The 57,671-nt window shown below is 44.0% G+C and carries 55 protein-coding genes and 1 tRNA gene (2 of these 56 running past the window's edge); 42 read left to right on the top strand and 14 right to left on the bottom strand.

What is annotated here, in order from left to right; translation table 11 throughout:
- The 12 genes from MHB62_RS18045 to MHB62_RS17990 form a co-directional block, all read left to right on the top strand.
- Positions 1 to 263, top strand: the 3' end of a protein-coding gene (locus MHB62_RS18045) for a DUF6792 domain-containing protein (RefSeq protein WP_032722595.1). It extends 1,645 nt beyond the left edge of the window; 263 of the gene's 1,908 nt are visible here — the last part of the coding sequence; its start codon lies beyond the left edge, outside the window; its stop codon occupies positions 261 to 263.
- Between the two features lie 14 nt (positions 264 to 277).
- The gene (locus MHB62_RS18040; RefSeq protein WP_032722593.1) at positions 278 to 631 is read left to right on the top strand and encodes a hypothetical protein; all 354 of its coding nucleotides are present in this window, start codon (positions 278 to 280) and stop codon (positions 629 to 631) included.
- Between the two features lie 164 nt (positions 632 to 795).
- A complete protein-coding gene (gene bmrA, locus MHB62_RS18035; protein WP_032722591.1) occupies positions 796 to 2,565 on the top strand; it encodes a multidrug resistance ABC transporter ATP-binding protein/permease BmrA in 1,770 nt (589 codons plus the stop codon).
- Positions 2,566 to 2,690: 125 nt separating this feature from the next.
- Positions 2,691 to 4,145, top strand: a complete 1,455-nt coding sequence (locus tag MHB62_RS18030) for a lipopolysaccharide assembly protein LapB (RefSeq protein WP_003242799.1) — start codon at positions 2,691 to 2,693, stop codon at positions 4,143 to 4,145.
- Positions 4,146 to 4,525: 380 nt separating this feature from the next.
- Positions 4,526 to 5,947: a peptidoglycan DL-endopeptidase CwlO gene (gene cwlO / locus MHB62_RS18025; protein ID WP_009968231.1), complete on the top strand. Its 1,422-nt coding sequence runs from the start codon at positions 4,526 to 4,528 to the stop codon at positions 5,945 to 5,947.
- Positions 5,948 to 6,152: 205 nt separating this feature from the next.
- A complete protein-coding gene (gene trxB, locus MHB62_RS18020; RefSeq protein ID WP_003243021.1) occupies positions 6,153 to 7,103 on the top strand; it encodes a thioredoxin-disulfide reductase in 951 nt (316 codons plus the stop codon).
- A 317-nt stretch (positions 7,104 to 7,420) separates the two neighbouring features.
- Positions 7,421 to 7,897 (top strand): 8-oxo-dGTP diphosphatase, encoded by a 477-nt coding sequence (locus MHB62_RS18015; RefSeq protein WP_010886622.1) that lies wholly within the window; start codon positions 7,421 to 7,423, stop codon positions 7,895 to 7,897.
- Between the two features lie 24 nt (positions 7,898 to 7,921).
- Positions 7,922 to 8,809, top strand: a complete 888-nt coding sequence (gene rapZ / locus MHB62_RS18010) for an RNase adapter RapZ (RefSeq protein ID WP_003243903.1) — start codon at positions 7,922 to 7,924, stop codon at positions 8,807 to 8,809.
- 1 nt (position 8,810) lies between these two features.
- Entirely contained in the window at positions 8,811 to 9,764 is a 954-nt protein-coding gene (gene mgfK, locus MHB62_RS18005) for a gluconeogenesis morphogenetic factor (protein ID WP_003244450.1), read from the top strand.
- Between the two features lie 22 nt (positions 9,765 to 9,786).
- Positions 9,787 to 10,737: a DNA-binding protein WhiA gene (gene whiA / locus MHB62_RS18000; RefSeq protein ID WP_003243775.1), complete on the top strand. Its 951-nt coding sequence runs from the start codon at positions 9,787 to 9,789 to the stop codon at positions 10,735 to 10,737.
- A gap of 23 nt (positions 10,738 to 10,760) precedes the next feature.
- Entirely contained in the window at positions 10,761 to 11,018 is a 258-nt protein-coding gene (locus tag MHB62_RS17995) for an HPr family phosphocarrier protein (RefSeq protein ID WP_003219835.1), read from the top strand.
- The gene (locus MHB62_RS17990; RefSeq protein WP_080287633.1) at positions 11,019 to 11,783 is read left to right on the top strand and encodes an arylamine N-acetyltransferase; all 765 of its coding nucleotides are present in this window, start codon (positions 11,019 to 11,021) and stop codon (positions 11,781 to 11,783) included.
- A gap of 35 nt (positions 11,784 to 11,818) precedes the next feature.
- Here the strand turns inward: MHB62_RS17990 and MHB62_RS17985 are convergent, their stop codons facing one another.
- Positions 11,819 to 12,028, bottom strand: a complete 210-nt coding sequence (locus MHB62_RS17985; RefSeq protein WP_029318346.1) for a hypothetical protein — start codon at positions 12,026 to 12,028, stop codon at positions 11,819 to 11,821.
- 146 nt (positions 12,029 to 12,174) lie between these two features.
- Between MHB62_RS17985 and psdR the strand changes: the two genes are divergently transcribed.
- The 4 genes from psdR (at position 12,175) to psdB (ending at position 16,729) form a co-directional block, all read left to right on the top strand.
- Positions 12,175 to 12,888 (top strand): two-component system response regulator PsdR, encoded by a 714-nt coding sequence (psdR, locus tag MHB62_RS17980; protein ID WP_032722590.1) that lies wholly within the window; start codon positions 12,175 to 12,177, stop codon positions 12,886 to 12,888.
- Positions 12,882 to 13,952, top strand: a complete 1,071-nt coding sequence (psdS, locus tag MHB62_RS17975; RefSeq protein WP_032722588.1) for a two-component sensor histidine kinase PsdS — start codon at positions 12,882 to 12,884, stop codon at positions 13,950 to 13,952. The genes psdR and psdS overlap by 7 nt, the downstream gene beginning before the upstream one ends.
- 82 nt (positions 13,953 to 14,034) lie before the next feature.
- On the top strand, positions 14,035 to 14,814 hold the full coding sequence (gene psdA / locus MHB62_RS17970) for a lantibiotic ABC transporter ATP-binding protein PsdA (RefSeq protein WP_032722587.1): 780 nt from the start codon (positions 14,035 to 14,037) through the stop codon (positions 14,812 to 14,814).
- Positions 14,789 to 16,729 (top strand): lantibiotic ABC transporter permease PsdB, encoded by a 1,941-nt coding sequence (psdB, locus tag MHB62_RS17965; protein WP_032722585.1) that lies wholly within the window; start codon positions 14,789 to 14,791, stop codon positions 16,727 to 16,729. Before psdA ends, psdB begins: the two co-directional genes overlap by 26 nt.
- A gap of 37 nt (positions 16,730 to 16,766) precedes the next feature.
- Here the strand turns inward: psdB and MHB62_RS17960 are convergent, their stop codons facing one another.
- Positions 16,767 to 17,744 carry a D-glycerate dehydrogenase gene (locus MHB62_RS17960; RefSeq protein ID WP_080287632.1) on the bottom strand — a complete coding sequence of 326 codons (978 nt, stop codon included), beginning with the start codon at positions 17,742 to 17,744 and terminating at the stop codon, positions 16,767 to 16,769.
- A gap of 382 nt (positions 17,745 to 18,126) precedes the next feature.
- Between MHB62_RS17960 and MHB62_RS17955 the strand changes: the two genes are divergently transcribed.
- Both MHB62_RS17955 and MHB62_RS17950 read left to right on the top strand, forming a co-directional pair.
- Complete coding sequence (locus tag MHB62_RS17955) at positions 18,127 to 18,720, top strand: carbonic anhydrase (RefSeq protein ID WP_010886620.1); 594 nt, start codon at positions 18,127 to 18,129, stop codon at positions 18,718 to 18,720.
- 18 nt (positions 18,721 to 18,738) lie between these two features.
- Entirely contained in the window at positions 18,739 to 20,331 is a 1,593-nt protein-coding gene (locus tag MHB62_RS17950; RefSeq protein ID WP_032722581.1) for a SulP family inorganic anion transporter, read from the top strand.
- 26 nt (positions 20,332 to 20,357) lie between these two features.
- On the opposite strand, the gene MHB62_RS17945 is transcribed toward MHB62_RS17950, so the two are convergent.
- Positions 20,358 to 20,678: a MazG nucleotide pyrophosphohydrolase domain-containing protein gene (locus MHB62_RS17945; protein ID WP_015714766.1), complete on the bottom strand. Its 321-nt coding sequence runs from the start codon at positions 20,676 to 20,678 to the stop codon at positions 20,358 to 20,360.
- A gap of 116 nt (positions 20,679 to 20,794) precedes the next feature.
- Between MHB62_RS17945 and MHB62_RS17940 the strand changes: the two genes are divergently transcribed.
- From MHB62_RS17940 to pgmB, 10 genes are all read left to right on the top strand, one after another.
- Positions 20,795 to 21,370 carry a TIGR00730 family Rossman fold protein gene (locus MHB62_RS17940; RefSeq protein WP_003228180.1) on the top strand — a complete coding sequence of 192 codons (576 nt, stop codon included), beginning with the start codon at positions 20,795 to 20,797 and terminating at the stop codon, positions 21,368 to 21,370.
- Positions 21,371 to 21,575: 205 nt separating this feature from the next.
- The gene (locus MHB62_RS17935) at positions 21,576 to 22,526 is read left to right on the top strand and encodes a LacI family DNA-binding transcriptional regulator (RefSeq protein ID WP_029318349.1); all 951 of its coding nucleotides are present in this window, start codon (positions 21,576 to 21,578) and stop codon (positions 22,524 to 22,526) included.
- Positions 22,527 to 22,638: 112 nt separating this feature from the next.
- Complete coding sequence (gene mdxD / locus MHB62_RS17930) at positions 22,639 to 24,408, top strand: maltogenic alpha-amylase (RefSeq protein ID WP_032722578.1); 1,770 nt, start codon at positions 22,639 to 22,641, stop codon at positions 24,406 to 24,408.
- Between the two features lie 95 nt (positions 24,409 to 24,503).
- Entirely contained in the window at positions 24,504 to 25,757 is a 1,254-nt protein-coding gene (mdxE, locus tag MHB62_RS17925) for a maltodextrin ABC transporter substrate-binding protein MdxE (protein WP_032722576.1), read from the top strand.
- A 40-nt stretch (positions 25,758 to 25,797) separates the two neighbouring features.
- The gene (gene mdxF, locus MHB62_RS17920; RefSeq protein WP_032722574.1) at positions 25,798 to 27,105 is read left to right on the top strand and encodes a maltodextrin ABC transporter permease MdxF; all 1,308 of its coding nucleotides are present in this window, start codon (positions 25,798 to 25,800) and stop codon (positions 27,103 to 27,105) included.
- Positions 27,106 to 27,942, top strand: coding sequence for a maltodextrin ABC transporter permease MdxG (gene mdxG, locus MHB62_RS17915; RefSeq protein WP_029725967.1), 837 nt, complete (start codon positions 27,106 to 27,108; stop codon positions 27,940 to 27,942). It begins immediately after the preceding gene.
- Between the two features lie 5 nt (positions 27,943 to 27,947).
- Positions 27,948 to 28,832, top strand: coding sequence for a DUF1189 domain-containing protein (locus MHB62_RS17910; protein ID WP_032722572.1), 885 nt, complete (start codon positions 27,948 to 27,950; stop codon positions 28,830 to 28,832).
- A complete protein-coding gene (gene mdxK, locus MHB62_RS17905; RefSeq protein WP_032722571.1) occupies positions 28,810 to 31,083 on the top strand; it encodes a maltose phosphorylase in 2,274 nt (757 codons plus the stop codon). Before MHB62_RS17910 ends, mdxK begins: the two co-directional genes overlap by 23 nt.
- Positions 31,076 to 32,761 carry an oligo-1,6-glucosidase gene (gene malL, locus MHB62_RS17900; RefSeq protein ID WP_032722569.1) on the top strand — a complete coding sequence of 562 codons (1,686 nt, stop codon included), beginning with the start codon at positions 31,076 to 31,078 and terminating at the stop codon, positions 32,759 to 32,761. Before mdxK ends, malL begins: the two co-directional genes overlap by 8 nt.
- The gene (gene pgmB, locus MHB62_RS17895) at positions 32,758 to 33,432 is read left to right on the top strand and encodes a beta-phosphoglucomutase (protein WP_032722567.1); all 675 of its coding nucleotides are present in this window, start codon (positions 32,758 to 32,760) and stop codon (positions 33,430 to 33,432) included. Before malL ends, pgmB begins: the two co-directional genes overlap by 4 nt.
- Before the next feature lie 43 nt (positions 33,433 to 33,475).
- On the opposite strand, the gene clpP is transcribed toward pgmB, so the two are convergent.
- Positions 33,476 to 34,069: an ATP-dependent Clp endopeptidase proteolytic subunit ClpP gene (gene clpP, locus MHB62_RS17890; protein ID WP_003228214.1), complete on the bottom strand. Its 594-nt coding sequence runs from the start codon at positions 34,067 to 34,069 to the stop codon at positions 33,476 to 33,478.
- A 269-nt stretch (positions 34,070 to 34,338) separates the two neighbouring features.
- Between clpP and MHB62_RS17885 the strand changes: the two genes are divergently transcribed.
- A tRNA-Arg gene (locus MHB62_RS17885) sits at positions 34,339 to 34,414 on the top strand.
- A gap of 282 nt (positions 34,415 to 34,696) precedes the next feature.
- On the opposite strand, the gene cotR is transcribed toward MHB62_RS17885, so the two are convergent.
- Positions 34,697 to 35,659, bottom strand: a complete 963-nt coding sequence (cotR, locus tag MHB62_RS17880) for a sporulation hydrolase CotR (RefSeq protein ID WP_029725962.1) — start codon at positions 35,657 to 35,659, stop codon at positions 34,697 to 34,699.
- Between the two features lie 355 nt (positions 35,660 to 36,014).
- Here cotR and MHB62_RS17875 point away from each other — a divergent pair, with 355 nt between their 5' ends.
- Complete coding sequence (locus MHB62_RS17875) at positions 36,015 to 37,358, top strand: FAD-binding oxidoreductase (RefSeq protein ID WP_003228217.1); 1,344 nt, start codon at positions 36,015 to 36,017, stop codon at positions 37,356 to 37,358.
- 251 nt (positions 37,359 to 37,609) lie between these two features.
- Complete coding sequence (locus MHB62_RS17870) at positions 37,610 to 38,122, top strand: DUF3231 family protein (protein ID WP_014478056.1); 513 nt, start codon at positions 37,610 to 37,612, stop codon at positions 38,120 to 38,122.
- 35 nt (positions 38,123 to 38,157) lie between these two features.
- On the opposite strand, the gene MHB62_RS17865 is transcribed toward MHB62_RS17870, so the two are convergent.
- The 6 genes from MHB62_RS17865 to sacB all read right to left on the bottom strand — a co-directional run bounded on the left by MHB62_RS17865 (position 38,158) and on the right by sacB (position 44,288).
- On the bottom strand, positions 38,158 to 38,478 hold the full coding sequence (locus MHB62_RS17865) for a QacE family quaternary ammonium compound efflux SMR transporter (protein ID WP_003228222.1): 321 nt from the start codon (positions 38,476 to 38,478) through the stop codon (positions 38,158 to 38,160).
- Complete coding sequence (locus MHB62_RS17860; RefSeq protein ID WP_003242480.1) at positions 38,478 to 38,813, bottom strand: SMR family transporter; 336 nt, start codon at positions 38,811 to 38,813, stop codon at positions 38,478 to 38,480. Before MHB62_RS17860 ends, MHB62_RS17865 begins: the two co-directional genes overlap by 1 nt.
- A gap of 81 nt (positions 38,814 to 38,894) precedes the next feature.
- Positions 38,895 to 39,479: a TetR family transcriptional regulator gene (locus MHB62_RS17855; RefSeq protein WP_003244443.1), complete on the bottom strand. Its 585-nt coding sequence runs from the start codon at positions 39,477 to 39,479 to the stop codon at positions 38,895 to 38,897.
- 94 nt (positions 39,480 to 39,573) lie between these two features.
- On the bottom strand, positions 39,574 to 41,136 hold the full coding sequence (aspP, locus tag MHB62_RS17850; protein ID WP_003228228.1) for an aspartate/proton symporter AspP: 1,563 nt from the start codon (positions 41,134 to 41,136) through the stop codon (positions 39,574 to 39,576).
- Between the two features lie 106 nt (positions 41,137 to 41,242).
- Positions 41,243 to 42,793 carry a 2,6-beta-fructan 6-levanbiohydrolase gene (levB, locus tag MHB62_RS17845; protein WP_003243729.1) on the bottom strand — a complete coding sequence of 517 codons (1,551 nt, stop codon included), beginning with the start codon at positions 42,791 to 42,793 and terminating at the stop codon, positions 41,243 to 41,245.
- A 73-nt stretch (positions 42,794 to 42,866) separates the two neighbouring features.
- On the bottom strand, positions 42,867 to 44,288 hold the full coding sequence (gene sacB / locus MHB62_RS17840) for a levansucrase (RefSeq protein WP_001022105.1): 1,422 nt from the start codon (positions 44,286 to 44,288) through the stop codon (positions 42,867 to 42,869).
- A gap of 538 nt (positions 44,289 to 44,826) precedes the next feature.
- On the opposite strand from sacB, the gene MHB62_RS17835 reads away from it, so the two are divergent.
- From MHB62_RS17835 to padC, 4 genes are all read left to right on the top strand, one after another.
- Entirely contained in the window at positions 44,827 to 46,182 is a 1,356-nt protein-coding gene (locus tag MHB62_RS17835; protein ID WP_029725960.1) for a serine hydrolase, read from the top strand.
- A 15-nt stretch (positions 46,183 to 46,197) separates the two neighbouring features.
- Complete coding sequence (gene racX, locus MHB62_RS17830) at positions 46,198 to 46,881, top strand: broad specificity amino-acid racemase RacX (protein ID WP_029725959.1); 684 nt, start codon at positions 46,198 to 46,200, stop codon at positions 46,879 to 46,881.
- A gap of 130 nt (positions 46,882 to 47,011) precedes the next feature.
- On the top strand, positions 47,012 to 47,467 hold the full coding sequence (locus MHB62_RS17825) for a DUF3237 domain-containing protein (RefSeq protein ID WP_029725958.1): 456 nt from the start codon (positions 47,012 to 47,014) through the stop codon (positions 47,465 to 47,467).
- 22 nt (positions 47,468 to 47,489) lie between these two features.
- Entirely contained in the window at positions 47,490 to 47,975 is a 486-nt protein-coding gene (gene padC, locus MHB62_RS17820; protein WP_003228238.1) for a phenolic acid decarboxylase, read from the top strand.
- A gap of 26 nt (positions 47,976 to 48,001) precedes the next feature.
- On the opposite strand, the gene MHB62_RS17815 is transcribed toward padC, so the two are convergent.
- The 3 genes from MHB62_RS17815 to slrR all read right to left on the bottom strand — a co-directional run bounded on the left by MHB62_RS17815 (position 48,002) and on the right by slrR (position 50,198).
- Positions 48,002 to 48,193 carry a hypothetical protein gene (locus MHB62_RS17815; protein ID WP_015714752.1) on the bottom strand — a complete coding sequence of 64 codons (192 nt, stop codon included), beginning with the start codon at positions 48,191 to 48,193 and terminating at the stop codon, positions 48,002 to 48,004.
- A gap of 2 nt (positions 48,194 to 48,195) precedes the next feature.
- Positions 48,196 to 49,665 (bottom strand): para-nitrobenzyl esterase, encoded by a 1,470-nt coding sequence (pnbA, locus tag MHB62_RS17810; protein ID WP_015714751.1) that lies wholly within the window; start codon positions 49,663 to 49,665, stop codon positions 48,196 to 48,198.
- A 74-nt stretch (positions 49,666 to 49,739) separates the two neighbouring features.
- Complete coding sequence (gene slrR, locus MHB62_RS17805; RefSeq protein WP_003228245.1) at positions 49,740 to 50,198, bottom strand: HTH-type transcriptional regulator SlrR; 459 nt, start codon at positions 50,196 to 50,198, stop codon at positions 49,740 to 49,742.
- Positions 50,199 to 50,443: 245 nt separating this feature from the next.
- Between slrR and MHB62_RS17800 the strand changes: the two genes are divergently transcribed.
- The 7 genes from MHB62_RS17800 to epsG form a co-directional block, all read left to right on the top strand.
- Positions 50,444 to 51,148 (top strand): YveK family protein, encoded by a 705-nt coding sequence (locus tag MHB62_RS17800; protein WP_003228247.1) that lies wholly within the window; start codon positions 50,444 to 50,446, stop codon positions 51,146 to 51,148.
- 5 nt (positions 51,149 to 51,153) lie between these two features.
- Entirely contained in the window at positions 51,154 to 51,837 is a 684-nt protein-coding gene (epsB, locus tag MHB62_RS17795; protein ID WP_003228249.1) for a protein tyrosine kinase EpsB, read from the top strand.
- A 234-nt stretch (positions 51,838 to 52,071) separates the two neighbouring features.
- Complete coding sequence (locus MHB62_RS17790; RefSeq protein WP_171518537.1) at positions 52,072 to 53,892, top strand: nucleoside-diphosphate sugar epimerase/dehydratase; 1,821 nt, start codon at positions 52,072 to 52,074, stop codon at positions 53,890 to 53,892.
- Positions 53,893 to 53,903: 11 nt separating this feature from the next.
- Positions 53,904 to 55,049, top strand: coding sequence for a glycosyltransferase family 4 protein (locus MHB62_RS17785; protein WP_032722563.1), 1,146 nt, complete (start codon positions 53,904 to 53,906; stop codon positions 55,047 to 55,049).
- The gene (gene epsE, locus MHB62_RS17780) at positions 55,046 to 55,882 is read left to right on the top strand and encodes a glycosyltransferase EpsE (protein WP_032722561.1); all 837 of its coding nucleotides are present in this window, start codon (positions 55,046 to 55,048) and stop codon (positions 55,880 to 55,882) included. Before MHB62_RS17785 ends, epsE begins: the two co-directional genes overlap by 4 nt.
- Positions 55,875 to 57,029 carry a glycosyltransferase family 1 protein gene (locus tag MHB62_RS17775; RefSeq protein ID WP_032722559.1) on the top strand — a complete coding sequence of 385 codons (1,155 nt, stop codon included), beginning with the start codon at positions 55,875 to 55,877 and terminating at the stop codon, positions 57,027 to 57,029. The genes epsE and MHB62_RS17775 overlap by 8 nt, the downstream gene beginning before the upstream one ends.
- Positions 57,026 to 57,671, top strand: the 5' portion of a protein-coding gene (gene epsG / locus MHB62_RS17770; protein WP_015714749.1) for a biofilm exopolysaccharide biosynthesis protein EpsG. It continues 458 nt past the right edge of the window; only the first 646 of its 1,104 coding nucleotides appear in the window; its start codon is at positions 57,026 to 57,028; its stop codon lies off the right edge, out of view. Before MHB62_RS17775 ends, epsG begins: the two co-directional genes overlap by 4 nt.

Genomic DNA, 57,671 nt, shown 5'->3' with positions numbered 1-57,671 from the left:
TGGAAGAAAACCCTTCGCATTATGCCTTCGATCTTCAATTCCGGCTTGCAGCTGGTTTCAGCCACACATTCGATAAATTGGAGAAAATCTCTGTTCATGAATCATTCCACACAGGTGCGCTTCCTGCAAATGATGGAATTGTTGCTGAATTAAAAAAACAGACAACAGAAAAAAGAGATTTTATCAAAAATATCCGCGAGAGTATTGAAAAGCTGTTTGAAAAAGAAGAAATGATTTCTCAGTTATTTGATTTTCAGCCTTAGGAGGAATATGAAGAGTGACTTCCTTATTTTCAGAAAGTGAAACAGAAATTGTATCAACGACCTATATGTTTCTTACCCAAGATGAAATGAAGGGGAAAGCGGGCACCCTCAATCAACCGATCAACGACTTTCTCAGCCTGACAAAGAAATTTGAGTCTTCATTAAAAGAGGAAATCAAAGGGCAAAAAGGGTTGATTGTAAAAAAAATAAAAAAAGAGCTTGAGTCGAAAAGCGAAAAACGAAAAGCTGCCCTTCAGATGATAAAAGAAGAACATACCGCAAAAGTTGATCGGTACAAAATGATCATTGAAGACTTGCGGCAGCAGGATGTAACATTGACTTACAGAAAAAAGAAGCCAGTGCTCTAACATAAAAATCTCCTATTCAAACAATGAGTGGGAGATTTTTATTTTGATCACGGCAAAAATATACTGAAAAAGTCTTTCTCCATTGATATGATTGAGAAAGAGTAAAAATCATCCTTTTGCTATGACTTTTCACCTTTCTGAACGCTGAAACAGGAGGAAAATATATGCCAACCAAGAAACAAAAATCTAAAAGTAAATTGAAACCCTTTTTTGCCTTAGTAAGACGGACCAATCCTTCTTATGGAAAGCTTGCCTTTGCGCTTGTCCTCAGTGTTGTAACCACGCTGGTCAGCCTGCTCATTCCATTATTAACGAAGCAGCTTGTCGATGGTTTTTCTATGTCAAATCTGTCAGGCACGCAAATCGGTTTGATCGCGCTGGTGTTTTTCGTTCAGGCGGGTTTAAGCGCTTATGCCACCTATGCCCTTAACTATAATGGTCAAAAAATCATCTCTGGGCTGCGGGATTTATTATGGAAGAAATTAATTAAGCTTCCTGTCTCTTATTTTGATACAAATGCTTCCGGAGAAACAGTCAGCCGTGTAACGAATGATACGATGGTGGTCAAAGAACTGATTACAACCCATATCAGCGGGTTTATTACAGGCATCATTTCTGTCATTGGATCATTGACAATCTTGTTTATTATGAACTGGAAGCTGACACTGCTTGTGTTAGTGGTCGTTCCGCTGGCCGCTCTTATTTTGGTGCCGATTGGACGGAAAATGTTCTCCATTTCACGGGAAACGCAAGATGAAACGGCTCGTTTTACAGGACTGCTGAATCAAATTCTCCCGGAAATCAGACTTGTTAAGGCTTCAAATGCGGAGGATGTCGAATATGGGCGCGGGAAGATGGGGATTTCCTCATTATTTAAGCTTGGCGTTCGTGAAGCCAAGGTTCAATCGCTTGTCGGCCCGCTTATTTCACTCGTGTTAATGGCAGCGCTTGTCGCAGTGATCGGATATGGCGGCATGCAGGTCTCATCAGGCGAGCTCACAGCCGGAGCGCTCGTGGCTTTTATTTTATATTTGTTTCAAATTATTATGCCGATGGGCCAGATTACAACGTTTTTCACACAGCTGCAAAAATCAATCGGTGCAACAGAACGAATGATTGAGATTTTGGCAGAGGAAGAGGAAGATACAGTGACAGGAAAACAAATTGAAAATGCACATCTGCCTATCCAGCTTGATCGCGTGTCTTTTGGATATAAGCCTGATCAGCTGATCTTAAAAGAGGTCAGCGCCGTCATTGAAGCAGGGAAAGTGACAGCGATCGTCGGTCCGAGCGGCGGGGGAAAAACGACGCTGTTTAAGCTGCTTGAACGCTTTTATTCTCCGACTGCAGGGACCATTCGGCTGGGGGACGAGCCGGTCGATACTTACTCGCTTGAATCGTGGAGGGAGCATATCGGGTATGTATCACAGGAAAGCCCGTTAATGTCCGGGACAATCAGAGAAAATATTTGCTACGGGTTAGAACGAGATGTGACGGATGCTGAGATCGAAAAAGCCGCGGAGATGGCATATGCGCTCAATTTTATAAAGGAGCTGCCGAATCAGTTTGATACAGAAGTGGGCGAACGCGGCATTATGCTGTCAGGCGGACAAAGGCAAAGAATCGCGATTGCGAGAGCGCTTCTCCGTAACCCAAGCATTCTTATGCTCGATGAAGCTACCTCAAGTCTCGACAGCCAATCTGAAAAATCAGTTCAGCAGGCGCTGGAGGTGCTGATGGAGGGCCGCACAACGATTGTTATCGCTCACCGCCTATCTACCGTTGTAGATGCGGACCAGCTTTTGTTTGTTGAAAAAGGGGAAATTACCGGTCGTGGAACACACCATGAGTTAATGGCTTCCCATGGCCTTTACCGGGATTTTGCTGAACAGCAGCTGAAAATGAATGCGGACTTAGAAAACAAAGCCGGGTAAATTTTGGTCGAATCAGCCAATAAAAAAGAGGAGGGATTTTCCCAATCCTTCCTTTTGAACTATTGAGGGGCTTACGATTTATGGTATACTACTGACGGTAATATTGTATAAAACGGAGGGTAGTTGTGGGAAAACACACTTCTGAACATAAAAATCACGCACAAATTGTCCAGCTGCTTCAAGATGGACAATATTTTTTTCATAAAGGCTTGAAAGCGTATAAAGAGCGCAATCTAAAACGGGCAAGCAAACTGATTCAGCGCGCGGTTCATTTGGAGCCGGAGGATTCAGAGATGCTTTCACAGCTTGCGGTCATTTATTCGGAAATGGGCCAGTATCAAGAGTCGAACGATCTTCTTGACTATATCATGGCAAATCTGGAGGCCGAAATGCCGGAGTGCCATTACTTTAAAGCGAATAACTTTGCCCATCTGGGGCTCTTCCAGGAAGCTTATAAAGAAGCGGCCGCTTATTCTGATGCGGACCCGGATGGTGAATTCGCCGAAGAAAACGATAGTCTGCTTGATTTGCTCGATTTAGGAGACGACGGCATTGAGGATTCGTTGTATGATCAGGATGAACTGCTGGTGAAACAGGATCGGGCAAAGTCATTGCTGGAAAGCGGCCAGCTTGCTGAAGCGGTTGCGGCGCTTGAGGAAATCACAACTGAATATCCGGAGCTTTGGTCAGCATACAACAATCTCGCGCTTGCCTATTTCTATTCAGGAAACGTTGTAAAAGCGAAGCAAACCGCTTATGAAGTGCTTTCTCATAATGAAGGAAATCTTCACGCCTTATGCAATCTTCTCGTTTTCTACTATTATGAAAGAGAAGACGAAAAAGTGGCGGAATTGAGTGATCAGCTCTCCAATGTCTATCCGATGCTATTGGAGCAGCGTTATAAATTGGGTGCTACTTTGGCGCTTGTCGGCCGCTACGAGATCGGATATAAATGGCTCAAATCATTATATAAAACCGGCTTTGAGGGTGACGACACCTTCTTTTACTGGCTTTCCTGCTCTGCTTATTTTACGGGACATACCGACTTTGCCGAGACGATCTGGAGAAAAGTCGAGTCGCAATATCCCGGCGAAGACCGCCCGGCGCCTTGGATTGAGCGGAGGGAAGCTCTTCCTTCATCTGTGGAGCAGCGACTCGCAGCCTATTATATCAGCAGCACAAAGGGAGAAACAGAGCATCTTGAAGCGGTGATACGCTCAAAGAGAATTACCGCTCCTTTTGAAACTCATTTTGTAAAGCTGCTTCTGAATGGAGATTCTGCGGCTGCTGACGTTTCAGAGGATGCACTTTTCGCTTATCAAACGGTCAAACTATTAGAGCAAGCTGAAAAAGAAGAGATGAAAACAGAAGTCATGAGCTGCTGGGTTTTTCATGTCATCCAGCAAATTCGTGCAGCTGCTCCGTTGAAGAATGAGAAAGGCTGGGCAGCAGCCATCTGTTATATTTGGAAAGAAGCCCATGGCAAGCAAGACACGAAAAAAGACACAGCGGCCCGATTCGGCATCTCTCCGGCAACTTTGACGAAATATATGAAATATATTGATGATATTCTAGAATAGTAAATTTTAAAGAGTTGATTTATTTAATCGACTCTTTTTTTGTTAGATAGATTATATTAAGAAAATAATATCGACAGTTTTTTTACACGCTTAAGAAAAATGACAAATGATGTGTGACTTGACATCTGTTTGAAACATAAATGTAATAAAATTTATCGCTAATTTGTCGAAACTTGATGGTATAATGATTCTCGTACATAAGGAATTAGTGTTTTTTACATATGATGTGAAATAAACGCTATACAACCAGAATAAGAGATGCACAGAATAATTAACCATAAACAACCATCATTCCTCGTAGAGTATGAGGAACGAAACTTGATGTTCAAAATACGATTCCAAATGAGGACAGGTTCACAGTAAAAGGGAGGATATAAAAAGTGAGAAAGAGTTTAATTACACTTGGTTTGGCTTCCGTCATCGGGACAAGCAGTTTTTTGATCCCATTTACAAGTAAAACTGCATCGGCGGAAACATTAGATGAAAAGAAACAAAAAATCGAAAGCAAGCAATCTGAGGTTGCTTCCAGCATTGAAGCGAAGGAAAAAGAATTAACCGAGCTTCAGGAAAATCAATCAAAGATTGAAAAAGAACTGAAAGACATTAACGATAAGGCGCTTGATACAAGCAACAAGATTGAAGATAAAAAAGAAGAAAACGATAAAACAAAAGAAGAAATCAAAAAACTGAAAAAAGAGATTAAAGAAACTGAAGCACGCATCGAAAAACGCAATGAAATCCTGAAAAAACGCGTTCGTTCTTTACAGGAAAGCGGCGGATCTCAAGGATACATAGATGTTCTTTTAGGATCAACAAGCTTTGGTGACTTTATCTCTCGTGCGACTGCGGTTTCATCTATTGTGGACGCAGACAAAGATTTAATCAAACAGCAAGAGCAGGATAAAGCGAAGCTCGAAGATTCTGAAGCGGATTTGAATGACAAGCTGAAAGAAGTTCAAGCTGCCTTGGCTAAATTAGAAACAATGCAAAAAGACCTTGATAAACAGCTTAATGAAAAAGACAAGCTTTTCGACGAAGCAAAAGCAAGCCAAAAGAAAACGGCTAAAGCGATTTCTGAATTAAAATCAGAGGCGTCTGAACTTGCAAATCAAAAAGCAAATACTGAAGCTGAACAAGCACGCATCAAAAAAGAACAAGAAGCAGCGGCTGCTTTGATCAAAAAGCAGGAAGAAGCACAAAAAGCATCTGATGAAACACAAACAGATGACAGTCAAACGGCGACAACTGAATCATCAAAAGCAAGCTCATCTGATGATTCTTCAGACAATTCTTCAGACAATTCTTCTAACGGTTCATCAAACAGTTCGTCAAACGGCTCATCTTCTAAGAAGAGCAGCGGCTCAAACAGCAATTCAGGCGGCACTGTTATCAGCAACTCTGGCGGAATTGAAGGCGCGATCAGCGTTGGTTCAAGCATTGTAGGACAATCTCCGTACAAGTTTGGCGGCGGACGCACTCAGTCTGATATCAACAACCGTATTTTTGACTGCTCATCATTCGTACGCTGGGCATACGCTTCTGCAGGTGTTAACCTTGGACCTGTAGGCGGAACAACAACTGATACGTTAGTTGGCAGAGGACAAGCTGTCAGCGCGTCTGAAATGAAACGCGGAGACCTTGTGTTCTTTGACACTTACAAAACAAATGGACACGTAGGAATCTACTTAGGAAACGGTACTTTCCTAAACGACAATACATCTCATGGCGTATCTGTTGACTCTATGAGCAATCCTTACTGGAAAGCAGCATTTAAAGGTGTTGTAAGACGTGTTGTTCAATAATAAATATGACAAGGGCCTTCTATAAACAGAAGGCTCTTTCTTTATTAACATATACCCTTTTCGAATACATTTAATCGTGTTGAGCAAAAAAATAGCGTATCACCATGAGATTTTATAGGATATGGGTAAGGAATACGTTTGATGGGGATTCTTATCTTATAAGAAAGAGCCCAAACTTGAAAAGATGGTTTAAGGAGTGAATAGTGTGTCAGAAGAAAAAATTTATGACGTGATTATAATCGGCGCGGGCCCTGCTGGGATGACGGCCGCTGTATACACATCAAGAGCGAATTTATCGACATTAATGATTGAAAGAGGAATTCCTGGCGGACAAATGGCCAATACGGAAGATGTAGAAAACTATCCTGGATTCGAAAGTATCCTTGGGCCTGAGCTTTCTAACAAAATGTTTGAACACGCGAAAAAATTCGGCGCTGAATACGCTTATGGCGATATTAAAGAGGTCATTGACGGCAAAGAGTACAAAGTAGTCAAAGCTGGTTCAAAGGAATATAAAGCCCGTGCTGTCATCATTGCTGCAGGTGCGGAATATAAAAAAATCGGCGTGCCTGGCGAAAAAGAATTGGGCGGACGCGGTGTATCTTATTGTGCAGTATGTGACGGCGCTTTCTTTAAAGGCAAAGAACTTGTCGTTGTTGGCGGCGGAGATTCCGCGGTTGAAGAAGGCGTATATCTGACTCGTTTCGCTTCAAAAGTAACGATTGTTCACAGACGTGATAAACTCCGTGCTCAAAGTATTCTTCAAGCGAGAGCATTTGATAATGAAAAAGTTGACTTCCTATGGAACAAAACTGTGAAGGAAATTCATGAGGAAAACGGCAAAGTCGGTAACGTAACGCTTGTCGATACGGTAACCGGTGAAGAAAGTGAATTCAAAACAGACGGCGTATTCATTTACATCGGCATGCTTCCTCTGTCTAAACCGTTTGAAAACCTGGGCATTACGAATGAAGAAGGCTATATCGAAACAAACGACCGCATGGAAACTAAGGTTGAAGGGATTTTCGCTGCCGGAGACATCCGCGAAAAATCACTGCGCCAAATCGTAACGGCTACAGGAGACGGAAGCATTGCGGCACAAAGCGTACAACATTATGTCGAAGAGCTCCAAGAAACGCTGAAAACCTTAAAATAAAAAGGGCTGTCATACGAGTTTCACATTACGTTACTGGGTTTTAATTCCGCTGTAACACATGTGTAATGCTTTTCGGTTATGATTAATAAAGTAATTGACCCCCTTTTTATAATGAATACACTTTTTTGGCACGGATTCTCCAGTTATCCGTGTCCTTTTTTTGTCCATAAATAAAAGAGAATTCCAGTTACAGCAAAATCATCTGAATTAAGGAATGAATATGCTGTAAAATAGAAGAAAAGATTGTCAATGTCTCTTCATTGTGGGAGGCATCTTGAAGCGGTATAATAAAGAGACGATGACAGGACGAAGGTTAGGTGACGTACTTGCAAAGAGTGACAAATTGTGTGCTTCAGACGGATGACAAAGTTCTTCTGCTTCAAAAGCCGAGACGCGGATGGTGGGTCGCGCCGGGAGGCAAGATGGAGAGCGGAGAATCAGTCAGAGACTCCGTCATCAGAGAGTACAGAGAAGAGACTGGTATCTATATCATAAATCCTCAATTAAAAGGCGTTTTTACCTTTATTATTAAAGACGGTGACCACATTGTCTCCGAGTGGATGATGTTTACGTTTGTCGCTGATTCATATACAGGACAAAATGTATCAGAATCAGAGGAAGGCAAACTGCAGTGGCACGATGTCAATGACATTCAGAACCTGCCTATGGCCCCTGGAGACGGCCATATCCTTGATTTTATGATGAAGGGACAAGGGCTGCTGCACGGCACATTTACGTATACACCGGAATTTGAGCTGCTCAGTTATCGTTTAGACCCGCAGCACATCAAATAGAAAGACAAGTCAGGGGGGAGAAAGATGAGTGTTAGTGAATCACATGATATTCAGCTTGTCATTATAACTGGAATGTCGGGAGCGGGGAAAACTGTCGCGATCCAAAGCTTTGAAGATCTCGGCTATTTCTGCGTCGATAATCTTCCGCCTTCATTGCTTCCGAAGTTTTTAGAGCTGATGAAGGAATCAAATTCTAAAATGAGCAAAGTTGCGCTTGTGATGGATTTGCGCGGCCGCGAATTTTTTGACCGGCTGATTGAAGCGCTGGATGAAATGGCCGAAAATCCGTGGATCACACCGCGAATTTTATTCCTGGACGCGAAGGATTCCATTCTCGTCACAAGATATAAAGAAACGAGACGCTCGCATCCTTTGGCAGCGACTGGCCTGCCGCTTGAAGGCATCGCGCTGGAACGAGAGCTGCTTGAGGAATTAAAAGGCCGCTCTCAAATCATTTACGATACGTCTGACATGAAGCCGCGTGATTTGCGTGAAAAAATCGTGAAGCACTTTGCGACAAACCAAGGAGAGACATTTACCGTGAATGTCATGTCATTTGGTTTTAAATACGGTATTCCAATTGATGCAGATCTCGTCTTTGATGTCAGATTTTTGCCGAATCCGTACTATATCGAAAGCATGCGGCCGCTGACTGGCAAGGATAAAGAGGTTTCCTCTTACGTCATGAAGTGGAATGAAACACAAAAGTTCAATGAGAAATTAATTGATCTGCTGAGCTTTATGCTTCCATCTTACAAAAGAGAAGGAAAAAGCCAGGTTGTCATTGCGATCGGCTGCACAGGGGGCCAGCACCGCTCTGTGACATTAGCCGAGAATTTAGCTGATTATTTCAAAAAGGATTACTATACTCATGTTACTCACCGGGACATTGAAAAGAGAAGCCGGAAATAAGATGGGACAAAAGCCGAAAATCGCAATCTTTGGCGGCGGTACAGGTCTTTCTGTATTGCTTAGGGGCTTAAAGCATAAACCTGTTGACATCACGGCCATTGTAACAGTTGCCGATGATGGGGGAAGCTCTGGCCGTCTGCGGAATGAACTGAAAATTCCGCCTCCCGGAGACATCAGAAATGTGCTTGCCGCTTTATCCGATGTGGAGCCGCTTGTTGAAGATCTTTTTCAGCACCGCTTCAATAAAGGGAATGACTTAACAGGCCATTCTCTCGGGAATTTGATTTTGGCAGCGATGACAAATATAACCGGTGATTTTTTTCACGCTGTCACTGAAATGAGCAAGGTGCTGAATGTAAGAGGAAAGGTTTTGCCGGCTGCCAATGCCAGTGTCGTTTTGCATGCTGAGATGGAAGACGGCCGCGTGGTCTCAGGCGAGTCAACGATCCCGGAATACGGACAGCGTATTAAGCGTGTTTTTCTCACGCCTGAACAGATTGATCCGCTGCCGGAAACAATAGACGTGATCAGGGAAGCGGATTTGATTATTATCGGCCCGGGAAGCCTCTATACAAGCATTCTTCCCAATTTGCTCGTCCCAAAAATCGGGGAAGAAGTGATAAAGGCGCCGGCGAAAAAAGTATACATTTGCAACGTGATGACTCAGCCCGGCGAAACGCTCCATTACACCGCTGCTGATCATGTGAAAGCGCTCAATCAGCATATGGGCTGTGGTTTTATTGATACGATATTAGTAAACAGTGAAGACATTCCCGACGAAATAAAGCGTAAGTACGAAATGGAATCGGCGCGTCCTGTTGATTTTGATATTGAAGAGCTGAAAGCGATGGGGCTTGAAGTCATCAGAGATCAAATTGTAACGTATAAAAATGACGTAATACGTCACGATACACATAAAGTGGCCTCTCTTCTTGTTGATTTACTGAAAGAATGAAGCCTTGAAATGAGGTGGCTATATGTCATTTGCATCAGAAACAAAAAAAGAATTAACGAATCTGGAAGTGAAGGACTGCTGCATTAATGCCGAGCTGTCTGCACTCATTCGGATGAATGGAGCTTTATCATTTACAAACCGCCATCTCGTACTCGATGTTCAAACCGAAAACGCGGCGATTGCCCGCCGCATCTATACATTGCTGAAAAAACAATATGATGTGTCGGTCGAGCTGCTGGTCAGAAAGAAAATGCGGCTGAAAAAGAATAACGTTTATATTGTGCGTTTTTCAGAAAATGCAAAAGCGATCTTAGAGGATTTAAAAATACTCGGGGAGAATTTTGTGTTTGAACGAAGTATTTCGAAAGAGCTGGTCAAAAAGAGATGCTGCAAGCGTTCTTATATGAGAGGAGCATTTTTGGCAGGAGGTTCGGTCAATAACCCGGAAACCTCCTCGTATCATTTAGAAATCTTCTCTCTTTATAAGGAGCATAACGATTCATTATGTGACCTGTTAAATGAGTTTCAGTTAAACAGCAAAACGCTTGAACGGAAAAAAGGCTATATTACCTATTTAAAAGAGGCTGAAAAGATTACAGAGTTTCTGAACGTAATTGGCGCTCACAATTCGCTTCTGCGATTTGAGGATGTCAGAATCGTTCGGGACATGAGAAATTCGGTCAACCGCCTCGTCAATTGTGAAACAGCCAACTTAAACAAAACGATCGGCGCATCGCTGAGACAGGTGGAAAATATTAAATACATCGATGAAAGAATCGGCCTGGAGGCGCTGCCTGAAAAACTTCGGGAAATTGCGCAGCTGCGGATTGATTATCAGGAAGTGACGCTGAAAGAGCTAGGGGAAATGGTAGCAAGCGGGAAAATCAGCAAATCAGGGATCAATCACAGGCTGAGAAAACTTGACGAAATCGCAGAACAGCTGCGGACAGGGCAAACCGTCACTTTAAAATAACCGTAAAGAAAAGGGGAGATCTTATGGTTCAACAGAAAGTGGAAGTTCGATTAAAGACAGGACTGCAAGCACGTCCTGCTGCTTTGTTTGTACAAGAAGCAAACCGGTTTACGTCAGATGTGTTTCTTGAGAAGGATGGGAAAAAAGTAAACGCCAAAAGCATCATGGGGCTGATGAGCCTTGCGGTAAGCACAGGCACTGAGGTTACCTTGATTGCCCAGGGAGAAGATGAACAAGAGGCGCTGGAGAAGCTGGCTGCTTACGTTCAAGAAGAAGTTTAGGTGATAAAAATGAGTGACTTTCTAAAAGACTGCTTTCAGAAAATCGGCTGGGAGAAAGACCATGTCAGCTTCGGCGATCTTCCCCTTTTTCTTAAAGCAATGGCATACCGTTTTCCATTCGAAAACCGTGCCGTACTTGCAAAAGAGAATTATAAGATCACAAAAGAAGAGCTATGGCGACGTCTGCTCAAAGATCAGCACGGCGGCCTATGCTACGATTTAAATGGTTTTCTTTATTTTGTCTTGCGTGAGGCTGGGTTTCATGTGAAGCTCATTCGAGGAACGGTTTATGCAGGTGATCAAGAGGGATGGGCACTAGAAGGGACGCATGCTGCTGTATGGCTGTCTGCGGAAAACGGCGATTACCTCGTTGATATCGGCTTCGGCATCAACCTGGCGCTCCAGCCGATACCGCTTTCCGGAGAAACGGTACAGTCACCAGTCGGGTCATTCCGAATCAAAAGAGAAGAGACAGAAAAGGGCAGCCATGTTCTGCTGATGGACAAGGGAGAAGGCTGGCAAATCGGGTACGCCTTTACTCTTGAAGAGAGTGATCTCGGTGATTTAGATAACATGAAGGACATCATTTACTCTCATGAAAAATCTCCTTTTAACAAATCCCCGCTTGCCTCAAAGCTGACGCCGAGCGGAAGGATGGTCATGTCAGAGCGCCATTTTACGATTCATGAAAACGGCAGTGACATTCAAAAAAGTGACATTGGCCCTTCAGAATTTGAAGAGAAATTAAATACTCATTTTTTGTAACGTGAAAAGCTTGCAGGTTATCTGCAAGCTTTTTCTTATGAACAAGTGTAGATTGCTGTATCAAATGCATCTTCTGGGATATACAGTTTTCCCTTTTCGTATTTATAAGGAATTTCATTCTCTTTAAAACACTCTTTTTCATATTCAGTTAGTGTATCCCCAATTTCTATGTATTTCCCGGTATAGTTGGGCTGACATGCTGAAAGAATTGACGTCATTGCCAGAAACAGCATGATTTTCTTCATCACGACACCTGCCTATTATGAAAATTTTACCTTTGTCATTCTATTATAACAAAAAGAAAAAGTCCGATTTACTATTCCGCACATGCTATAATAATTTTGGAATCTTCTAGAAAAATCATCGTGATGTACATATAAGGGGGATCAACGTGTATCGGATTTTGCTTGTGGAAGATGATGAGCGGATTGCTTCTTTGCTGGGCGGTCATCTTCAAAAATACGGATATGAAGTGAAAATTGCTGAACAGCTGAATGATATAAAATTGGAATTTGCAGAAATGAAGCCTGATCTTGTGCTGCTTGATATCAACCTGCCTTTTTTTGACGGGTTTTATTGGTGCAGGCAAATCCGTACCATTTCCAATGCGCCGATTATCTTTATATCGGCACGGACCGATGAGCTGAATCAGGTAATGGCGATTGAAAATGGCGGCGATGATTATATCACAAAGCCGTTCCATCTAGAGGTAGTGATAGCCAAAATCAAAAGCGTCCTGCGCCGCACATATGGTGAATATTCGCCCTCTTTGCCGCAGGAATCTAGAATAGTGGAGCTTGGCGGGCTGACGATTTATCCTGATCAGAATGAGGCCGAATGGAACAGCGTCCGGATTTTGTTTTCCCAAAAAGAATTCCAGCTTCTCTCGATTTTTGTGAGGGAGCATAAAAAAATTGTCTCTCGTGATGAACTATTGGAGGCGTTATGGGATGACGTTGATTTTGTCGATGACAATACGTTAACGGTCAATGTCAATCGGCTGCGGAGAAAACTGGAGAATGCAGGACTGACAGATTGCATTTCCACAATCAGAGGACAAGGTTATCAATTTCAAGTCAATCGGAAGGATGAAGCGGAATGTTAAAGACTTATCTCATCGACCGCTTAGCCATTATTCTATTTTCATTATTAGGGATAGGGTCCGCCATGCTGATTGCGTATTTAAGCATTGTAGAGAGCGGCGCAGAACCTTCCAAAGAAAATATGATGTACATATGGATTTTGCCCGGTACTCTTTTAGCCGCAGGTTTTGCTGCTGATTATGTTCGGCAATTTTCCTTTCTCACATATGTTAAAAAGCTTGCAGAACAAGACTCTTCTTCGAATGACATCGGACAGTCTTTGAAAGCCAGAAAGCCAAGAACAGGAGAGCAAGCGCTTTGGACGAAGATGATCAACGCACTCGGGCAACAATACGAAAGCAGGCTCTCACAATATATCAATCAGCAAAAACAGCATTACACCTTCACCAACCAATGGGTCCACCATATGAAAACACCGGTATCTGTCATATCCTTAATGATTCAGGAAGGAAAAAACGGAACCTCATCCTCTTTTCCGACGTTTTTAGAGGAGCTGGAGGATGAGAATGAGAGATTTCGCCACGGTCTTGATATGATGCTGCAAACGGCCCGGCTGGAGGAATTTGCATTTGATGTAAAGCCGCAAACCTTTGATTTGGCAGAAATGGTTCGTTCACTGATCAATCAGGAAAAACGTCAGTTTATTAAACGGCGCCTTTTTCCAACATTACATGTGCCGCCAAATGCCATTCAGATTTCCAGTGATCAAAAGTGGCTTTCCTTTGTTGTTGAGCAAATCCTTTTCAACGCCTTAAAATATTCCAAGCAAGGTGTGGGAGACCCTATTACAATCCGTATTGAAACGCAGGGACATGAGACGCGATTGTCGGTTGCCGACGAAGGAATCGGCATACCGCCGCAGGATCTGCCGCGGATTTTTGACGCGTTTTTTACCGGAGAAAACGGACGAACCATGAAAGAGGCAACTGGAATGGGCCTTTATTTAGCAAAACAGGTGTGCAGTCGTCTCGGCCATAAGCTATATGCGGAATCAAAAGAAGGGGCTGGCACTGTGATGACCATCGTGTTTTCAAGTGACACCCTCGTGAATGTGACAGCATTGTAAGGTTGGGGAGCGGAATTGCAAGAAAGTTCGATGGGAGGATGCTGACTTCCTTTTTATAATAAAGAAAAAGGAGGAGCAGAACATGAACGTGTTGCAAACAACGAACCTATCGAAAACGTACTATTCAAATAAAGGAACAATATCATACCAAGCGCTCAGCGCCTTTGATCTCAGTGTGTCAAAAGGGGAATTTGTCGGGATTATGGGGCCGTCGGGAAGCGGAAAAACCACGCTTTTGAATTTGCTGGCTACCATTGATAAGCCGACCCAGGGCGAGATGATGATCAACGGCATTCAGCCGAAAACGTTAAAGGACCAAGAGCTGGCTTTGTTTCGCAGAAGAGAACTCGGCTTCGTCTTTCAGGATTTTAATCTGCTTGATACGCTGACGATTCGTGAAAATATTCTCTTGCCGCTCGCATTGGATAAGGTAAAGCTGAGAGAAATGGAAGCCCGATTGGATGAACTGGCGGATACGCTGCAAATCAAGCATATTCTCGATCACCGCACATATGAGGTGTCGGGCGGACAGCAGCAGCGGGCAGCTTGTGCCAGAGCGATTATTCACAATCCGGCGCTCATTCTTGCCGATGAACCGACAGGAAACCTCGACTCAAAATCGGCAAAGCAAGTGATGAACACACTGGCTCAGCTGAATGAGGAAAAGGAAGCGACGATTTTGTTGGTTACGCATGATGCCACAGCAGCAAGTTTCTGTAAACGAATTATTTTTATTAAAGACGGACGTTTCTTTTCAGAGATTCACAGAGGAACAAACAGGCAGGTGTTTTATCAAAGTATATTGGATACCTTGAGTGTGTTGGGAGGCGATTTTCATGAATTTGAGAACTATCGCCCGTAAAAACATTCTTGGGAATCTGCAACGGTATGTGGCCTACTTTTTAAGCTGTGTGTTTGCCGTTTCGGTGTTTTTTGTCTTCACATCATTTATTTTTCATCCTGATGTCAATGAAGACAATATATATGGAGGAAGTCTTGTCAAAACATGCTTGAGCGCAGCTCTTGTCGTCATCATTGTGTTTTGTATATTTTTCATCACATATTCCAATTCAGCGTTTTTGCAGGCAAGAAAGAAAGAGTTTGGGCTGCTGACACTGTTTGGCACATCAAAGCAGCAGCTTCGCAAGATGATTTATTATGAGCAGTCACTTATTTCTCTTGCGGCGATTGCGGCCGGCATTGGAGCAGGCCTGTTATTTTCAAAACTGTTTTTTATGATTATGACATGGATGCTCAGCGTGAAGGTACCGATTTCGTTTGCCATTGTGCCGAAAGCGTTTGTGATGACAATTGCCGGCTTTCTCATCCTGTTTCAGACGCTGCTCATTTTATCACTGGGACGGATTCGGAAGCTGGAAATCATTGAACTGATTAAATCAGCCAAAAAGCCGAAAAGTTTGCCAGTTTATTCGAAATGGCTCACTGTATTGTCTTTGCTATGTCTTGGCAGCGGTTATTATCTATCTGCAACAGCCAATGCAATTGACATGATGTTTCGGGTTTTTCCAATTTTGATTTTAGTGTTAATTGGCACGTATTTCTTTTTTACCCAAAGCAGTGTGGCATTTTTCCGCATGCTGTACCGAAAGAAACACAGCTTCTACAAAGGCACAAATATCATTGTGCGTTCCAACATGATATTCAGGCTGAAGGATCATGCACGCATGCTGTTTTTAACCTCTGTCATTACAGCGGTCATACTAACAGCTACAGGTGTCATCTATATGTTTTATTCCGATTTACAAAGGCAGGAGGAGCAAAGCATTCCTCAGTCTGTTTCCTGGGTGGAAAAGGATGCTTCCCGCTTTCAGGTCATGAAGCCTGAGACGGCTGAGAATACATTGAAAAAAGCTCATGCTGTTATCACGTATAAGGTGGATGCCACAGGGATTCCTGTCACTTTTCAGTCAGACTTGCCGTATGGAAATAAGAAGATGGAAGCGGAAGCTCTGCTGATTTCAGAAAAAGTCTATAATCAAGTCGCAAAGGAAAAAGGGTTCCCAGTTATTCATTTACAAGAAAATGAAGCATTTATTAATGTTTCTTTTCAAATGATGGTGAAAGACACATTTGGAGAAGGGGAAACAGCAGCATTTCATATGAAGTCAGGAAAAACCCTTTCCTACGTCATGAAAAAGCAGCAAAACAAAGGGATATTGATGTCTGTCGATGGAGTCAGCCGTTTATTGGTTGTCAGCGAAAAGAGCTTTGACAGTCTGTCACAGGATGTGCCGCTGAAGGAACAGATGAGAATGGTAGGTTATGAGCTTGAGCATTGGCAGGAGACGGTGGATGTCTCTGAAAAGCTTGAAAACATGGTGCCGAAAGAACATACATCTGATTTTCAAACACGTGCTCCTAGTTATCAAATTGTAAAGCAGGGAGTTGCATTAATGCTGTTTATTGGTCTGTTTGTCAGCGTGCTGTTTTTTATCGTGCAAGGAAGCATGCTGTATTTGCGGATGTTTACGGAAATAGAAGATACGAGAGTGCAGGTGTTAGCCTTAAAAAGGATAGGGGTTACGGACAAAGAGATTCACTCGATCCTTGGAAAGCAAATAGGATTTTTATTCTTCATCCCATTTATCGCAGGTACGATTCACGCGGGCTTTGCGTATGCAGCGTTAAGTAATATGCTGAATTCCAATTTATTTCTTGAGGCCGTAATTGTCATCTTCATTTATTTTGTATTCCAGGCTCTTTATTATATCGTTACCCGTCATATTTATAAGCGTGCTGTTCTTCAGCGTATGTAATATGAAATCCGGTCTGTTATCAGACCGGATTTTTGATTTATTGAAATTCTCTTGTGAGATTTTTCAGTGTTTGCCCTTGGATCGCTGCGAGCATATTTTCGGCGGCCTGTTTGCACATGTTGAAGCGCACTTTAGCTGTTGCTGAACCGATATGAGGAAGCAGCGTGACATTATCCAGCTGCAGGAGCGGATTATCTTGGGTGACAGGCTCTTTTTCGTATACATCTAAGCCGGCTCCCCTGATCCAGCCTTCCTGAAGAGCGCGAATCAGTGCTTTTTCATCAACTGTCTTTCCCCGGGAAATATTGACGAAAATTGCTGAATCCTTCATCAACTTAAATTCGCGTTCTCCTATCATGTGATAGGTTTCATCAGTCAGCGGCGTAATGAGAAGAATAAAATCAGATTGCTCCAGCAATGTATCAAGCTCTGCATACTTAACGCCGATGCTGTCTTCTGTTTCTTGTTTGCGATGTCGGTTATGATAAAGCACTTCCATATCAAAACCAAATTTGGCGCGTCTCGCTGCTTGTTCTCCAATTCTGCCCATGCCGATAATGCCTAACGTTTGATGATGAACATCAATTCCGAAAAGCGCTTCCTCTTCCACGGTTCCCCATTTTCCTGCTCTGACAAAACGGTCCAGTTCGGCAACACGTCTGGCGGAAGACAGAATCAGTGAAAAAGCCAGATCTGCAACTGTGTCATCCAGTGTATAAGGTGTATGAGTCCCGACGACTCCTCTTTCTTTCATTGCTTCTATATCGAAGTTATCGTAGCCTACTGATTGGTTGCTGACCACTTTGAGCTTAGGCGCGTGTTCCAGCAACTCACGATTGATTGACGGTCCGGACGTCCCTGATGTTAAAAGCCCCTCCGCTTCTTTTAATTTTTCAAATAGCACGTCACTCGGAAGCGTATCCTCCTGCCATACTTCATAACGGCAATGTTCACCGATGAATGCTTCAATCTCTTCAGGAATCGGTTTTGTGATAAATACAAATGGTTTCAACAAGGCTCCCCCTTTATGGCTGTTGTCTAATTCATTATATCGGAAATAAATAGATGTTAAAAATATAGCTGCGTTTTTTTAATTTCTGGTTCTTTTGAACTTAAAATGAAGATCGAACAGCTAAATCTGCTTAAAAAAGTTTTTTAATTATCAGAATTCACCCATATTTTTTGTCAGACAAATCATCGATATACGAACTGCAGCCGGATTATAGGATGCATTAAATATAAATTTTATTATCTTTGAAAGATATAAATGTTTATGTTTTGATTCTACAGTCCAATTATAGTGTCTTTTTTTGAAAACCTTTTCTTGGCTTATTCCTATGCTATAATTCCTTACTGTAAGCTGGGTAAGAAGGCTTGCAAAATCATATGGATGGGAGATGAATCAAATGGTTTCTTTAACATCAATTTTGGAACACAATCAGCGGTTTGTCAGTGAGAAGAAGTATGAACCGTACAAAACGACAAAGTTTCCTTCGAAAAAGCTCGTCATTGTCACCTGTATGGATACAAGGCTTACAGAACTTCTTCCGCAAGCAATGGGGCTTAAAAACGGTGATGCTAAAATTGTAAAAAACGCGGGAGCCATCGTTTCTCACCCATTTGGAAGCGTGATGCGAAGCATACTGGTCGCGATTTATGAATTGCAGGCTGAAGAGGTATGCATTGTCGGCCATCATGAATGCGGAATGTCTGGGCTGAATGCGTCCTCGATTCTTGAGAAAGCAAAGGAACGCGGGGTGGAGGATAGCTGCCTGAATTTGCTGACGAGTGCCGGACTCGATTTGAAAACGTGGCTGACTGGTTTTCACAGCGTGGAAGAAAGCGTTTCCCACAGTGTGAACATGATTAAGAATCATCCGCTGCTTCCGAAAAAAGTGCCGGTTCACGGACTTGTCATTCATCCTGAAACAGGAAAACTTGATGTGGTCATTAACGGTTATGAAACTGAGCTTATAAACAATCACTCATAAGGGAGGTTATAATAAAATATGCGATTCTCAGGGAGATTCAAGGGATACAATTTGCAGAAATTTCAGAAAGACTTGATTGCAGGTATCGTAGTAGGTGTCGTGGCAATTCCTTTAGGAATGGCGTTTGCCATTGCCTCGGGAGTCGAGCCTGAATATGGGCTGTACACTGTTGTTATAGCAGGGATTTGTATTTCTTTGTTTGGAGGATCAAAATATCAGATTGGCGGTCCGACGGGCGCCTTTGTCCCGATTTTATTCGGCATTGTCATGCAGTACGGCTTGGAAAATCTGCTGATTGCGGGGTTTATGGCAGGAGTGATGCTGGTGCTGTTTGGGCTGTTTAAGTTCGGAAAAATAATGAAATTCGTGCCTAAACCCGTTATCGTCGGTTTTACAGCCGGAATTGCCGTGCTGATCTTTACGGAACAAATCGCTAATTTTCTCGGATTGAGAAATGTTGAAAAACATGAGAACTTTCATCACAACATGTTTGAAATTGTGCAGCAGCTCGGCACCTTTAACGTTTATGCCATTTTGACAGCTGTGATCGGGCTCGTCATTTTGCTTGTATCCGCCAAGGTGATGCCTAAAGTGCCGGGCGCTTTGTTGGCGCTTCTTATTTCCACAGTGGTCGCGGTTGTCTTTTTCCCTGACCGCATGGCAACGATTGGGTCAACTTATGGAGAAATCCCCCGCCATTTGCCGGAATTTCAGTTTCCTGAGCTTACTTTGGATAAAATGGTTATGCTGTTTCCGGCTGCGCTTGTCATCGCGCTTCTTGGAGGACTTGAGTCGATTTTGTCCGCAATGGTCGCTGATAACATGAAGGGCTCAAAGCATGACAGCAACAAGGAGCTTGTCGGCCAGGGGATTGCGAATATGGCAGCGCCCCTGTTTGGCGGAATCCCGGCTACAGGAGCGATTGCGAGAACGGCGACCAATATAAAAAACGGAGCGGTTTCCCCAGTTTCCGGCGTCGTTCACGGCGTAGTCGTTCTCCTTGTCCTGCTTGTATTTGCGCCTTATGCGTCCCATGTGCCGCTCGCCAGTATGGCACCGATTCTCATGGTGGTCGCATGGAATATGAGTGAGCGCAAGGAAGTCGCAAACATGCTGAGACTGAAAAATGCTGATTCCTTTATTTTGGCGGCGACCTTCGCCCTTACGGTTCTGTTTGACTTAATCATCGGTGTGGCAACCGGATTGCTGCTTGCATTCGTGTTCTTTATCAGAAGAATGAGCGAAGCGACCCGCATCCACAATCAGGAAACGCATCCTGTTCTGGCGAAGAGAGAAGATCCATCTGTCAGCATGTATGCCATAGAAGGGCCGCTGTTTTTCGGATCAATTGATTCCCTTGAATCGTCATTGCTGGAGCATGTACAGAAAAAACCGAAAACCCTTATTCTGCTCATGAATAAGGTGCACTATATGGATACGTCAGCTGAAGCGGTGCTTGGGAACATTATGAATCGAATTAAGCGCCACAATGGAAAGCTGATGATTGTAGGATTGCAATCGCAGCCAAAGGAGCTGCTGCATAAAACAGGCCTTTTTCACAAAATAGGAAAGCAGCATTTCTTTGATCATCATGATGAAATCACAGGTTAAAAAAAGCGGCCATCGCGGCCGCTTTTTTATGCATGTTCAAATCGTTTTGTCAGTTTTTCTTGGTGTGCCTTCATGATGTCTTCTAAAGAGACACCATACATATCAGCAAGAATGGCGATATTTCCGATGACATCTCCCATTTCTTCAATCAATTCTTGTTTTTGCTCAGCGCGTGACGATTCTTTCTCATCCGGCCGGTCTCTGCCGATTTCATACGCCCTGACAGCCCGGGCCAGTTCTCCGGCTTCCTCCATTAAAAAGCCGACGCGAATAAAAGGTCCGTATTCTGTCCAGCCTCTTTTTTCGTAAAACTCTTTCATCCATTTTTCTGCATCAGCCAGCTCCAACCTCATCACTCCTGCATTCTTTATGTATTTCATATTGATATTATCACATGAAGATGGGACAATATATAGTGTGTTTTTGAATGTTTAACACGATATATAGATGCGGAGATGACAAGATGAAAACCATTTGTGTATTTGCGGGATCAAACCCTGGGGGAAATGAAGCGTATAAAAGAAAAGCGGCAGAGCTTGGCGTGTATATGGCTGAGCAGGGAATCGGCCTTGTCTATGGGGGCTCCCGCGTAGGCTTGATGGGCACGATTGCCGACGCGATTATGGAAAACGGCGGAACTGCAATCGGGGTCATGCCGAGCGGTTTGTTCAGCGGGGAGGTTGTCCATCAGAATCTGACTGAGCTGATTGAAGTAAACGGGATGCATGAACGAAAGGCTAAAATGAGCGAGCTGGCGGACGGCTTTATCTCAATGCCGGGCGGCTTCGGTACATATGAAGAATTATTTGAAGTGCTGTGCTGGGCACAGATCGGCATCCACCAAAAGCCAATCGGACTGTACAATGTAAACGGATATTTTGAACCAATGATGAAAATGGTGAAATACAGCATTCAAGAAGGGTTTTCTAACGAATCGCACCTAAAACTGATTCACAGCTCGTCACGGCCGGATGAGTTAATTGAGCAAATGCAAAATTATTCTTATCCGATTTTAGAAAAAAAGTGGACAGAAATTTAAAAAAGAGACTTTCTCATGGAAGTGGAGAGAATGAGTCAGCAACCTAGCGTATGAATTCATGAGAAATCGAGTGTTTTTAACAAAGGGAGGTTTCCTTAAGGGAAATCTCTTTTTTATTTCTCTTTTGCCTGCATCGTATATTTAACAGTAATAGAGGACTTTATCACTAGTTTGGATAATAAGCACAGATAAGGAGGGGATGAAAATGGCAACATTGTCAGATGTGGCAAAAAAAGCAAATGTTTCGAAAATGACGGTATCACGAGTGATCAATCACCCTGAGACGGTGACAGATGAATTGAAAAAGCTTGTTCATTCTGCGATGAAAGAGCTGAATTACATCCCTAATTATGCGGCGAGAGCGCTCGTGCAAAACAGAACACAGGTTGTGAAACTATTGATACTTGAGGAAATGGATACGACAGAACCATATTACATGAACCTGCTGACAGGAATCAGCAGGGAGCTGGATCGCAATCACTATGCTCTCCAGCTTGTGACAAGAAATTCTCTTAATATTGGCCAATGTGACGGCATTATTGCCACCGGCTTGAGAAAGAACGATTTTGAAGGTGTAATAAAAGCGTTTGAGAAGCCGCTTGTCGTATTTGGACAAAATGAAATGGGCTATGACTTTATCGATGTGAATAACGAGAAAGGCACTTTTATGGCAACCCGCCATGTTATGGGGCTGGGGGAGCGGGAAGTTGTCTTTTTTGGCATTGATTTAGATGAGCCTTTCGAACGTGCAAGAGAACAGGGGTATATACGGGCGATGAATAAAAGCTTTAAAAAATCGAATATGTTTCGGATCGACAACAGTTCTAAGAAAAGTGAGGGCCTTGCAAGAGAACTGCTGAAATCCATGGACAATCAAGCCGCATTTGTCTGCGCATCTGATCGAATCGCGCTCGGCGTCATTCGTGCGGCGCAATCCCTTGGAAAGAGAATTCCGGAAGACGTTGCGGTTACCGGGAATGACGGTGTGTTTCTTGATCGCATCTCCTCGCCGCGCTTGACTACGGTCAGACAGCCTGTTGTTGAAATGGGGGAAGCCTGTGCGAAAATGTTGCTGAAAAAAATGAATGAAGACGGTGCTGCACAAGGAAGTCTATTTTTTGAACCAGAGTTAATTGTACGAGAATCAACGCTGTAAGCGCCTTATTCTGTTATCGGTAACAGGGTGAAAAGGATTGTTCCCACAATTTCATCATGATACTTTCAAACTATGAGCCGGCTTCAATAAAACGGAAATCAAAGGGGGAAACATGATGGAATATGCAGCGATTCACCACCAGCCATTCAGCACAGATGCTTATTCTTATGATGGGCGGACTGTGCATATCAAGATTCGGACAAAAAAAGGTGATGCAGATCACATTCGATTCATTTGGGGTGATCCCTATGAGTACAACGACGGCAAGTGGTCGGCAAACGAGCAGCCGATGAGGAAAATTGCTGCTACAGAAATGCATGACTATTGGTTTGCTGAAGTGGTGCCGCCATTTAGGCGTTTACAATATGCGTTTGTTGTAACAGACGATCATGAAGACATCTTTTTCGGAAGTTCGGGTGTATGCCCTTATAACGAAAAAACACTGGAAACGATTCATTATTACTTTAAATTTCCGTTTGTTCACGAGGCTGATACATTTCAAGCGCCTGAATGGGTCAAGTCAACGGTTTGGTATCAAATTTTTCCGGAGCGTTTTGCAAATGGAAGAGAAGACTTGTCACCGAAGAATGCATTGCCGTGGGGGAGCAAGGACCCGGGCGTCAATGATTTTTTTGGAGGAGATTTGCAAGGGATTGTTGACAAGCTTGATTATTTAGAGGATTTAGGGGTGAACGGCATTTATCTGACGCCGATCTTTTCCGCGCCTTCTAATCATAAATACGACACGCTGGATTACTTTTCTATTGATCCGCATTTCGGGGATCCAGAGATTTTTCGTACATTGGTCAGCCAGCTGCATCAGCGGGGGATGAGAATTATGCTTGATGCGGTTTTTAACCATATAGGAAGCGCGTCTCCGCAATGGCAGGATGTCGTCAAAAACGGAGATCAATCCCGCTATAAGGACTGGTTCCATATTCACTCTTTTCCCGTCACAGACGACAATTATGACAGATTTGCTTTTACAGCTGATATGCCGAAGCTAAACACGGCTAATCCCGAGGTGCAGAAATATTTGCTTGATATTGCTTTGTACTGGATTCGCGAATTTGACATTGACGGCTGGCGTTTGGATGTCGCAAATGAAGTGGATCACGCTTTTTGGAAGACATTCAGGCAGGCTGTAACTACTGAAAAGCCTGACGTTTATATTTTAGGTGAGATCTGGCATTCTGCCGAACCCTGGCTTAGAGGGGATGAATTTCATGCGGCGATGAATTACCCTTTTACAGAGCCTATGATTGAATACTTTGCTGACCAGACGATCTCAGCTTCACGTATGGCTCACCGTGTCAATGCACATTTGATGAATGGAATGAAGCAGGCCAATGAGGTGATGTTTAATTTACTGGATAGCCATGATACAAAGCGCCTTTTGACCAGATGCCGCAATGATGAGAAGAAAGCACGCGCGTTGCTGGCCTTTATGTTTGCCCAGACAGGCTCACCATGCATTTATTACGGAACGGAAATCGGGCTGAACGGCGAAAATGATCCATTATGCCGGAAATGTATGGTTTGGGAAAAAGAGAAGCAAAACCAAGACATGCTGCAATTTATGAAACGGTTAATTGCTTTACGCAAGCAGGAAAACACTTTATTGACTGAAGGACATCTTGAGTGGAATCTGCTGGACGACAAAAATGATTTTATTAGCTTTTCGCGGACTCTTGATGAAAAAATACTGATTTATTTCTTTAATCAAGGGAATGTGGTTCAACACGTCAGTTTACGAGAGTTGAATATTGATAGGAATAAGAAAATCTGTGATGCATGGACAGAGCAGCCACTTCATCATCACGATGTCATTGCCGTTCAGCCGGGAGAATTTTTGATTTTGAGTGCTGCTGCCCCTGTATAACATTCTGTTATCGGTAACAAATCGAAAGTTGTTGTAACCGCTTTCTATAGGACAATACAATTGTTATAGTTTCGTAAATAGAAGGGGGAAAAGAGATGGTTCTTTTAAAAAAGGGGTTCGCCATATTGGCGGCATCATTTCTGGCAATCGGCCTTGCCGCCTGCTCAAGTTCAAAAAATCCAGCAAGCACTGATGGCAAAAAGGTGCTGACTGTGTCTGTCGAAGAAACGTATAAAGAATACATTGAAAGCATAAAAACAAAGTTCGAAAAAGAGAATGATGTCACAGTAAAAATTGTTGAAAAGCAAATGTTCGAACAGTTGGAGGCGCTTCCTCTTGATGGCCCGGCGGGTAATGCGCCTGATGTTATGCTTGCTGCATATGATCGGATCGGCGGTTTGGGACAGCAAGGACATTTGCTTGACATTAAGCCATCTCATACAAAAAGCTTTGGTGATAAAGAAATGCAGCAGGTGACAGTTGACGGCAAAGTGTACGGAATGCCGCTAGTCATTGAGACACTTATTTTGTATTACAACAAAGATCTTTTAAAAACAGCGCCAAAAACATTTAAAGACCTTGAAAAGTTAACGGAAGATCCTCGATTCGCGTTTGCTTCGGAAAAAGGAAAATCAACCGGATTTTTAGCAAAATGGACTGACTTTTATATGTCGTACGGCTTATTGGCTGGATACGGCGGATATGTGTTTGGGAAAAACGGCACAGATTCCGGGGACATCGGCCTGAACAATAAAGGAGCTGTAGAAGCGGTGAAATATGCGGAGAAATGGTTTGAAACATATTGGCCGAAAGGAATGCAAGACAATTCAAGCGCAGACGACTTTATTCAGCAGATGTTTTTAGAAGGCAAAGCGGCTGCGATCATTGGCGGTCCTTGGTCAGCTGCCAATTATAAAGAGGCTAAATTGAACTACGGAGCGGCTCCCATTCCGACATTGCCCAATGGAGAAGAATATGCCCCTTTTGCGGGTGGGAAGGGCTGGGTAGCTTCAAAATATACAAAAGAGCCCGGGCTGGCTGAAAAATGGCTTGAGTATGCTGCAAATGATGCCAATGCTTACGCTTTTTATGAGGATACAAACGAAGTTCCGGCCAACACGGCTGCAAGGAAGAAAGCCGATGAGCAAAAGAATGAACTGACGTCAGCTGTGATTAAACAATATGAAACAGCAACGCCGACTCCAAATATTCCGGAAATGGCTGAAGTATGGACAGGAGCGGAAAGTTTAATTTTTGATGCAGCTTCAGGAAAAAAATCGACACAAACATCAGCGAATGATGCTGTAAACGTCATAAAGGAAAATATTAAAGAAAAGTATGTGAAATAAAACGGCGGGATAGCGTCCGGAAGAATAGAGGGCGGAAAAAATGAATAAACATCACACACTTGCAAAGCAAAAACGAAAGGCAGGGCTTTTATCGATCATTCCAGGACTTGGGCAGATTGCGAATCAGCAATTGTCAAAGGGGCTCTTATTTCTTGTCATCACAGGCTTGTTTGCTTTTGAATTATGCGTTTTCGGTATACAGGCGCTAACCGGATTGATGACATTGGGAAGTGTTCCCGGTGAAGATCACTCGCTGTTTATGCTGATTGAAGGCACGCTGCAATTGATCGTGACAATGATTTTCCTCATGTTCTATATCTTTAATATTCATGATTCACGTAAGACCGCCGCTATGAAAGCGGCGGGTTTGGAAGTCAATACAACAGCCAAGGATATGATCTGTCATGCGGGCGATAAAGGGTTTCCATATCTATTTACACTGCCGGCATATATCATGATGGTGTTTGTGATTATCTTTCCGGTTTTGGTGACTCTGTTTGTTGCATTAACAAACTATGATTTTTATCATATTCCGCCTAATCGTCTGATTGACTGGGTCGGGTTTAAAAATTTCTTGAATATTTTTTTCCTTGGCTCCTATCGTGAAACATTTGTGAATGTACTGGGCTGGACGGTTATCTGGACAATCTGTGCAACAACGCTGCAAATCATTTTAGGTATTGTGACGGCCCTTTTCGTCAATCAGGATTTTATAAAAGGCAAGCGGATATTTCGAATGATTTTCTTATTTCCATGGGCTGTTCCGGCGTTTATTACAATCATGAGTTTTTCCAACATGTTTAACGACAGCATAGGAGCGGTGAATGCACAGGTGATTCCACTATTCAATCACCTGCCGTTTGTTGAGCTGCCTGCGATCGCGTGGAAGACTGATCCTTTCTGGACAAAGACAGCCCTCATTATGATTCAGACGTGGCTCGGCTTTCCATATATTTATGTCATGGTAACGGGAGTGCTTCAGGCGATTCCAGGTGAATTGTATGAAGCGGCAAAGATTGACGGGGCCACTTTTATTCAGCGTTTTCGGCATATTACATTTCCGATGATTTTATTTGCCACAGCACCCGTGATGATTACTCAGTATACGTTTAATTTCAATAATTTCTCGATCATCTATTTATTTAATGAGGGAGGGCCAGGCAGTGTGGGAGCCGGGGCCGGATCGACCGATATCTTAATTTCGTGGATTTATAAACTGACAACAGGCACATCACCCCAATATTCCGTTGCGGCGGCTGTGACACTGTTAATTTCTTTCATTGTCATTGGAATTTCACTGATTGCTTTCAAAAAATCGAATGCTTTTGGCAATGAGGAGGTTATGTAGGTGAACGCGAGCACTGCCAGAATGCTTAATAAAATCTGTACGTATTTCTTTTTGACGCTTTTAAGTATTGTCATTATATATCCGTTGCTGATTACGGCATCATCAGCCTTCCGTGTGGGGAATTCGGCGGCTTTTCAGCTCGATTTTTCGGGTCCTTGGACGTTGGATCATTTTAAGCGGCTATTTGAAGAAACGCTTTATCTTCATTGGTACAGCAATACACTTGTCATCGCGCTATCGGTCATGGTTTCGCAGGTTACGATTGTGACACTTGCCGGGTACTCGTACAGCCGCTATCGGTTTGCAGGCAGAAAAAAGAGCCTGATATTCTTTTTAATCATTCAAATGGTGCCGACAATGGCGGCGCTGACTGCTTTTTATGTCTTGGCGATGCTAATAGGCGCACTCGATCAATACTGGTTTTTAACAGCGATCTATATCGGCGGCGGAATTCCGATGAACACGTGGCTGATGAAAGGTTATTTTGATACTGTGCCGAGAGAAATTGATGAAGCCGCGCGAATTGACGGAGCGGGACATCTGAGGATTTTCGCTTCAATTGTTCTGCCGCTTGTTAAGCCAATGCTCGCGGTACAAGCGCTTTGGGCGTTTATGGCACCATTTGGCGACTATTTGCTGGCGAAATTTCTGCTTCGCTCACCGGAAAGGCTGACCATCGCTGTAGGATTACAATCCTTTATTTCTAATCCGCAGCAGCAAAAAGTAGCTCTATTTGCAGCCGGTGCCATCCTTGCCGCACTGCCGATATGCGTTCTATTCTTTTTTCTCCAAAAGAACTTTGTGTCCGGTTTGACAGCCGGCGGAACAAAGGGGTAATTCCAATGAAGAATCTGGAGAATAAAAGCTTTATCATCCGCTGCCTGAAGGCGGCTGCATCCCCATCAGGTGTTTGCCGCTATGGGAATACCTTCAGCTGGCTGCAGCTCTCTTTTCTCTTTATGTTTTTAACGGCCTGCTTAATGGCGCCGTTAGCGGTTTCGTTTGTGAAAATGGATCGCTTCAGCGTTGCATCTTTTATGCCGTCAGCGATTCAAGGGGTTAATGATCAATTTGCTGATCAATTACAGGGTTTTCAAATCAGGAACGGAAAACTAACAGGCGGGAAGAGCTCTGAGAGGATTGAAGATGGGCAGAATGTGATGGCAGTCGATATGAAGCATGAATATGAGACAAGCGGTGAAAATGGGCGATTGAAAGTAACTGGATTTGAAAACGCCGTCATATTTCAACCTGATCAACTGGTGATCACCGATCAAAACGAAACGGGGTTTTCTGTTGGCTATGCGAAAATGGACGTTAAGCTCGAGAAACCAAACGCCCATGATGTAGAGGTTTTGATCGATACATTATGGTTGGCACAGTATAAGCCGATGATCATGATGCTGGCATATGCGGTAATCTTTATGATCCAGCTTTTGTTAACGTTTGTTCTTGCAGGTGGCCTCTGGATCACAAAAATATCAAACATGATCTCTATTGCGTCATTCAAGGAAGCAGTATCTACGGCGATTTGCGCCTCGGCACTGCCGGCATTTGCGGCAGCTGCTATCGGCATGGTTCATTTTGATTTGATTACTGTATTGATGATCCATTCGTGTGGCGTTACTTTGATGATTTCTTTTGCATTTAGATATTTGACCAAAACCCGCCGTGATAATGGAAACTTACATTCGGGAGGAAATGATGATAAATCAGCGGTTATTTGAGATTGATGAATGGAAAATCAAAACAAATACATTTAATAAGGAGCATACACGGCTGCTGGAAAGCCTGACGTCTCTTGCCAATGGCTATATGGGGGTCAGAGGAAATTTTGAAGAAGGCTATTCAGGCGACAGTCACCAAGGCACATATATTGCAGGCGTGTGGTTCCCCGACAAAACGCGAGTAGGCTGGTGGAAAAACGGGTATCCAGAATATTTCGGAAAAGTGATTAATGCGATGAACTTTATGGGCATAGGCCTATATGTTGACGGTGAAAAAATCGATCTCCATCAAAACCCAATCGAATCATTTGAGGTAGAACTCAATATGAAAGAGGGGATTCTGCGGCGAAGCGCTGTTGTCCGCATTCAGGATAAATCCGTCAGAATCAGGTCAGAGCGGTTTCTTAGCCTTGCTGTAAAAGAACTCTGTGCGATTCATTATGAAGCGGAATGCCTGACGGGAGATGCTGTCATTACGCTTGTTCCTTACCTGGATGGAAATGTGGCAAATGAAGATTCTAACTACCAAGAACAGTTTTGGCAGGAGGAAGCGAAAGGTGCTGATTCTTACAGCGGCCATTTAGCGGCAAAAACGATCGAAAATCCATTTGGAACACCGCGCTTCACGGTTTTAGCCGCGATGGCAAACGAGACGGAGGGTTTTGTCAATGAAAGCTTTAAAACGAATGAAATGTATGTCGAGAATCGCTACAGTTATCAAACGAAAGCATCATTGAAAAAGTTTGTGATTGTCACGACTTCACGTGATTTTCGTGAGGAAGAGCTTTTATCAAAAGCCAAGGAGCTTTTGGCGGATGTGGTTGAGTACGGCTATGAAAAAGCAAAACGGAGGCACACTGATCGATGGAAGGAAAGATGGGCAAAAGCGGACATTGAGATTAAAGGAGATGAGGAGCTTCAACAAGGAATACGCTACAACATCTTTCAGTTATTCTCGACATATTACGGGGGCGATGCCCGTTTGAATATCGGGCCGAAAGGATTTACTGGCGAGAAATATGGAGGTGCCGCATATTGGGATACTGAGGCGTACGCCGTTCCGATGTATTTGGCGACAACCGAGCCGGAGGTGACGAAAAACCTGCTTTTGTATCGCTTTCATCAGTTGGAGGCTGCCAAACGAAACGCTGCAAAATTGGGGATGAAGGGGGCACTTTATCCGATGGTGACGTTCACCGGTGATGAATGCCACAACGAATGGGAAATCACCTTTGAAGAAATTCACCGCAATGGCGCGATCTGTTATGCGATCTACAATTATATCAATTATACAGGCGACCGAGACTATATGGAAGAATACGGGATAGACGTACTTGTGGCAGTCAGCAGATTTTGGGCCGACCGTGTTCACTTCTCGAAACGAAAAAATAAGTATATGATCCATGGCGTCACAGGGCCGAATGAATACGAAAACAACGTTAACAACAATTGGTATACGAATGTCATTGCGGCTTGGACGTTGGAGTATACTCTACAAAGTCTCGAAAGTATCTCAGCGGAGAAACGCCGCCATCTGGATGTGCAGGAAGTAGAATTGAAAGTCTGGAGAGAAATCATCCAGCACATGTACTATCCATTTAGTGAAGAACTGCAAATTTTCGTTCAGCATGACACGTTCTTGGACAAAGACCTGCAAACAATTGACGAATTAGATCCAGCGGAACGGCCTCTTTACCAGAATTGGTCATGGGACAAGATTCTCCGCTCCAATTTTATTAAGCAGGCAGATGTTCTCCAAGGCATTTATCTTTTTAATGACCGTTTTACAATGGAAGAAAAACGGCGAAATTTTGAATTTTATGAGCCGATGACTGTTCATGAATCAAGCCTATCGCCCTCTGTCCATGCGATTCTCGCAGCCGAACTCAAGCTGGAAAAGAAAGCGCTCGAATTATATAAGCGCACAGCAAGGCTTGATCTTGATAATTACAATCATGATACGGAAGAAGGCTTGCATATTACTTCAATGACGGGTAGCTGGCTGGCAATCGTTCATGGCTTTGCAGGCATGCGCACCGCGAATGAGACGCTGTCATTTGCTCCGTTTTTGCCAAAAGAATGGGACGAATATTCATTCAACATCAATTATCGAAACCGATTAATCAATGTGACGGTTGACGAAAAGCGCGTTATTTTTGAGCTTGTAAAAGGCGAGCCGCTGCACATGAACGTTTATGAGGAACCGGTTGTCCTACAGGGACGATGTGAAAGGAGAACGCCTAATGAGTGAATGGTGGAAAGAAGCTGTCGTTTATCAAATTTACCCGCGCAGTTTTTATGATGCCAATGGAGATGGATTCGGGGATTTGCAAGGTGTGATTCAAAAGCTGGATTACATCAAAAATCTCGGGGCGGATGTCATCTGGCTCTCCCCGGTATTTGATTCCCCGCAGGATGACAACGGATATGATATCAGCGATTACAAAAACATGTACGAAAAGTTTGGGACAAATGAAGATATGTTTCAGCTGATTGATGAAGCCCATAAACGCGGAATGAAAATCGTCATGGATTTGGTCGTGAACCACACATCAGATGAGCATGCTTGGTTTGCTGAAAGCCGCAAGTCGAAGGACAATCCTTACCGGGATTATTATTTTTGGAAAGATCCTAAATCGGACGGCTCAGAGCCGAATAATTGGGGATCGATCTTTTCAGGCTCAGCGTGGACATACGATGAAGGAACAGGGCAGTATTATTTGCACTACTTTTCGAAAAAACAGCCTGATTTAAATTGGGAAAACGAAGCCGTTCGCCGGGAAGTTTATGATGTAATGAGATTCTGGATGGATAGAGGCGTTGACGGCTGGCGGATGGATGTGATCGGCTCTATTTCTAAATACACCGATTTTCCGGACTACGAAACGGATCACAGCCGCAGCTATATTGTTGGCCGTTATCACTCTAACGGCCCACGTCTTCATGAGTTTATTCAAGAGATGAACAGGGAAGTGCTTTCTCATTACGACTGCATGACAGTCGGAGAGGCAAACGGCTCTGATATTGAAGAGGCGAAAAAGTACACAGATGCAAGCAGGCAAGAGCTGAATATGATCTTTACATTTGAACATATGGATATTGATACAGAACAAAACTCGCCAAATGGGAAATGGCAGATCAAGCCGTTTGATTTGATTGCTTTAAAAAAGACGATGACAAGGTGGCAGACCGGGTTAATGAATGTCGGCTGGAATACCCTGTATTTTGAGAACCATGACCAGCCGAGGGTTATTTCCCGCTGGGGCAATGATGGGAAGCTGCGTAAAGAATGTGCGAAGGCATTTGCAACGGTTCTGCACGGCATGAAAGGAACGCCGTTTATTTACCAGGGAGAAGAAATCGGCATGGTCAACAGCGATATGCCGCTGGAGATGTATGATGATCTTGAAATAAAGAATGCATATCGTGAACTAGTCGTCGAAAACAAAACGATGTCAGAAAAAGAGTTTGTCAAAGCCGTGATGATAAAAGGAAGGGATCATGCGAGAACACCGATGCAGTGGGATGCCGGAAAACATGCGGGATTCACAGCCGGAGACCCGTGGATACCGGTAAATTCCCGCTATCAAGATATCAATGTGAAAGAGTCTTTGGAAGATCAAGATTCGATTTTCTTTTACTATCAGAAGCTCATTCAATTACGAAAGCAATATAAGATTATGATATATGGCGATTATCAGCTGTTGCAGGAGAATGATCCGCAGGTCTTTTCTTACCTTCGAGAATATCGAGGGGAAAAGCTTCTTGTCGTTGTGAATTTATCGGAAGAAAAGGCTCTGTTCGAAGCGCCTCCAGAACTGATTCATGAGCGTTGGAAAGTGCTGATTTCAAACTATCCGCAGGAGCGGGCTGACTTAAAGAGTATTAGCCTCAAACCTTATGAAGCTGTGATGGGCATTAGTATATGAAAGCGGTCATTTTTGATTTAGACGGAGTGATAACAGATACTGCTGAATATCATTTTCTCGCTTGGAAGCACATCGCAGAACAAATCAATATCCCTTTTGACAGAGACATGAATGAAAGGCTAAAAGGAATCAGCAGAGAAGAGTCACTTGAAAGCATATTGATCTTTGGCGGTGCGGAAACAAAGTATACAAATGCGGAGAAACAAGAGCTTATGCATCGGAAAAATCGCGATTATCAAATGCTGATCAGCAAATTGACGCCGGAAGATCTTTTACCGGGGATTGGCAGGCTCCTATGTCAATTGAAAAACGAAAATATAAAAATCGGGTTAGCATCTTCAAGTCGCAATGCTCCTAAGATTTTAAGACGTTTGGCAATTATCGATGATTTTGATGCCATTGTTGATCCGACGGCTCTTGCGAAGGGGAAGCCTGATCCTGACATCTTTTTAACAGCTGCAGCGATGCTCGATGTTTCCCCTGCTGATTGCGCGGCAATAGAAGACGCAGAAGCAGGCATTTCTGCAATCAAATCTGCGGGGATGTTTGCGGTTGGTGTCGGTCAAGGACAGCCGATGCTTGGTGCTGATCTGGTTGTGAGGCAGACGAGTGATTTGACGCTTGAGCTGTTACATGAGGAATGGGAGCAGTATAGAATCAAAAGTGTTTAAATGAAAAAACCTGCAAGAGACGCAGCTCTTGCAGGTTGTGTTATTACTTTTTGTCTTCTGTGTGAGTCAAAATTTTGTCAATCAGGCCGTATTCAAGCGCTTCTTCAGCAGACTTGAAGTTATCACGGTCTGTGTCGCGTTCGATCACTTCAAGCGGCTGGCCAGTACGTTCAGCTAGGACTTTGTTTAATTTGTCACGAAGCAAGAGAATGCGTTTCGCAGCAATTTCAATTTCTGTCGCTTGACCTTGCGCACCGCCAAGTGGCTGGTGAATCATGACTTCACTGTTTGGAAGCGCATAGCGTTTGCCTTTTTCGCCGGCTGCAAGCAGGAACGCGCCCATTGACGCAGCCATACCGATACAAATTGTAGATACCTTCGGCTTAATAAACTGCATGGTATCATAGATCGCCATACCGGCTGTAATAGAGCCGCCCGGGCTGTTGATGTAAAGAGAAATTTCTTTTTCAGGGTCTTCTGCTGCTAAGAATAAAAGCTGTGACACGATGGAGTTCGCAACGTTGTCATCAATCGCAGATCCAAGCATGATGATACGATCCTTTAATAGACGAGAATAAATGTCATACGCTCTTTCCCCGCGGTTCGTTTGTTCAATGACTGTAGGTATTAAATTCATAATGCTCCTCCTTCACCTTTTAGGTAAGTATGTAGTTACATGATACATTTTTGGTCAATAAAGGTCAAACAAAAAGCTGGCCTGATATGCAAAGTCGTCTCTTTTTCCCATTTTCCCCAAAAATACAGGGGTTCAAACCATCGTATGTCAGATTGCCAATTAAGATGCTTTGTCTATTTAAAAAACGGCCTCTCGAAATAGAGGGTTGTTATTTGAAAGGAATTATCGTATAATTAGTTGTGCTGACGTTCTCATAACGCAGTCTATATGCGCTCGTAGCTCAGTTGGATAGAGCGGTGGTTTCCGGTACCACGTCTGTCGGGGGTTCGAATCCCTCCGAGCGCGTCCAATAGAACAACAGGAAAGACAAGGGTTTGGCGATTTGCCGCTCTTGTCTTTTTTGTGTGAAAAAGGGAATTGCATACCTTAGAGTAACATTTCAATTACATTCTTTAGTTTGAACCCTCACTTTCAAAAGAAGAAGTATGAATTGATTTTTTCATTCATCTTATTAGCTTGTGATTAACAAACCTTTAAAAAATCCGGTTCTACCCATTGCCTGTATTTATTTTGAGAATCTTCTCTCGGACAAAATTGGATAAGTGAGAATAGTTTTAAAATAAAAATTTATTTACTCCCCCAGTTCTTCTCTATAAATTGAATCGCAGGCTGTAAGTTGGTTTTGTTCGCAATTTCAATGACAGCGGGAACGACGGCAGGGTCCGTTTTGGAGAAGTTCGGAATCCGTGGATCTAACCGGAAAAAACGATCTCCCAGAAGATTCGCACTGACCATGGATTCATAGTACCCATTACCGCCAGCAATCATCTGAAGAAATGGCAGTAAAGGTTCATTAGGCGACCTGTCCAAAAGAACTCCCCAATTTGGAGGAAGGTTCTTCAGATTTTCGGGGCGGATGTTATCTGCACTTACCATTCCCCATCCCTTCGTATCTCTTCTTAACCGGGTCGGGGCTTCACCTGTTCCGATGGACAATACCGCAATTTGATCCAATGGCACGTTGGCTTTACCAACTGCAAACGCGATACTGGCTGTACTAGGGTTCGTTGCTACTACATACCCATCCACATAGTTTTGATAGGCCCGTTGCGTCGCGGGAGCACCGCTGCTCCGCAGTATGACATCACTTACTTTCTCATTTAAATAGGGAGAGCCGGGAAAATTGTGAAATAAGACAGGAGTCCAACGATCCAGTTTTTGAGAGTATAATTTGAATGATGGGACAACAATTCGTTTTCTTAAATCTATAAGTTGAAGATCTGCTGGGAAAAAATTTCTTACCGCTTTAATAAAACCGGAATAGGGTAATTGTTGGTTGAAAACAGGTCCGCCTGGCCGGGAAATGCTGAATGCGGGTAGGATTTCATCCTCAAAATACTGAAGTGTTTCCCTCGGAGATCTTCCGCTTGCTAATGCAAGGGCAGTAAATGAACCGATTGAATTTCCCGAAAATACATGGGTTCGACTAATTAACTTCGGGTTTTGCCTAGCCAATCTGTTTAATAGTTGTAAACTTAAAGCACCTAAGGTACCGCCGCCGTCAAAGGTCATAATCCGATATTTTGCCAAAGCTGATGTCTCCTTTCTACATACATTCAGTATATGATGATCTAGAGTCTGTTGTATGGATGTATACCTCTGGTACTAAACACTTCTTCATCTCTCTTTTCTTTTGGCCTAAACGAATATTCACTCCGAAAAAAACTGGACACTGCTCCTAAAAACGATAAGAAAAAACGCTTGTTGGAGGTTTGGACAGGAAGTTTGCTCAAAATTGTTTGAAAAATGTTTCTCAGCAGACCTTACCGACGAAAAAGGCCTTAGCGTATTATATTTATAGTTCGTAGATCATTTGTCTATGCGATTATCCAGCTCCTGCATATTTTAGTATCTGAATCGAATTTCTTTGGGAGTGAAATAATATATGGGATCAACACAGTTGACAGGGCGTGTAATCTTCAAAGGAGACCCCGGCTATACAGAGGCTATTAAGAATTGGAACCCTTATGTGGATGTCTATCCTCTTGTCTTTGTTTTTGCACAAAATTCATACGATGTAAGTAATGCCATTAAATGGGCTCGTGAGAATAAAGTGCCCTTACGTGTCAGAAGCGGTCGCCATGCTTTAGATAAGAACCTTTCAGTAGTAAGTGGAGGAATTGTTATTGATGTGAGTGACATGAATAAAGTTTTCTTAGATGAAGAAAACGCGATTGCAACCGTTCAAACTGGTATTCCCGTTGGCCCGCTTGTAAAGGGATTAGCTCGAGACGGTTTTATGGCTCCATTTGGAGATAGCCCAACAGTTGGAATCGGGGGAATTACGATGGGCGGTGGATTTGGTGTACTCTCACGATCGATTGGCCTTATAAGTGATAACCTTCTCGCGCTGAAAACGGTAGATGCAAAAGGAAGGATTATTCACGCAGATCAATCTCACAATGAGGATTTGCTATGGGCTTCTAGAGGCGGAGGAGGAGGTAACTTTGGATATAATACCCAATATACATTCAAAGTTCATCGTGCCCCTAAAACTGCAACCGTCTTCAATATTATCTGGCCGTGGGAACAATTAGAAACGGTATTTAAAGCTTGGCAGAAATGGGCTCCGTTTGTAGATGAACGATTAGGATGCTACCTTGAAATTTACAGCAAAATAAATGGTTTGTGTCATGCAGAAGGAATTTTCCTCGGTTCGAAAACTGAATTGATTCGATTATTAAAACCTTTATTACATGCGGGAACTCCAACAGAAGCAGATATCAAAACATTATACTATCCAGATGCTATAGATTTCTTAGACCCTGACGAACCCATCCCTGGCAGAAATGATCAGAGTGTTAAATTCTCCTCGGCATGGGGTCATGATTTTTGGTCTGACGAACCCATTTCAATCATGAGAAAATTTTTGGAAGATGCTACTGGAACAGAAGCCAATTTCTTTTTTATCAATTGGGGTGGTGCTATAAGCAGAGTCCCTAAAGACGAAACTGCCTTTTTTTGGCGCCATCCATTATTTTATACGGAATGGACGGCTAGTTGGAAAAATAAATCACAAGAAGATTCAAATCTTGCATCAGTTGAAAGAGTGCGTCAGCTGATGCAACCATATGTAGCAGGTTCATATGTTAATGTTCCAGATCAAAACATTGAAAACTTCGGAAAAGAATATTATGGCGCAAACTTTGCGCGGCTTCGAGAAATAAAGGCGAAATATGACCCCGAAAATGTATTTCGTTTTCCGCAAAGCATCCCGCCATCTCGTTAAAGTTTATTAAAGACAGAATCAATGACTCATATTAAAAAGCACTTGAATGGTTTCCGGTATCTTGTCTGTCGGGGTGCGAATCCCTTCAGTGCGTCCAATCAAACAACAGGAAAGACAATGGTTTGGCAACTTGCCACTCTTGTCTTTTTTGTTTTGTTTCATTTCATAAATCTTTTCCGCTGAAACATAAATGTTCCTCCGCTTGGGCACGTTATGAAATGTGCAATATTGAATTTGCGAGGAGGATGAACATGGGTATTTTAAGCGGAAATCCGCAGGATGAACCGATGCATTATGGTGAGGTATTCGGCTTATGGAGTTATGTGATGGCGGGCAATAAAATGGTCGGCAATTACCAAATGCTATTGAATCATGTCGGTGATGACGACCTGAAGAAGCTGCTTCGTGAGTCTATTGAGAAATGCCAAGATGAAATCAAGCAGGTCAGCACGATCCTGAAAGAAAACGGGGTGGCGCTGCCGCCGGCTTCTCCTGAACCGCCGACAGCAGATCTTAACGATATTCCGCCTGGCGCACGGTTTCTCGATCCGGATGTGGCGGCCTCCGCGGCAGCACAAAATGCTGCAGGTCTTGTGACATGCAGCAAAATGATGGGGCAATCGATTCGTGAGGATATTGCCATGATGTTTGGGCAATTTCATATGTCGAAAGCGGCAACCGGCGCAAAATACTTAAGGCTGCTAAAAAACAAAGGCTGGCTTATCCCGCCGCCGCTTCATCTTCAAAAACATCACGAAGCTTAATGGCAAAGGCATATACAGCTGTATATGCCTTGATTTTATGAAGATGACGTAAGACGCAGGCCGATGACGCCGGCTAGGATAAGGCAAAGTGAAATCACCTGTGAAAGCTGAAACCGCTCCTTAAACCAGATGAGCCCGACCGCCGAAACACCAATGCTTCCAATGCCAGTCCAGACGGCATATGCGACTCCGGCAGGCAGGACGATCATCGCTTGGGACAGGCAGTAAAAGGATAAGCCGAATCCAACAGTCATCACAATGATCGGCCATTTTTTTCTTGTTCCGTCTATATATTTCATGGCAATGGCAGCTATAATTTCTTCTATGCCGGCAATCACTAATAAAAACCATGCCATTATTTTTCACCTCCCGGCTGAGATTTGCTTTCTTTCGTAAATAATTTCATTCCTAAAATGCCAGCCAGCAATAAAGCTAAAAAGAACATTTGGGCTGCTGAGAAGGATTCGCCCAGAACAATTCCAGTCAGATATGTTCCGACGGTTCCGATTCCCACAAACACAGTGTACGCCGCGGCCATCGGGATTTTTTGATAAGAGCGGATCAACAGGATAAAGCTGACCGCGATTAAGATAAAAATGATGATCCAATCCAAAAGCGAATCGGCATGTTTGAGGGAAGAGGCCCAAACAACCTCTAAAAGCCCTGCAATAAAAACAAGAACCCAATTCAAATGAAACACCTCTCTATTTTATGAATGAACGTCAGTCATTTTTAGGGCATTAAAAAATGAGCGGTGTTACCCAGTCATTTTTTAAGCAGTACCTAAGCTCCGTTTTAAGAAAGTGAAAATTTCCTTTTTATACACTTCAACATTTTCATCTTGTTCAAATCCGATATAGAATCGTTCCGCAGTATTCTCGACCAAGTTGATAATCGTTCTGGCCGTCCATTTTGAATTGATTCCTTCCGTTACCTCATGGTTTGCAATGGCCTTGTTGATGATTTTTTCAAGCCAGGAATAATAAGGCTGATAGATCGTCTCCCATTTTTCCATGGAGTGGTCGATCGCAAGCCCGGAATAACAGAGGACAATAATATCCTTATGGCGTTCTGTAATGAGAAATGTCTCATCAATTAATATATCTAAAACGGTCCAAAAATCCTCGTCCCCATGGAGCCTACCTTTGATTTGATCAAGTGTATGGGTGAGGAGATTTTCTGCAATGGCCGGTATGAGGGCATTTTTAGATGAAAAATACAAATAGAATGTTCCTTGGGCAGTGCCGGCCTTTTTGACAATATCAGAAATAGAAGCTTTGTCGAGGCCTTTTTCAGAAATGACTTCTATGGCCGCCTGCAATATTTTTTCGTATTTACCCGATGTTTGTTTTGGCATGAGGAACACCTCCAGTAATGACTGACTCTCATTCATTTTATCGCGTGTATGTTTGTTTGTAAAGAATAAAGAAGCAAGAAAACCTCTTGCTTCTTTATTTATCATAATCAATGGCGGCTTTTGGGAGCCCGGTATACTTTGCCCAGTAATAAATCGCAAGTGAGCCGATCGCGACTAAAATGAGGTCGACGGGATTGCTGATAATCCCTAAACCATGTCCGAAAGAACCGATGTAGGAAAAGATCAGCATCATAATATAAAACCCGATAAGCCACCAGGCTGATTTCAGCTGCTGAGCGAGGCTGACATCTTCTTTAGGCGTATATTTGCTGAAACAGAGATAGATCAAAAACATCACGAGCTGTGAACCAAGCAGCCAGGAGACTGTTTTCCATCCTGACCAGTACACGATAAACGCTGTAAATATAAAGGAAAGCGGCCCGATAATGCTCATTCCCTTTAAATAAAACGGCCTGTTTAAGTCCTTCGCGTTGACCCTCAGCGCAGCTGAAGAAATGGGTGCAATCGCATATGAAAGAATGAGCGCGACTGAACAGACATTGACGAGCGCGTTCCACGAAGGAAAGGGAAGTGTCCAGAAAATGGACAGGGCAAACGAAAGCCAAAGCGAAGCGCGGGGTGTCCCCGTATCTTTATTGACCTTTGAGAATATGCCAAATAATGTGCCGTTACGCGCCCAGGCGTAAACAAGGCGGGATGTCGTATTCATAAAGATATTCCCGTTTCCTCCGGGAGACAGAATGGCGTCTAAAATGACAAGCGTTGCAAGCCAGCCTAACCCGAGCATGACCGCAATATCCTTAAACGGCAATGAGAACTCCCGTCCAATTGCCGGCCAGCCATGTTTCAGTGTTTCTGTCGGGATTGCACCAATAAAGGTGACCTGCAAAACAGTATAAATGATGGTTGAAACGATGATGCAAATGATTAAAGCGATCGGGATATTGCGTTTTGGATTTTGGACTTCACCTGCTACAGATACAATCGGATGCAGGCCGAGATACGCAAACATCACGCCGCCTGTCGAGATGGCAGCCTGAATACCTGTAAATCCAAACGGTGCAAATCCTTGAACGGATAAATTCTCCGGCTGAAAATGAAAGATCAGCACAATAATGATGGTAATCGGCACAATATATTTAAAAATCGATATGATGAAATTCGCCTTAGCGAAGGTTTTGACGCTCCAATAATTCAGCAGGAAAAACAAGCATAATAGGGCAAACTGCAAGATCCAGCCGGAAATGGTCGGCGAATCAGACCCTTTAATGGTCAGGCCGGGAAACCAATAGGCCACATACTGGCGCACAGCTGTCACTTCAATTGAAATCAAGCTTGTATAAGCGACAATCGTGACAAACGAAATTAAGTAGCCGACAAGGTGGCCATGTGAATAAACGGGGTATCGAATGATGCCTCCGGTACGGGGCAGAGCGGCTCCGAGCTCCGCATATACGAGCCCGATTAACAAAATAATGGCTCCTCCGAGGATCCAGGAAAAAGCGCCGGAGGGCCCTGCTTTTGAAGCGACATTACTGACAGCGAACAGCCACGCTGATCCAAAGATGGCTCCCATCCCAATCAAAATCAGATCAAACAGCGACATTGATTTTTGAAAATTTCCTTGTTTAGACATTCGCTTCCTCCTTTGAAACCAGCCTTATATTTCTTACAATGCCCAATATGTAACAGAGAATACCGCTCCTAATAAAAAAACAGGGCAGCCTGCGCTGCCCCTGTTTTTATTCATGAATCGAATCAAAGTGTTTCACTGTTATATTTTTGAAGGAGGCTGTGCCGCCGTCAGAATAAAGGGTAATTCCTTTATCTTCAGGCTTTGGGAAGACTTCATTTGAAAAAACGGTTTTCCCGTCGCCAACAAATACTTCTATCGTTGTTTTATCGACAAGTATTTTCAAATGCACCTTACGTTTGTTTACATCATAAGGAGCTTTGCTTTCGACATAGGTATTGCTTTTGTCAGGCTGATTTGTGGCTGCTCTATTGACATAAGCATAGCCGCCTTCAGCGAAAATACCGACATCAATATGGCGTTTTTGGTCTTCTGATTCTCTGAGCCTGACGCCTGCATTCTTTAGCTCTGACCAAGAAAGATCCGTATCAAGCTGGTACGTATCACCTGTTATCGACAATGTTTTTGATCCGTTCACATCCTGATCCTCTATTTCGTCAGTTGAAACAGTCAGCTGCTCCAAAGCTTCAATCGGCTGTGAGACGAGGCTGTATGTTCCATCCTGCTCCTTCAGCCGGAGTTCGCGTATGACAGAATCTGTGCCGTTAAAGCCGTTCTTCATTGTCGGGGTGTTGTTGGCATAATCCCAATTGTTCATCCAGGCAAGCGCATACCGCTTTTCTAATGGATCTGTGCTTTTGCTGTCTTCGAACGTCACACCGCCATACCAGTCGAAGCCATAGTCAAGCCATTGGGCTTCAGTCTGATCCGCTTTGAATTCTTTTCCGTCGAAGCTTCCGGTCCAGTAGGCGTACGTATTTGGTTTGCCCCACGGTTTGCCATTCGCGCTGGCACCGAGAACCCACTTATTCGTTCCGTCGCTTGCCCGCATCATGTAGAGGTCGGGACATTCCACCATTCCCGCCTGTTCTGGGAAGAATCCGCTTGTGTAATGCCAGTCCTTAAGATTATCGGATTCATAAAAGCCGATTTTTGATCCTTCAGCCATGACCATGACCCATTTGTTATCCTGGTCATCCCATATGACTTTCGGATCTCTGAAATCGTCTGTACCCGGATTAGGCATAACGGGGTTGCCACTGTAGAATTTGAATGATTTTCCCTTATCTGTGCTGTACCACAAATATTGTTCCTGTTTTTTGTCTTTGGCTGAGGGCTGTGTCACAATCGCGACAAGCGCATTTTTCCCAAAGCCGGCTGTGTTCTCTTTATCAACCACGACGGAACCGGTCCAAATGTCACCGTCCGGGTTTGTATATTTCGGAATCGCCACGCCTTCATCGGTCCAGTGCACCAAATCCTCTGAGACGGCATGGCGCCATTCTGTGCCGTTGCCTTTTGGGTAATCCCGGTTATATAGATAGAAATAATGATACTTGCCATCAAAATAGATCGGTTTTTGAGGGTCATTTTTCCATTTATCCGGCGTCGTAAAATGATATGCCGCCCGGTAGTCCGGCTTCTGTTTTGATTTTGTTTTTTGGTCATGTTCTTCTTTTGGAAATAAGTCGATAAACAGCAATATTCCTAAAAAGGTTAGGAATACGGTTAGCCATTTGCCTGCTTTTATATAGTTCATATGGGATTCACCTTTATGTTGATAAGAAATAAAAGAAAATGCCAATAGGATATCGGCATTTTCTTTTGCGTTTTTATTTGTTAACTGTTAATTGTCCTTGTTCAAGGATGCTGTCTTTGACAACAGATGTTTTCTTGCCTTTGATGTTCAGCAGGAAGCTTGGCGCAAACGTTGATTGTTTGTCTGCGTAGAATCCTCTGTTTGTCATATAGCTTGTAATCACGACATTGTTTCCTTTCGCTTGAGGTACAGCGAAGTGTGAGTAAGTAAAGGTTACATCGTTAGGATCAAGATCCATTTTTAACACAAGGCCAGTTTTGTTCAGCGGCTTGTATGGGCCAGTTAAAGAATTAGAAACATAGCCAAGCATGTAAATATCGTTAGACGTAATGCCGTCAATCGTCATTTTTGACCCGCGGGAGTCAGTGAACAGATACCATTTGCCGTTCATTTTAAAGACGTTCGCGCGTTCAATTTCATCTGTTACTGTGTTAGATGCAATCAGCGGTTTCATCACTTTTTTCAGTGTGTAATCATCGTTTAGCTCAATCATACCGAGAGCGCCGTTAGCTAATTCAGCAGTGCGCTTTTTATCACTTTGCAGAAGCTTTTGACTTTCTTGACGGAAGAATGATGTGCTTTTGCCATAGTATGCTTTGTTAAATAAAGATTCTTCGCCTTGGTAGCCATCTTCAGTTCCAGTGTTTGCTTCAAATACTAAGTATTTGTGGCCTTTATCTTCTACGTAGTGAGGATCTCTCAGCGTATGGTTGTCGCCTGAGCTGTAGTTGCCTTCATCGATGAACTGCTGTACATTTTGATACGTTTTGCCGTCACCGTCAAAGATTGATTTATAATCCTCTACACCGTTGATGTTCAGAGAGCTGTCTGATGCTGATACGTTAACCTGTGCAGTTGTCAGTGTTTGTTTGCCGTAATGTTTACCGGAGAAATCAGTGTAGAATAAACGGATTTTTCCGTCAGATGTAAATGTGGCTGAACCTGACCATTCTTGCGTTTGGTCTTTTAGGATAGAATCATTTGCATCGAATTTGTCGCTGTCTTTAAAGACGCGGCCAGCGTTTTTCCAGCTGTCAATAGAAGTTTCGCCGACTTTTTGATAGAACATGTAAATCGATGTGTCATCCGCATTTTTAGGATCTCCGGCTAATGCAAAGACGATGTGGTAGCCATGATAGTTTGCGACAGTGCCGTCAGCGTTTTGTAATGGCCAGCTGTCCCAAACGTCCAGGCCTTTTGCAGAAGAGATATTTTTAATTGTGGACGAATCGAATTCAGGAACTTGATATTTTTCATTTTTTTGCTGTTCAGGGATTTGCAGCATATCATGGCGTGTAATATGGGAAATGCCGTATGTTTCCTTATATGGCTTTTGGTTCGTTTCTTTCGCAAACGCTTGAGTTGCGCCTCCTGCCAGCAGTGCGGTAGTAAAGGTTAATACTGTTGCTTGTTTTGCAAACTTTTTGATGTTCATCGTTCATGTCTCCTTTTTTATGTACTGTGTTAGCGGTCTGCTTCTTCCAGCCCTCCTGTTTGAAGATGGCAAGTTAGTTACGCACAATAAAAAAAGACCTAAAATATGTAAGGGGTGACGCCAAAGTATACACTTTGCCCTTTACACATTTTAGGTCTTGCCTGCTTTATCAGTAACAAACCCGCGCGATTTACTTTTCGACCTCATTCTATTAGACTCTCGTTTGGATTGCAACTGGTCTATTTTCCTCTTTTGTTTGATAGAAAATCATAAAAGGATTTGCGGTCTACGGGCCTAAAGAACTAAAAAATCTATCTGTTTCTTTTCATTCTCTGTATTTTTTATAGCTTCTGTTGCATGGGCATAAAGTTGCCTTTTTAATCATAATTCAGAAAATATCATAATATCTCATTTCACTAAATAGTAGTGAACCGCAGGTATATGTGATGGGTTAAAAAGGATCTCTAACTGAAGGGTTTTTCAAAATATTTGAAACGTTAGTAGGTTAGTAACGTACAGAGATATGGGAGGTGGAGGAATGAAACAGAATAAAAGAAAGCATCTTCAGACATTATTTGAGACATTAGGCGAAAAACATCAGTTTAACGGGACGGTTCTGGCTGCGGAGGGTGGCGATATTTTATATCACCACTCTTTTGGCTATGCGGAAATGACGGAAAAACGCCCGTTGAAAACCAACTCTTTGTTTGAGTTAGCGTCTTTGTCAAAGCCTTTTACAGCATTGGGAATCATCTTGCTGGAGGAGAAGGGGATTCTTGGCTATGAGGATAAAGTGGATCGCTGGCTGCCCGGTTTTCCGTATCAGGGCGTAACGATTCGGCATTTATTGAACCATACGTCAGGGCTTCCTGATTATATGGGATGGTTTTTTGCCAATTGGGATTCACACAAGATTGCGGTGAATCAGGATATTGTCGATATGCTGATGAATGAGGGGCTATCTGGTTATTTTGAACCGAATGAAGGCTGGATGTACAGCAATACGGGGTATGTGCTGCTGGCGGTTATCATTGAAAAAGCATCTGGCATGAGCTATGCGGATTTTATGAAAACAAGTATTTTTTCACCGATCGGCATGAATGAAACAAGAGTGTATAACAGGAGGCTTTCGCCTGAGCGAATTGATCATTATGCATATGGATATGTGTATGATGTACATTCCGAAACATACGTCCTCCCTGATGAGCTGGAGGAAACGAACTATGTTGTGTATCTCGATGGCATACAGGGAGATGGGACGGTGAACTCTGTCACAAGCGATTTGTTTCGATTTGATCAGGCTTTATATCAGGACGATTTCATCAGCAAGGCTTCTAAGGAATCTGCGTTTTCTCCAGTGCGCCTCAACAATGGAGAAACAATTGATTATGGCTTTGGCTGGGTACTGCAAAATAGTCCTGAAAAAGGGCGGATTGTCAGCCACAGCGGAGGATGGCCCGGCTATTCGACGTTGATGATCCGATATATCGATCATCGTAAAACACTGATCTATTTGAGTAATAAGGAAGAGGATACTGAATATGAACAAGCGATTCTGAAGGCGGCGGAACATATTCTATTTGGCCAGCCATATGAGGTCCCGGAACGTCCTGCTGATAAAAAGAAAAAAGCAATTGATACGGCGATATACAGCCGCTATGTTGGCAGCTACCTGTTGCAGGATGGAACGGCTGCACAGGTGACAGCCGAGAATGAACGGCTTTATTTGGAGATCACCGGACAGCTGAGACTGGAGTTATTTCCTTCCTCGGAAACCCGTTTCTTTCTGCGAGCATTGTCTGTTGAAGTCGAGTTTATGTTAGGCGGGGATGCTGCGAAAAGCTTTATCCTCTATGAGGATGGCTCAGAAGAAGAAGCGGTCCGTACAAATTAGAAAGGAATGAATTTGATGATCGGAATATTAGCCGGAATGGGGCCGAAATCGACCTCGCCGTTTATTGATAAGGTGATTGATTACTGTCAGAAGCTGTATGGGGCTTCAAACGATATTGACTACCCGCACATGATGATCTATTCATGCCCGACGCCCTTCTATGCAGATCGTCCAATTGACCATGACGAGATGAAAAAAGCGATTATCGACGGAGCGGTAAAGCTCGAGAAAACAGGAGTGGATTTCATTGCGCTGCCTTGTAATACGGCGCATGTCTACTATGAAGAGATTCAGCAGGCATTGTCGGTTCCTATGTTGCATATCGTTGAGGAAACGATAAAAGAGATTCCGCATCCTGCAAAAAAAGCGGTGGTTTTAGGAACAGAGCCAACCATCCAATCCGCCATCTACCAAAAAGTTCTGAAGGCAAATGGACAAGAAGTTGTTCACAAGGACCATTGGCAGCAGGTTGTGAACCAGCTTATCGCCGCAATCAAACAGCCTAATCATATGGAGCATACACAAGCATTGTGGCAGACGCTATATGAAGAAATCAGTCAGCATGCAGACATCATCATTTCAGCCTGCACGGATTTAAATGCGGTGTTAGATCATATTCAAAGTGAGATTCCAATTATAGATTCCTCTGCCTGTCTTGCAAAAAGCACTGTCAGCACATATCTTGCATATCAAAGCTAGCTTCAGACAAGGACTGTCTTCAAACAGTCCTTGTTTTTTTATGTTCCTATTGTTTGACAGTTAACTGCAATAGTGTTAAATTAAACATGTAAATAGTTACATGATTTTTTCTGGAGGTGAGGTGGTTCTCGTGAAGAAGCCGGTTTTAAAACCATTCGCCTCTTTAGAAATCAAGGTTGATCCGCCTATCACGATTGGTGAGACAGGCCTGGGACTGAGACGATTCATTCCGATTCGTTCGGGAACAATAACCGGGGAAGTAAAGGGACGTATTTTGCCGAGCGGTGCCGATTCGCAAATGATTCGCGCTGACGGCAGAAACGATTTATCTGCCAGGTATGTGATCGAAACAGCAGATCATGAACTGATTTACATTGAAAACAATGGAATACGGCAAGTCAGCGAGCCGTTTCGAAAACAAGCGGCAGCCGGGGAAATCATTGATCCGGAGCATGTTTATTTTCGTACGGTACCGACGTTTGAAACAGGCAGTAAAGTCTATCAATGGCTCCATGACCGCTTGTTTATCGGTTCCGCAGAAAGAACCCCTGATTACGTTCGACTAGACATTTATGAAGTGCAGTAAAAGACTAAGGAGAGTGTGAAAAATGGAAAACTTTATCGGAAGCCACATGATTTATACGTATGAAAACGGCTGGGAATACGAGATTTATATTAAAAATGACCATACAATTGATTATAGAATTCATAGCGGAATGGTTGCCGGACGCTGGGTTCGGGATCAGGAAGTGAATATTGTCAAACTGACAGAAGGCGTATATAAAGTGTCTTGGACAGAGCCGACTGGCACGGATGTTTCATTAAACTTTATGCCAAATGAAAAACGCATGCACGGCATTATTTTCTTCCCGAAATGGGTGCATGAACATCCTGAAATTACGGTTTGCTACCAAAATGACCACATTGATTTGATGGAAGAATCCCGCGAAAAATATGAAACGTATCCAAAATACGTTGTACCTGAATTTGCGGAAATTACATTTCTGAAAAATGAAGGAGTCGACAACGAAGAAGTGATTTCGAAGGCTCCTTATGAGGGAATGACAGACGATATTCGCGCGGGAAGATTATAATAAACATAAAAACCCGGAAAAGAGAATTACTTCTCTTTTCCGGGTTTTCTTTTTGCTGAGTATGCGGGAACCATCACAATTCCCACGAAAAACAGTATGATGCCAGTCCAGCGCATAGGCTGGTAATAGACTGTGTCCCGTAAACATACCACGGCCGACAAAATAATGATACAAGCTGCCACAACAATGGCAGCACCAATGTATCCTGTTTTCCCCATATTTATTCTCCTTTTGAAGGGAATAGCTTCTGCCTTTTTTCAGATTCGGGATCGTTTTCGATCGTAATCTCTGAGTCTAAAATCAGCGTCTCTCTCGTTTCTTCATGATACGCCGGCCAATTCACAGCTTCGGTGCTTGGGTTTCCTGTTTTGGCGAATGTGATCCATGCTGATTGTATCGAGTGAGAAAGCTGTTTCACCTCATCCGTAACCTCCGCTTTTGCCATTCGTTCTAATCCGTCCAGATTTCCAAAGACAAAAGGAAGCTCTAATGCGTGAAACGCTTTATTGTACGGCGGCTTCTCCGGGTGCCAATCGAACCGGTACATCCAGACAGGGGCATAATGGGAATGTGCGGATGCATAGGCGACAGCGGGGCGCCAAAATAACAAATCAGTCATCATATGAATTTGGCTTTCCAGAGAACGCGGATACAAATCGGCAGCTTTCTCTGCCAGCGGCTTCCCTAGTAAATACTCGAGCGCTGCATCAAGCGTTTCCTGAGAATGAACGTCTGAATCCGGGGTGAAAAATAAATATCCTTCATCACGGGTTGTTCCGATTAATAGCGGAATGCCGGAAGCGGCCCCTTCTGCGATCGCTTTTTCTGGTTCAGCAGGCAGCGTTTTTGGATCAAGGGCGGGCTGGAAGAACAGCTGAAAGATATTTTCTTTTTCTGCGATCCGAAGCTGATCGGCCGCTTTTAGCAAATCTTCCGCAGAAACCGTATGCAATTTATCCAATTGGCCCTCGTTAATCCCAAGGACCTGTAAAAAGGCTGCCGAGGTGCTCGCCGCTTGTTCTTTCGTCATCGTTCGAGAAGCGCCGCTTTCCATGATTGCTTTCTGGAACAGGCCTTTTGCCGCAGGCATAGCGAGAAGCGCGGCAATGCTCATCCCGCCGGCGGATTCTCCAAATACTGTTACGTTATCGGGATCACCGCCAAACGCTGAAATATTCTCCCGCACCCATTTCAGTGCGGCGACTTGGTCTAAAAGCCCAAGGTTATCGGAATACGCCTCATCAAACGAAGACAAGTGCAAAAAGCCAAACGGCCCCAGCCGATAGTTCAGTGTAACGACAATGACCTCTCCCTGCGCCGCAAGTTTTGATCCGTCATACAATGGCTCACTGCCCGCGCCGAGATAAAAAGCGCCTCCGTGAATCCAAACCATGACAGGCAGGTTTTGGCTTGGAGTGTCAGGCGCAAATACATTGACAAACAAGCAATCCTCGGACTGGCGGGGCAGCTCAGTATACGAAAGTGACAGCAAATCAGACGGCTGCGGGCAAACAGGGCCGTACGCTGTGGCATCAAGGACATCTTCCCACACTTCAGGCGGCTCAGGTGCTTTAAAACGCCATTGTCCGACAGGCGGCTTGGCATAGGGGATGCCTTTCCACTTATGTACGCCGTTTTCCGTTGTGCCTTTTACTTTGCCGTATTGAGTCGTTACTATTTGATGAGTCATTGTGTTCTCTCCCTTTTTCCCCCATTATAAACAGATTTACCCTATAGATGCGAACGTTAGCCCTTAACCGATCATCATCTTCCCATTGTTTTTAAAAAGGATTTGACTTCATGGACAGTCAGACCGATTTCTCTTGCTTCCGCCATCAGCGCTTTCCATTCTTCTATATTGGATTCCGTCAGTTTGCGGTTGCGGTAAGAGGCAGTTTCAGGCTGTTCTTTCTTTAGCCTGTTCGTAAAAGTGAACAATTCTTCCTTTTCCATCCCGGCTTGTACGGCTTGCACTAAATGTACGCGCCATTCTTCTTCACCGCCGCTGATTTTTTCATACATCATTGTTTCTGCGTCAAATAATTCTGTTAATTCAACTTCCAGTGTGGCAGAAACTTTTTTTAAAAATTGAACGGACGGATTCGTGTGAACGCCTCTTTCAATCTTGCTTAAATAGGATTTGGATACGCCTGACTCAACAGCCAGCTGATTAATAGAATAGCCTTTTCTTTTACGGTACAAACGGATAATTCTTCCAATCATAATATGAAATTCTCCTCTATTCCTGTCGTTATTTTGTTCATTATAAAGAATTTTTCGTTCTTTATAAAATTTAAAATAATAAGGGAAGTGCAGTAAATTAGAGGAAAATCATGATTTTGTTCTCTAAAGAGAACTTATTGGCTTATTTTGCAATTTTTAAATAATAACGTTTTCTTTTATAATCCAATCATTAACAGAAAGGGGCGCGGGAAGCCAGCCGCGGGAAGGCTGAAGGCTATGAATACATGAATGAGAATATGAGTTTCAAAGAATTATATGCGATTGTCAGACACAGATTCGTGCTGATTCTGCTCATCACAATCGGCGTCACCCTTATTATGGGTTTTGTGCAATTTAAGGTCATTTCACCGACCTACCAGGCGTCGACACAGGTGCTGGTTCATGAATCAGACGGTGAAGAAAACTCGAATCTCAGTGACATCCAGCGAAATCTTCAGTATAGCAGCACGTTCCAATCGATTATGAAAAGCACTGCCTTGATGGAAGAAGTTAAGGCGGAATTGCACCTATCTGAATCGGCTTCCTCGCTGAAAGGAAAAGTGGTTACCAGCAGTGAAAATGAATCAGAAATTATCAACGTTGCCGTCCAGGATCACGACCCGGCGAAAGCGGCTGAGATTGCGAACACGTTAGTGAACAAGTTTGAAAAAGAAGTAGATGAAAGAATGAATGTACAAGGCGTACATATATTATCAGAGGCGAAGGCTTCTGAAAGCCCGATGATCAAGCCGGCCAGGCTGCGAAATATGGTCATGGCTTTTGGCGCTGCTGTCATGGGCGGCATTACACTGGCATTTTTTCTGCATTTTCTCGATGATACTTGCAAAAGCGCACGGCAGCTCAGCGAGAGAACCGGATTGCCATGCTTAGGCTCCGTTCCTGATGTCCACAAAGGGCGGAATCGTGGGATAAAACATTTCGGGGAGTGAAGCGAGTGATCTTTAGAAAAAAGAAAGCAAGGCGAGGTTTGGCTCAAATATCTGTTTTACACAATAAATCAGTTGTTGCGGAACAATATCGCACCATTCGGACAAACATTGAGTTCTCATCTGTCCAGACCAACTTGCGATCTATCCTCGTCACCTCCTCTGTGCCTGGTGAAGGTAAATCGTTCAGTGCAGCGAATCTTGCGGCTGTCTTTGCGCAGCAGCAGGAAAAGAAAGTACTGCTGGTGGATGCCGATTTAAGAAAGCCGACCATCAATCAGACGTTTCAGGTTGATAATGTAACCGGGCTGACAAATGTGCTGGTCGGCAATGCTTCACTCAGTGAGACGGTGCAAAAGACGCCGATCGATAACTTATATGTACTGACAAGCGGGCCGACCCCGCCAAACCCGGCAGAACTGTTGTCTTCAAAAGCAATGGGAGATTTAATATCTGAGATCTATGAACAATTCAGCCTCGTCATCTTTGATTCCCCTCCTCTTTTGGCTGTTGCAGATGCTCAGATTCTAGCAAATCAGACAGACGGCAGCGTGCTCGTCGTTTTAAGCGGAAAAACAAAAACCGATACCGTTCTGAAAGCAAAAGATGCACTGGAACAATCCAATGCGAAGCTGTTAGGCGCTCTTTTAAACAAAAAGAAAATGAAAAAATCGGAACACTATTCCTACTAGTTTTTGTAAAGGTGATGTCTCCTGACCTGTATCAATGGAGGCACTCGGCTCTGCTGTGGGCAGCTGAAGTTGCTGCCTTAGATGCTGGTCGTCGCTGGCGGGGCGTGAGGATGGGTTAAATGCCCACTTATCTGATATATACATAGGACGTGTTGTCGGTTTAGCTGCTGCCGATTTTTTGGAGAGACGAAAACCGCCGCAGCTAAACCGATAAAAGAATTAGGGGGGAAAAGGTTGAGTTACCGGAGAAGACTGTCAATGATTATTGCGCTGGATACTTACCTCGTTTTAAATTCAGTTATTGCAGGATATCAATTTTTAAAAGATTCCTATCAATTTTATGACTCCGGAGCATTACTGCTTACCGCTGTCAGCTTGCTCCTCAGCTATCATGTGTGTGCTTTCCTGTTCAATCAGTATAAACAGGTGTGGACATACACCGGGCTTGGTGAGCTGATTGTCCTGCTTAAGGGCATTACGCTTTCCGCCGCTGTGACCGGTATCATTCAGTATGCTGTGTATCACACGATGTTCTTCCGTCTGTTAACCGCGTGCTGGGTGCTTCAGCTTTTGTCTATTGGAGGGACCCGTATTTTATCCAGAGTATTAAACGAAAGCATCAGGAAAAAACGCTGCGCCTCGTCCCGCGCGCTGATTATCGGGGCGGGCTCAGGTGGGACTCTGATGGTCAGGCAGCTGCTTTCGAAAGATGAACCTGATATCATACCTGTCGCTTTTATTGATGACGACCAAACGAAGCATAAATTAGAAATTATGGGACTGCCCGTAATCGGCGGTAAAGAAAGTATCATGCCTGCGGTGCAAAAGCTCAAAATTAATTATATTATTATTGCCATTCCTTCACTCCGCACCCATGAGCTTCAGGTGTTATATAAAGAATGTGTGCGAACCGGAGTAAGCATTAAAATTATGCCTCATTTTGATGAAATGCTGCTTGGCACACGAACTGCAGGACAAATCAGAGATGTAAAAGCTGAGGACTTGCTCGGCAGAAAGCCGGTAACCCTCGACACTAGCGAAATTTCGAACCGCATCAAAGGAAAAACAGTTCTCGTCACGGGAGCGGGCGGATCAATCGGCTCGGAAATCTGCCGTCAGATCAGCGCGTTTCAGCCTAAGGAAATCATTCTGCTCGGCCATGGGGAAAACAGCATTCATTCGATTTATACAGAGCTGAACGGACGATTCGGCAAACACATTGTGTTCCATACGGAAATCGCTGATGTGCAGGACCGCGATAAAATGTTTACCTTGATGAAAAAATACGAGCCGCATGTTGTCTATCATGCAGCTGCCCATAAGCATGTGCCTTTAATGGAACACAATCCAGAAGAGGCGGTCAAAAACAATATTATCGGAACAAAAAATGTCGCGGAAGCAGCCGATATGTCGGGAACTGAGACATTCGTGCTGATTTCATCGGACAAAGCGGTGAACCCAGCCAACGTAATGGGGGCGACAAAACGATTCGCAGAGATGATTATTATGAATCTTGGGAAAGTCAGCAGAACCAAATTTGTTGCTGTTCGCTTCGGCAATGTACTCGGGAGCCGCGGCAGCGTCATTCCAATTTTCAAAAAACAGATTGAAAAAGGCGGCCCGGTGACAGTAACACATCCGGCAATGACCCGCTATTTCATGACGATTCCCGAGGCATCAAGGCTTGTGATTCAGGCTGGGGCACTGGCGAAAGGGCGTCAAATTTTCGTTCTCGATATGGGAGAGCCCGTAAAGATTGTGGATCTTGCCAAAAACCTCATTCATTTGTCCGGCTACACGACTGAGCAGGTTCCAATCGAATTCACTGGCATTCGTCCGGGCGAAAAAATGTATGAAGAATTGCTGAACAAAAATGAAGTCCATGCTGAACAAATCTTTCCAAAAATTCACATCGGTAAAGCGGTGGACGGCGATTGGCCGGTGCTGATGCGCTTTATCGAGGATTTTCATGAGCTGCCGGAAGCCGACCTGAGAGCGAGGCTGTTTGCTGCAATCAATACATCAGAAGAAATGACGGCTGCCAGCGTTCATTAGGGGGAGTGAAAATGACGAAAAAGATATTGTTTTGCGCGACTGTTGATTATCATTTTAAGGCCTTTCACCTCCCTTATTTTAAATGGTTCAAGCAAATGGGCTGGGAGGTTCATGTCGCCGCGAACGGACAAACCAAGCTGCCGTATGTGGATGAGAAATTCTCCATCTCGATTCGCAGGTCACCTTTTGACCCTCAGAACCTGGCCGTTTATAGGCAGCTGAAGAAAGTGATTGACACCTATGAATACGACATTGTCCATTGCCATACACCGGTCGGCGGCGTTCTCGCCAGACTGGCGGCGAGGCAGGCACGGCGGCACGGAACAAAGGTGCTGTACACAGCGCACGGATTTCACTTCTGCAAAGGGGCACCGATGAAAAATTGGCTTCTTTACTATCCGGTTGAGAAATGGCTTTCAGCATATACAGACTGCCTGATTACGATTAATGAAGAGGATTACATACGGGCGAAAGGACTTCAAAGGCCGGGCGGAAGGACGCAGAAAATTCACGGCATTGGCGTCAACACCGAGCGTTTCCGGCCTGTCAGTCCGATAGAGCAGCAAAGACTCAGAGAAAAGCACGGGTTCCGTGAAGATGATTTTATATTGGTTTATCCGGCTGAGCTCAATCTGAACAAAAACCAGAAGCAGTTAATTGAAGCCGCAGCCTTGCTAAAAGAAAAAATTCCCTCACTCCGCCTTGTGTTTGCCGGGGAAGGGGCAATGGAACATACGTATCAAACGTTAGCTGAAAAGCTTGGTGCCTCCGCCAATGTCTGTTTTTACGGCTTTTGCAGCGACATACATGAGTTGATTCAGCTTGCGGATGTATCTGTCGCATCCAGCATTAGAGAAGGCCTCGGTATGAATGTGCTTGAGGGAATGGCGGCAGAAAAACCGGCGATCGCCACAGATAATCGCGGGCATCGGGAAATCATCCGCGACGGAGAAAACGGTTTTCTGATCAAAATCGGTGACAGTGCTGCTTTTGCCCGCCGGATTGAACAGCTTTACCATAAGCCGGAGCTCTGCCGAAAGCTGGGACAGGAAGGCCGAAAAACAGCCTTGCGCTTCTCGGAGGCGCGAACGGTGGAAGAAATGGCAGATATTTATTCCGCGTACATGGATATGGATACAAAGGAGAAAAGCGTATGAACTCAGGACCGAAAGTTTCTGTCATTATGGGCATTTATAATTGCGAACGCACATTGGCAGAAAGCATAGAATCCATACTCAGCCAATCCTATAAAAATTGGGAGCTGATTTTGTGCGATGATGCGTCAACAGACGGTACGCTCCGCATCGCGAAGCAGTATGCCGCTCATTACAGCGACCGCATCAAACTGATTCAAAACAAAACAAATAAGCGGCTTGCCGCATCATTAAATCATTGTCTTTCGCATGCGACAGGCGATTATATCGCACGTCAGGATGGAGATGACCTTTCGTTTCCGCGCCGTCTGGAAAAGCAGGTCGCGTTTTTAGAAAAGCACCGACATTATCAGGTGGTTGGCACCGGCATGCTTGTGTTTGATGAATTTGGCGTAAGAGGCGCCCGCATTCTGCCTTCTGTTCCGGAGCCGGGCATCATGGCAAAAGGGACCCCATTTTGCCATGGCACGATTATGATGAGAGCGAGTGCCTACCGCACGCTGAAAGGCTACCGGTCGGTGCGGCGGACGAGACGAATGGAAGATATTGATTTGTGGCTTCGCTTTTTTGAAGAGGGCTTCAGGGGCTATAATCTTCAGGAAGCCTTGTATAAAGTGAGGGAAGACAGCGATGCATTCAAACGGCGGTCATTTACGTATTCAATTGACAATGCCATCCTTGTCTATCAGGCGTGCAGACGCTTGAAGCTTCCTTTATCTGATTACATATATATCGCAAAACCGTTAATCCGCGCCTTTATGCCTCCAGCCGTGATGAATCGCTACCATAAAAAAAGAGTGATGAACCAAAAGGAAGGGCTTGTCAAGCATGAATAGCAGCCAAAAGCGCGTGCTCCATGTTCTCAGCGGCATGAACAGGGGCGGCGCGGAAACCATGGTAATGAATTTATATCGGAAGATGGACAAAAGCAAAGTGCAATTTGATTTTTTAACGTATCGAAATGATCCGTGCGCTTATGATGAAGAGATTTTATCTTTAGGCGGGCGGCTTTTTTATGTCCCGAGCATTGGGCAAAGCAATCCCCTTACATTTGTGAGGAATGTGAGAAACGCGATAAAAGAAAATGGGCCGTTCAGCGCCGTTCATGCGCACACGGATTTCCAAACGGGTTTTATCGCCCTTGCGGCAAGGCTCGCCGGAGTGCCGGTCAGGGTATGCCACTCCCACAATACGTCTTGGAAGACCGGCTTCAACTGGAAGGATCGATTGCAGCTGCTCGTGTTCAGGCGGCTCATTTTGGCAAATGCGACAGCGCTGTGTGCCTGCGGAGAGGATGCGGGCAGGTTTTTATTTGGACAGTCCAATATGGAGCGGGAGCGTGTTCACCTTCTTCCTAACGGGATTGACCTTGAGTTGTTCGCCCCAAATGGGCAGGCGGCTGATGAAGAAAAAGCAGCACGCGGCATTGCAGCCGACCGGCTCATCATTGGCCATGTGGCCCGGTTTCATGAAGTGAAAAACCACGCGTTCCTGCTGAAGCTTGCCGCACATCTCAAGGAAAGAGGCGTTCGCTTTCAGCTCGTTCTGGCGGGAGACGGGCCGTTGCGCGGGGAGATAGAGGAGGAGGCGCGGCAGCAGAATTTACTATCAGACGTCCTCTTTTTAGGCACGGAAGAACGGATCCATGAACTGATGCGAACATTCGATGTATTTGTCATGCCGTCTCTGTACGAAGGCTTGCCGGTTGTGCTTGTGGAAGCGCAGGCATCGGGGCTTCCATGCATCATTTCAGACAGCATTACAAAAAAAGTCGACGCCGGTCTCGGGCTTGTCACAAGATTAAGTCTTTCTGAGTCGATCAGCGTCTGGGCTGAAACCATTGCAAGAGCGGCCGCCGCAGGCAGGCCGAAGCGTGAGTTCATCAAAGAAACACTCGCTCAACTTGGCTACGATGCACAGCAAAATGTAGGAGCGCTGCTGAATGTATACAACATCAGCACGGAAAAGGACCATGACCGATGATTGTATATGCCGTCAATATGGGGATTGTATTTATTTGGTCTTGGTTCGCTAAAATGTGCGGCGGCCGTGACGATTCGCTTGCCACGGGGTATCGGCCGAATAAGCTTTTGATCTGGATTCCGCTCGCTTCACTTGTGCTCGTGTCAGGTCTCCGCTATCGAGTCGGCACGGATTTTCAGACGTACACGCTGCTGTACGAATTGGCGGGCGATTATCAAAATGTGTGGCAGATATTCGGTTTCGGCACAGCGAAAACAGCGACAGATCCGGGGTTTACCGCACTCCTTTGGCTGATGAATTTCATCACGGAAGATCCTCAAATCATGTATTTTACGGTGGCGGTCGTGACCTACAGCTTTATTATGAAGACACTCGCCGACTATGGCAGGCCGTTTGAGCTGAGTGTCTTTTTGTTTTTGGGAACCTTTCATTACTACGCGTCTTTTAACGGCATCAGGCAATACATGGTCGCAGCTGCTTTGTTTTGGGCGATCCGTTATATCATCAGCGGGAACTGGAAGCGATATTTCCTGATTGTGCTGGTCAGCTCGCTCTTTCATTCGTCGGCGCTGATTATGATTCCAGTGTACTTTATTGTCAGAAGAAAAGCCTGGTCACCGGCGATATTCGGCCTATCCGCTT

It is taken from the genome of Bacillus sp. FSL K6-0255, assembly GCF_045040725.1.
Lineage (GTDB): Bacteria > Bacillota > Bacilli > Bacillales > Bacillaceae > Bacillus > Bacillus subtilis.
Note: the sequence above shows the minus strand (reverse complement) of the source record. Positions and strands in the feature narration are given on the sequence as shown.

Bases quoted from the DNA above. Each gene is read 5' to 3' on its own strand.
- bmrA (WP_032722591.1), top strand. From the start codon at position 796: ATGCCAACCAAGAAACAAAAATCTAAAAGTAAATTGAAACCCTTTTTT.
- rapZ (WP_003243903.1), top strand. From the start codon at position 7,922: ATGAGTGTTAGTGAATCACATGATATTCAGCTTGTCATTATAACTGGA.
- mgfK (WP_003244450.1), top strand. From the start codon at position 8,811: ATGGGACAAAAGCCGAAAATCGCAATCTTTGGCGGCGGTACAGGTCTT.
- whiA (WP_003243775.1), top strand. From the start codon at position 9,787: ATGTCATTTGCATCAGAAACAAAAAAAGAATTAACGAATCTGGAAGTG.
- MHB62_RS17995 (WP_003219835.1), top strand. From the start codon at position 10,761: ATGGTTCAACAGAAAGTGGAAGTTCGATTAAAGACAGGACTGCAAGCA.
- MHB62_RS17985 (WP_029318346.1), bottom strand. From the start codon at position 12,028: ATGAAGAAAATCATGCTGTTTCTGGCAATGACGTCAATTCTTTCAGCA.
- psdS (WP_032722588.1), top strand. From the start codon at position 12,882: ATGTTAAAGACTTATCTCATCGACCGCTTAGCCATTATTCTATTTTCA.
- psdA (WP_032722587.1), top strand. From the start codon at position 14,035: ATGAACGTGTTGCAAACAACGAACCTATCGAAAACGTACTATTCAAAT.
- psdB (WP_032722585.1), top strand. From the start codon at position 14,789: ATGAATTTGAGAACTATCGCCCGTAAAAACATTCTTGGGAATCTGCAA.
- MHB62_RS17955 (WP_010886620.1), top strand. From the start codon at position 18,127: ATGAATCAAATGGTTTCTTTAACATCAATTTTGGAACACAATCAGCGG.
- MHB62_RS17950 (WP_032722581.1), top strand. From the start codon at position 18,739: ATGCGATTCTCAGGGAGATTCAAGGGATACAATTTGCAGAAATTTCAG.
- MHB62_RS17940 (WP_003228180.1), top strand. From the start codon at position 20,795: ATGAAAACCATTTGTGTATTTGCGGGATCAAACCCTGGGGGAAATGAA.
- MHB62_RS17935 (WP_029318349.1), top strand. From the start codon at position 21,576: ATGGCAACATTGTCAGATGTGGCAAAAAAAGCAAATGTTTCGAAAATG.
- mdxD (WP_032722578.1), top strand. From the start codon at position 22,639: ATGATGGAATATGCAGCGATTCACCACCAGCCATTCAGCACAGATGCT.
- mdxE (WP_032722576.1), top strand. From the start codon at position 24,504: ATGGTTCTTTTAAAAAAGGGGTTCGCCATATTGGCGGCATCATTTCTG.
- mdxF (WP_032722574.1), top strand. From the start codon at position 25,798: ATGAATAAACATCACACACTTGCAAAGCAAAAACGAAAGGCAGGGCTT.
- MHB62_RS17910 (WP_032722572.1), top strand. From the start codon at position 27,948: ATGAAGAATCTGGAGAATAAAAGCTTTATCATCCGCTGCCTGAAGGCG.
- mdxK (WP_032722571.1), top strand. From the start codon at position 28,810: ATGATAAATCAGCGGTTATTTGAGATTGATGAATGGAAAATCAAAACA.
- malL (WP_032722569.1), top strand. From the start codon at position 31,076: ATGAGTGAATGGTGGAAAGAAGCTGTCGTTTATCAAATTTACCCGCGC.
- pgmB (WP_032722567.1), top strand. From the start codon at position 32,758: ATGAAAGCGGTCATTTTTGATTTAGACGGAGTGATAACAGATACTGCT.
- clpP (WP_003228214.1), bottom strand. From the start codon at position 34,069: ATGAATTTAATACCTACAGTCATTGAACAAACGAACCGCGGGGAAAGA.
- MHB62_RS17875 (WP_003228217.1), top strand. From the start codon at position 36,015: ATGGGATCAACACAGTTGACAGGGCGTGTAATCTTCAAAGGAGACCCC.
- MHB62_RS17870 (WP_014478056.1), top strand. From the start codon at position 37,610: ATGGGTATTTTAAGCGGAAATCCGCAGGATGAACCGATGCATTATGGT.
- MHB62_RS17865 (WP_003228222.1), bottom strand. From the start codon at position 38,478: ATGGCATGGTTTTTATTAGTGATTGCCGGCATAGAAGAAATTATAGCT.
- MHB62_RS17855 (WP_003244443.1), bottom strand. From the start codon at position 39,479: ATGCCAAAACAAACATCGGGTAAATACGAAAAAATATTGCAGGCGGCC.
- aspP (WP_003228228.1), bottom strand. From the start codon at position 41,136: ATGTCTAAACAAGGAAATTTTCAAAAATCAATGTCGCTGTTTGATCTG.
- levB (WP_003243729.1), bottom strand. From the start codon at position 42,793: ATGAACTATATAAAAGCAGGCAAATGGCTAACCGTATTCCTAACCTTT.
- sacB (WP_001022105.1), bottom strand. From the start codon at position 44,288: ATGAACATCAAAAAGTTTGCAAAACAAGCAACAGTATTAACCTTTACT.
- MHB62_RS17835 (WP_029725960.1), top strand. From the start codon at position 44,827: ATGAAACAGAATAAAAGAAAGCATCTTCAGACATTATTTGAGACATTA.
- racX (WP_029725959.1), top strand. From the start codon at position 46,198: ATGATCGGAATATTAGCCGGAATGGGGCCGAAATCGACCTCGCCGTTT.
- padC (WP_003228238.1), top strand. From the start codon at position 47,490: ATGGAAAACTTTATCGGAAGCCACATGATTTATACGTATGAAAACGGC.
- MHB62_RS17815 (WP_015714752.1), bottom strand. From the start codon at position 48,193: ATGGGGAAAACAGGATACATTGGTGCTGCCATTGTTGTGGCAGCTTGT.
- pnbA (WP_015714751.1), bottom strand. From the start codon at position 49,665: ATGACTCATCAAATAGTAACGACTCAATACGGCAAAGTAAAAGGCACA.
- slrR (WP_003228245.1), bottom strand. From the start codon at position 50,198: ATGATTGGAAGAATTATCCGTTTGTACCGTAAAAGAAAAGGCTATTCT.
- MHB62_RS17800 (WP_003228247.1), top strand. From the start codon at position 50,444: ATGAATGAGAATATGAGTTTCAAAGAATTATATGCGATTGTCAGACAC.
- MHB62_RS17785 (WP_032722563.1), top strand. From the start codon at position 53,904: ATGACGAAAAAGATATTGTTTTGCGCGACTGTTGATTATCATTTTAAG.
- epsE (WP_032722561.1), top strand. From the start codon at position 55,046: ATGAACTCAGGACCGAAAGTTTCTGTCATTATGGGCATTTATAATTGC.
- MHB62_RS17775 (WP_032722559.1), top strand. From the start codon at position 55,875: ATGAATAGCAGCCAAAAGCGCGTGCTCCATGTTCTCAGCGGCATGAAC.